Below are 41,667 nucleotides of genomic sequence, written 5' to 3'. Positions count from 1 at the left end.
AGCGGCGAGCAAATCCCCGTGTTCGTCAGCCGGGACAGGTACACGCACGAACTGGAGTATATGCGGGCTGACAAGTGGAAATGCCCCGATACAATCTGTAACGTGCAAGTCAGCCCGGAGCAGAAAGCCGCCTTTGAAGCCGGGCAAGCGGTGAAAATGGAAAACCTGCAATTCAGGGACGGCACGAAGCGCAGTGCCTATTTGCAGGTCAGTGCGGTGGAGCGTGGCTTGGAGTTCCTGCCCCGTGCCGCCGTCCAGTTCTTGCAGCAGGGACAGCAGCCCGCAGAGCAGCAGGTAGCCGGGCTAAAGGACGGCAAGGGCGTTGAGTTCAACGGTCATGTACAGCCCGGCGCACAGGGCAAATCCCCCGACAAGGTGCAGCCGAAAGACGTTACCCCCGCCGCCGAGAGCCGGACGCAGGTAGCGGTCAATTCGGGGGGCAAGACCAACGAAGCCACCAAGCAGGGCAAAGAGCCGCTGAAACAGGGTCAGGACAAGCCCACCGCCAAGCAGAAAGAGAAGCAGGAGAAAGCGCAGGACAAGAGCCTGAAAGCGGACAAGCCCAAGAAGTCCAGAGGAATGAAAATGTAGTACCCACCTTAAAAAGTAAAGAATTATGATTGCATTGATAGCAGAGAAGCCCAGCGTGGCAAAGGACATCGCCCGCATCATCGGTGCGACCGGGCGTAATGACGGTTATCTTTCCGGCAACGGGTATATGGTGACATGGGCGTTCGGCCACTTAATCCAGCTTGCCATGCCGGAAGCCTACGGCGTGGCGAACTTCCGCAGGGAGAGCCTGCCCATACTGCCGCCCGATTTCCAGCTAATTCCCCGTCAGGTGAAAGCGGAGAAAGGCTACAAGGCAGACCCCGGCGTGCTGAAACAGTTGAAAGTGATAAAGGAAGTTTTCGACCAGTGCGACAAGATTATTGTCGCCACCGATGCCGGGCGTGAGGGTGAGCTAATCTTCCGCTATATCTTCCATTACCTGAACTGTCGGAAACCATTTGTGCGTCTGTGGATAAGCAGCCTTACCGACAAGGCAATCCGTGAGGGGCTGGATAACTTGCAGCCGGGCGAATATTACGATAACCTCTACCTTTCTGCCAAGTCCCGCAGCGAAGCGGACTGGCTGATAGGGATAAACGCCACCCAAGCGTTGAGCGTTGCCGCCGGGCAGGGGGTGTTCTCACTGGGCAGGGTGCAGACACCCACGCTCGTGATGATATGCAGCCGCTATTTGGAGAACAAGAATTTCGTACCCGCCAAGTTTTGGCAACTCAAAGCGGCGACCGCCAGCGGGGAAATAAGTTTCACCGCCCAATCGACCGCCAAGTGGGAACAGCAGCCCGAAGCCATAGCCGCCCTGCAACGGGTAAAGGATGCCGGGCAACTTGTGGTTAAATCCGTTGAGAGGAAAGAAGCCTGTCAAGAACCGCCGCTTTTGTACGACCTTACCACGCTGCAAAAGGAAGCGAACACGAAGCTGAACTTCTCGGCTGACAAGACGCTTTCCATAGCGCAAAGCCTGTATGAAAAGAAAGTGATGTCCTACCCCCGAACTGGAAGCCGCTATATCCCGGAGGACGTTTTCGATGAAATGCCGGAACGTGTCGCCCTGCTGGGGCAATACCCCCGCTTTGCCGGGTATGCCGCCGGGCTGGACGGTGCGGCACTGAACCGCCGCAGCGTGAACGATAGCAAAGTGACCGACCACCACGCCTTAATCATTACCGAGAACCTGCCCGGCGAACTTTCCAAAGACGAGCGGGCGGTTTACGAGCTGGTAGCCGGGCGTATGCTGGAAGCCTTTTCGGGCAAGTGCGTGAAAGACGTTACCACCGCCTTGCTGTCAGGGGGAGATACCGACTTCACGGTGAAAGGGTCTGTGATGAAAGAAGCCGGGTGGCGTGCCGTGTTCGGCGAGCAGGAAACGGGCGGGGATGAAGAAGCCGCCAGCCTGCCGCCACTCCAAGAGGGAGAATATTTGCCACTCTCCGGCGTGGATCTGCTCGAAAAGCAGACCAAGCCGAAACCGCTGCACACGGAAAGCAGCCTGCTTGCGGCAATGGAGAACGCCGGAAAGGAACTGGAAGATGCCGAACTGAAAGCCAGCCTGAAAGATGCCGGGATAGGCACACCCGCCACCCGTGCGGCGATTATCGAAACGCTGTTCGCCCGCCAGTACATCGTGCGTGAGAAGAAGAACCTTGTACCCACCGACAAGGGGCTTGCCGTTTACAGGATTGTCAGGGACAAGAAGATTGCCGATGTCGAAATGACGGGCATGTGGGAAACCGCCCTTGCCAAGATAGAAGCGGGCAGCATGGATGCCGACATGTTCCGAAAGGGCATTGAGGTGTACGCCGCTCAAATCACGGCGGAATTGCTATCGGTGCAGTTATCTATCGCCAATGGCGAAACTTGTTCCTGCCCCAAATGCAATAACGGGCGCATCCTGTTCTACCCGAAAGTGGCGAAGTGTTCCAACGTGGACTGCACGCTTACCATATTCCGCAACAAGTGCGACAAGCAGCTTTCCGACAAGCAGATTGTCGAGCTGGCGACGAAACGCAAGACAGGGCTAATCAAGGGCTTCAAGGGCAAGAACGGCAAGGCTTTCGATGCTTCGCTTGTGCTGGACGAACAGTTCAATATCGGTTTTTCATTTCCCGAAAAGAAAGCGAAACCGAAGAAATAGCCTATCTTTGCCACTGAAATTTCATTGTGATAGGTTTTACAACTTATAATAATTGAAATTTTAGTGGTTGCGCCCGGCGGGAACCGGGCGCATTTTTTATACGCTCCCGCCAAACAGGTAGGTCGAACAGACCACCCCGTTATCCAGCACCCTGCTTTTCGAGAGTTTCCAATGTGAGCCGAATGTTTCCCCGATAAAGCCGATGCCTTTGCCCGCCATGACTGGGACGGTGTAGATAGTCAGGCTGTCCAGCAATCCGGCTTTAATCAATGAAGTAAGCAGCTTGCCGCCGCCAACTACCAATATGTCGGTTTTCTGTTTCAGTTCATAGACCCTTTGCAGCGGTTCTTCGGTCAGGAACTCCACGCCGCAGTCCGGCGTCACGTTGGTGTCGTAGTGTGACACCACAAAAGACCGCTTGCTTTTGTGCGGCCACCCGCCCCAGTGTTCAAAGATGTAGTTATAGGTGTTCGCCCCCATAAGCAGGCAATCCGCATCCAAATAGTATTTGCCGATGATAGCTTTTACTTTATCAGGCAACCAGTCCAGTTCATAGTCCGGCGTGGCGGTATGCCCGTCCAGCGATACGGCGATGTGCGCTTTGATTTGTTCCATATTGTCAGGTATTAAAGTGATATAAATCCCTACTGTCTTGGCACGTTAGCCGCCACCCCAAAAAGAAAGCGTGGCATGACGCTGTTTCAAAGTAGAGGTACTGGCATACCCAAATGTGGAAACAGTGCAGCCACGCTATGACAAACGCATAGCATATCCTGCGCTGAATATCCCCACATTTTGAAAAGTGCCAGTTTTCTACTTTGGGACGTTCGGCGAACGTATATGTTATATATAAAGGCAATATTCCGGCAACCGCCGTCCAACTGCCGTTACTTTTTTCGTGTAACTTCTGCAAAGTTAAGCAAATACCCTGAATTTTCACGTGCAAACAGAAAAAATCCTGCCGTGTTTCACAACAGGGCAGGACACAAGCACATGAATTACACAAGTTTTATCCATACGCTTATGGACAACTTGTGTTCCATCGAAGATTATATGAACCGATGACAAAACAGCTTTGGTTCGCCGTGTCTTTGGTGATGATGTCCCTTTCCCGCATGAAGCGGATATAGCTCTTTGCGGTGCGTTCCTTGATGTCCAAGACCTGCTGCAACTGCTCGCAAAGGTCTATGTAGGTGATGCGTGTCTGCCGCCCGAAGATGTCACGTGCGACATTCACCAGTTCCCTTTCCTTGCGCTTCTCCTTTTCCTCACGGGGCTTCTCGCCCTTGTACACGTGCATCCCGGCTTCCTTGTCCCAAGCAAAGAGCATCAGAGGAACGTCCAGCGGGCTTCCGTCCCTTACTTTCAGGGCTTTCACGACCGACTGGGCGGGTTCTTCGTCTTTCTCTATCGAAAGGATTGTAGCCGCCTTACGCTGCAACTCGCTGCCCAAATGTCCCCGCAGTTTCAAGCCGTTCGGTACAAAGTGTAGCACACAAAGAATACAGGTGTTGTAGATGCCCGCCAACCGATAAAGTTCATCTATTACCGCCACGCTTTCCGCTTCATCGTTGGCACTCTTAACAAGGTCGGCGATGCCGTCAATGACGACCAACTGGATGCCGCCGTACTGGTAGTAAAACTTATCCATGCTCTGCACAATGGCGTTCAGGCGTTCCTTGCGTGACATACCCGTCAGGCAGAACGCTTTCAGCTCATCGGGTTTGTCCGGCTGTTTGGCACGTGCCAGCAGGTTGCTTACATTCTTGAACAGTTGCACTTCCGACTGTTCGGTGTCATATAGCAAGACCGCCTTGTGCCTGCCGTTGGCGGTTATCTGTATGCCCAGCGTATCTATGTCCGCACCAGCCGGGCAGATGCAGCCCGCCACGATTGCGGCTACATAATTGCTCTTTCCCGTTCCCTCGCCCCCGGTGATGCCGAACAGGTTGCCTTGTGTTCCTAACGGAACGTCACCCGCCGAAATAATCTCTTGCGCTTTGGCGGGCGGGTTGTTGAAATCTATCTCGCACGATTTAAGCATAATCAATGTGTCGCTATACAGGTTGTCTAAAAATTCGATAAACAGTTTCAGGAAATCTTCACGGGTGTTCCCGGCTTTGAAGTAGTCGGATATGTCCTTTTCCTCTTTCGTTCCCGGAAGCGGGAGCAGCAGGCGTTTCACGCCAAATTCTTCCAATAGTTTTTCCTGCTTGCGTGAGCTTTCCCTGCCCGTCTTGTCCATGTCAAAGAGCAGGACGATGTGCTTGAAGCGGAACGTCAGCCGATAAACCAGCGTTGGCGGTATCGTCACCGTTTCGCTGTTGAAGCAGATAGCGTGAAAACCATGCGCCGCCAGCGAAAGCACGTCTTTCTCGCCGCCCGTGATGAATAGCGTGTCGCCTTTGGCGGGCAGTTGCTCCAGCCCGAAACAGTAGTTTTCGCCGAAGCTGCCGCCATAGAGGAAGCGGGGCGTGGAGAACGGGCGGTGCAGCTTGATGTACTGTTTGCCCTTGTAGCCGTACATGGGTTCTGCCACCGATGAAGTGTAGGTGTACGGTTTGCCCTCTGCCGTTTCGCTGTTGTATTCCCGGAGCGAGCAGACCTTGTAATGTTCCAGCAGTTCGGGCGTGATGCCGTACTGTTGCCAGTACACCAGTTCGGCAAGCGGAAATTTCTGTTCCCGGAACTGGTAGGGCTTGACGGGCTTTTCGGGCTTTTCTTCGGGTTTGTCCGGCTCTGCCCGGCGGACGGTTGCCGGGGGAACGGAAACCGGAGTGCCGGAAGCCAGCCCCAAGCCCAAATCCCGGTCAATGATTTCCAGTATCTCCACGAAGTCAGCCGCCCGGTTGCAGTCCAGCCCCTTTAACTGCCCCACGAGGAAGAAGCAGTCGCCGCTGTAACTGTCGTTGCCGAAGTCTTTCATCTTGTAGATACCGCCCCGGCGGTCGAAGTAGATGTTGCAGGAAGCCTTGCTGTCCTCGTACAGCGGGTTAAGGAAGTTGCGACCTATGCGCCAGTTTCCGGGCAGGTAGTGTTTGAATACCGCCAGCCCGTTACTTGTTCTTTCTAAGATTTCCTCTTTCCTTAGCATACAGTTGGTGGTTGGTTATCAGGTTGTCGATGTTCTCTTTGTTGCTCCTAATCAAACGTTCTTCCAGCATCCGGCGTATCTCGCTGACCTTGTAGAAATAACGTCCCCTGATGTTGGAATAGGCGATAGTCCCCGATACCCGCAGGCGTTGCAGGGTCTTTTCGCTTATTTTCAGGAACGTGCAGACCTCGTAGCTGTCCACCCACATATCTTCTTCACTTTGTTTTGCCTTTTCTACATGATTGAATATGTAATCGGCAATGGCAGTAATTTTGTTGTCCAGTTCCTTGTAGGCTTTGGACTCGAATGTTATTATTTCCATAATGGTAACTAATTGATTTGCCGCAAAGTTCGGGTGTCCTGAAAAATAAAACGCCACAGGCGAACCCACCTGTGGCGAAATAAATTTTGTTAAAGAACGGTTGCCTAATCCTGTTCCCTCATGCGCAGCAGCAACCTGTCTTTCAGGGTGGAGAGGAAGCCTGTGCGGTCTTTGGTCTTGGCTTTGAGTTCCATGTAGGTATGGTAGAAGTCGCCGAGGTCGATGTCGAAAACGTATTCAAAATAGGCTACAATCTCCTTAATATCAACCGTTCCCTTGTTCAGACAGCCGCAGGCGTCCAGTGCATAGACAAGCTCCACCAACGCCCTTTTCGTCCCCGTCCAGCGTAGCACCTTTCCTGTGAAGCCGTTCTTCACCCGCTTGCGCTGTTCCCGGCGTTCCAGTTCGTGCAGTCGGTTGGTGAGGTATATTTCCAGCAGTTCGTTGGCTAAAATCTTGGCTACCTTGAAGTCGTGACTGGTGCTGAACTGTGGGTCTGTTTCGTAATAGAAACTGTCCACAATGATTTGTATGTCAGGCTTCCCACGCATGAAATACTGCCTGTCCAAGTAGGTGGCTTTCGTGCGGTGGTACTGGTAGAACGCCAAGTTCCGCTGGAACGACTTTGAAATCCGGTCGGTTTCCGACAGCAGGTAGTCCCGCTGCACGTCCTCGCTGCCGCTGGGAAAGCGCACCTCTATCTTGTAAACGGTGTTGTAATAGATGATTTTGCTTGCTAAAAGCGGTTTCAGTTCCTTGAAGAAGTGTATTTCTTCTTCCGTGCTGGCGAACGGGTAGGAGATTATAAAGGTTTTGAGTTCGCCCAGTATCTCTTGCAGGTAGTCCACGCACAGGCGGCAGAGCGTCAGCGTGTCCGCTGCGGTGTCCTCGTATTCCTGTATCTGCCATTCCACTTTTTGAAGCAGTCCGGCGAAGTATGTTTCCAACGGTATCTTATGTTCCATAACCTTGTGCTTATCTTTTATGAAGCACAAAGTTACGGGCATAAAAAATCTGTTTTATTCTTGATTTTTCACATTACGTTCTTGTAACTGTGCATTTTCTTGTTTCCTGCGCTTTTCTGCGTATCTCGCCCGGTGTGTCCAGCAAGTAAGCCTTGCAGAAGTCGTTCAAGTTCGATGTCGATGCGAACCCGGTGGTGAACGCCACTTCGGTAAGCGTGAGGTTTGTGTTCATCAGGTAGTGTTCCACGTCCTTTACCCGTTCCTTTATCACCCATTCTTTAGCCGTGTACCCGGTCATTTTCTTTACCTTTCGCCGGAACGAGCCGTATTCCATGCCGCATTTATCCGCCAGTTGCTCGGCATCATAGACCATGTAGCCTTTCAGACGTACCATTTCGGTGAACGTCTGCCTGCCCAGTTCCGGCAGCATCCGTTCGGCGTGGCACAGCTCCTTTTCCGTCACCAGCAGGCGGTTGTCCCTTACCGGGTTTCTCCGCAGCAGGTGGAAAGCGTGGCATACCGTGTTGTACACGTTGCATAGGTACTGCCGTCCCGGTCGCATCCAGTGGAGCGCATCGCAGTAGGCGGTCAGTTCGGGTATGTCGTCCCGCTTGCGGTGCTGTTCCGCCAGTTCGTCCAGTATGGCGTAATGTGTGGTGGACATACCCAGCAGAATGATGATTGTCTTGTAGTCCTTGTACGCCGCCAGTGTCGGCGTTTCCGGCAGGCTTTTGAGCGTGTCGCACACGTGGGCGCACAGCCGCCCGTCCTTGCTGAACGGTTCAAGTTCCAAGTAGTTGTCCATTTTCCGGCTGTTGTGCAGCAGCCATGTTACCTTTTCGTCCAGTTCCTTGCAGGACGCTTCCAGTTCCGCTTCGGGAGCGGGCAGCAATAGTGATGTAATCCGTTGTTCCATATCTGATGTTTTATATATGAATGACATATCATTTGTTCCACCTCACGCAATCCGTCCAACCCCATTCATCGAACAGCCATGTTTCTAAGAAGAAAAGTACAAAGGGCAGCAGGAACAGAAAATATGCCTGTAATGCGCTGATATGCTTAGAGCGGCGGTAGCGGTTCAACAATGCCTGTACACGGGCTTTCCTGTATCGTGCAAGAATAAATACACAAATAAACAAAAACATTGCACCTAAATAGCCAAGATGTAAGGACGACCATTGCGGTACATTGTTAATCAGGAGAAAGTTACCGGGCAGAACTACTATCCACCACCAATACCAAAACAGCAGTATAAAACCTGACATCCGTCCTATCTTCTTGCCCCAAACCTCTCCCTTGAAATATAGGTAGTCAAAAAAATAGTATCTGTAATTCGTCCGGTTTGCACGCTGCTTCACTCGTTCAAAATAGTTATCTGTCTTTTTTATTCCTTTATTCATAATGGTTTGGTGAGGGAAAGCGTTCAGGGGTTATCTTTCCTTGTTACCAATGAATTTACTTTTATATATAGCGTACTCTACTGTGTAAGTAGCCAGCTTCACGCCCAAGAACATACCTACAAGCAATATATATGCTACTAAGCAATATTGATTATACAAGAGGTCTTTTAAGAATACAGGTATCAATAAGGCTATGATTGTAGCGTTCTGAAACCACTTCTGTACTTTCAATAAGAGGTTAATGTATAAATGATTTCCTATGTAATTGAACCCCCATTTATAATTATACCGTTTCAGATAAGATAGTGAAAACCACAATCCTACAAGTGAAGTAATAAGGGCTACTCGCCACCATGCTCCCATGTATGGGAACATACCTTTTAAGAATGTCAGCAAAACAACACCTATTATGCTACATTCATATACAATTCTTACTCTTGTTACATTATTCATATATGTACGCTATTGGTTAGAAAGGAGCATCGTCAGATGCTATCTTTCGTTGTTACTAACTTATTAAATCTTTATTGTATAATTTTTAGCCAATGACGATGTGTTATTATAAAATAAAGTAATACAACCAAAATGGGATAAATCATCCATGATATGAAGGAAGAAATCTTTTGGCTATTAAATATTAGAGGTTTACTCCTTATAATTTCCATACCTTTTTTCCTTTTGATATAATACGAACAGAATGTCTTGTATAGTAAAACATAGATTATGATAAAAAACACAAAAGGGGTTTTATAATTGAAATTCTCCTTTATCAGTAGATACGTCAATACTATAACAGGAAGAAATAATATTCCACATATTATCTGTATCGTCCGCTCATGTGGATTTTCCAATATAAATTTATCCCTATTAAATATGAATATCTGATAATACATCGCATCTAAAATGAATTTTGTCATAAAGAGTTATTCGTATTGTTAGTAATGGTTCAGCAGGGAACGGCTTGCCGTTATCCTGCGTTGTTATCAACCTATTCTATATTCACCATTTATCTGCAATTTCAAATTCGCCGATTGTTTGGGTACAAATGTCAATGTACGGAATAGTCTTGACTATCTTGATGTTTTCAATATCTTCACTTCCTCCCAAAGCCAAAAGTAGAGAATATCCAAAACACTCGTCATAATCTGGAGTTCCGAGTTTTTCTTGTATTATAGGATAATTTTCTAAATCAAACCAGCCTTTCAAGAAACTTTCATTTACCATTACCTTATTAAAAATCGCACGAAGATTGGCAGGAAGTATTAAATATGTTCCGTATCTGACATTCAGATAAACGACGTAATTATTCAGTCTCGGATTCTTTACATAGGCAAAGAGATCGCCGAAAGCCGTACACATGAATGGTAGAAATGATTGGTCATCCTCCTTTTCAAAACAGGAGTTTATCACATCCTGATAATCGGATGGATTGATGAGCTTAAACAGCCCATTACAAAAACTTCCTAACCCGACCTCCTGCCATAAAGTATTCAGTTCGGGATAAGACAAATCAGCATATTTAGCAATAAAAGTATCATCTACTGCTTGCCTCTTGCTATTGAGGCTTTTTTCTAAAAATTCTTCGTACATATTTCTACGTTTTATGGTTGATAATTTATTTATAACCGCACCTTATGGTGTCGTTCCTACACTTCTATAACTGCACCTCACGGATTATCCAGTGTATCAAGGGGATTAGGGATTTTTGCTTTATGGGCACTTGACACATGAAGATAAATGGTTGTGGTCTTGATGTCGTTGTGTCCCAGCAATTCCTGTATCGTGTGCAGGTCTGTTCCCTGTTCCAGCAAGTGTGTGGCAAAGGAGTGGCGCAGCATGTGTACGTGTACACGGTGTTTGATGCCAGCACGATGTGCGGCTTCTTTCAGCACTTTCACCAATGCACTTGCCGAATATTGTTCTCCGGGTGTTTCGCCCTCAAACAACCATTTTTGTGGGCGATATTCCCGGAAGTAGTGCCGTAGTTCTTCCAGCAACTTGGGCGAAAGGAGCGAATAACGGCATTTCTTCCCCTTGCCCATGATGCGAACCGACATTGTTTCACTGTTGATGTCCTGCGGGGTCAGGTTAAGCAATTCGCTTCTTCTAAGTCCGGCAGAGTAAACCAACGAAATCATGCAGTGATGCTTGATGTTGGAAATTTGTGCAAGGATGCGCTTAATTTCATTCTTGCTCAACACTTCGGGCAGGCTCTTGTACTCTTTGGCACGGGTGATACCGCCGTAGTATTGCCGTTTGCCGCCTTTCACCTGCTCGTAATAGAACTTGATAGCATTGATGCGCATATTCTGTTGCGACACCGAGATTTTCTTCTCGTTCACAAGATAGAGTATGTACTTGTTGATGTCCGGCACTTTCAGGCGGTCGATGTTCCGTCCCTTGTGATATTCCATGAAGTCGCTGAAATAGGCACGGTATGTTTTGACGGTCGAGGGGCTGTAACGCTTCTGTTCCAGCAGTTCGAGGTAGCCTTTCGGCAGTGTGTATTCCCTTTTAGGTTTGGGATGCCGCACGTAAACCCGGCTGTAATCAATATAGGCGTGGGGTGAATAGCGGTCGTAGAAATCCGGCAGGCTGAAAGCGGCTGACGCTATGTATGCAGAGCCGTTGCCAGCCATTTCCATGCCTGTGTCTTGGGCGAGCAGTTGGGCGACAGCCTGACTGCTCGCATATTCTATCCGTATGTAGTCTGCACCGTCCCTTGTTTCTTTGTGCAGCACGATGCTTCCTCTTTGTTTCTGAACCTTATCCATGTCGCTGAATTTTGCTTCATGCTCCAAAGATAGAACAAAAATGCCACATTTTGAACATACGTTCAAAAATAATAGAGGTTAAAAAAACAAAACTGTATCAGGCTTTAAGCAGCGAATAGATATAGCGAAAGTTTTCTGCCAGTTCGTCCACGTTCAAACCGTTCAGGAATGCTTGTTCGTATGACAGTCCTAAAAACATTTGCCGGAACATGGTAGCCGTTTTCTTCACGTCCGTGTCACTTCTGATTTCCCCGCTTTCTTTTGCTTTCTGCACGACTTTCGCCCACAGGTCATGGTCATGGCTAAATACTCTTTCGATTTTCTGCCTGATGCCCGGATAGTACGTACGCACTTGTGACAGGAAATGAAAGTAGTAGAAGCTGGAGCTACAATCATGCGGGTCGCCATTGTCGCCAATCAGTTCAACAATCCTTTTCATGGAAGCGGCTACCCCTGCCACGTATTGCCCGATGAACTCTGCCAACGTATCGGCAGGAGTGGCAAACTTGTTTCCCGGTTCGTGCATTTTTAGCACGTATTTGTCTGCCACAGCCATGAATAAATCCAGCTTATGCGGAAAATAATAAACGATACCCGTTTTTGTCACCCCGCAGGCTTTGGCAAGCGTGATGATGCTTGCTTTCTCGTAGTTCATCCTGACAAATACCCCAAATGCTTTATCTATTACTTCTTCACGGTTAGTTATTATCATACACGTTTGTTTTTAATCGGTTACGAAGATACGGATTTTGTTTTAACCATTTGTACCCCAGTGCTTTTTTTTAGTGCAAGGTGCAAGTATATATTTATATATATAGCTTGCACCTTGCACTAACCCAAAAATATTTATTATCAGATATTTGCGAGTTTCAAAAGAATGCAGTATCTTTGAACCCGAAAGTTAGGCAGACAAACACGGTCAAAGTTGGACAGGCTTAACGATTAAAAATCGTTACTGTTTCGTTACCTATTTGAAATTTTGAAAGCAAAGTAGCTGACATATAAGCGGTTAGAGTTATAGGTTCAAAACCCTGTCTCTCCGCTTCAATTAATAGATAAATCCCTGTAAAGTACTACTTTACGGGGATTTTTTATTTTGTGTATGTGAATAAGATAAGCATAAAAAGGGGCGGTTTCTGTTGAAATAGAAAATAACACTATTTGAACTGTTTATTTTAGAATAAACACTCTTTTTTCAGATTGAATTTATCGGTTTAAAGAATATTATTCCAAAATGCTTATTATCAGTTAAATATCTGTTTTGATCTACTGTCGGATTTCAGTTTTTATATCTACCTTTGTTCTGATTGTACGAGATTTGATAGTTATAATATTAATGAATAGAATGATGAAAAAACAGACCCAAGCGATTCATACGCAGTTCCAAAGAAGAGATGCTTACAATTCTCTCAGTATGCCGGTTTACCATACAGCGGCTTATGAATTTGACAATGCTGATGACATGGCTGATGCTTTTTGCGGGCGGACAGATGCTCCGGATTACTCCAGAGTGATGAATCCCACAGTGACTTTTTTTGAGAATAAGGTGAAGGAACTTACGGGGGCAGCAGAAGTCATAGCCCTCAATTCCGGTATGGCGGCTATTAGTAATACATTATTTTCAATTGCAGCTGCAGGAAAGAATATAATTACATCGCGTCATTTGTTTGGTAATACTTATTCGTTTATTGCTGGTACATTGTCCCGCTTCGGGGTGGAACCTAGATTGTGTGATTTGACAGACATTGGAGCAGTAGAGAAAGTAGTAGACAGTAATACCTGCTGCATTTATGTGGAGATTATCACCAATCCGCAGATGGAAGTGGCGGATTTACAGGCGCTCTCACGGATAGTTCATGAAAGGGGAATTCCTCTCATCGTTGATACTACGCTTATTCCTTTCACAGAATTCGATTCACATAGCTTAGGCGTAGATATTGAAGTGGTTTCCAGTACCAAATATTTATCAGGGGGAGCCACTTCCATTGGTGGTTTAGTAATTGATTATGGTACATGTCCGGGATTCGGTAAACGTATGCGTACAGAGATGTTACTCAATCTGGGAGCTTATATGACTCCTCATGTGGCCTATATGCATACTATCGGATTGGAAACATTGGACGCGCGATATCGGATACAGTCTGCCAATGCCGCTATGTTGGCTGGTAAGCTTCGCATATTATCTGCTGTCAAACGTGTGAATTATGTGGGGCTGAAGGATAATTCATACTACGCTTTGGCACAAAGACAGTTTGGTCCGACTGCCGGTGCTATGATTACGATAGACCTGGAAAGTAAAGAGGCATGCTTTGCTTTCATCAACCGACTGAAATTGATACGTCGCGCTACTAACTTGTTTGACAATAAGACGCTTGCTATTCATCCTGCAAGTACTATTTTTGGACCGTTTACTGATAAACAGCGACAGGACATGGATGTGTTGGATACGACTATCCGTTTCTCAATTGGTTTGGAGGATGTGGATGATCTGTTTGACGATGTCAGACAGGCTTTGAATAATAAAAAGGATTAGAAGCAAAAATCTGAAAGTCATACACGCAACTGTAAATATACCGCAAATATGGTATATAAAATGCCATTCATACGGGATTTATCAGCTTGTATATATCTAATACCTTTGCCCCATCATTTTAACAGTAAACAATAATGGGTAAAAGGATTCATTTATTTTTGCTTGCTCTTGCAATAGGAGTGATACAAGGGGCAGCACAGGTGACAACAGTGCGGGGCATCGTCACCACAGAAGAAGATGGGGAGCCGGTTATCGGTGCCTCAGTTATAGTGAAAGGAACTTCATTGGGTACCGTAACTGATGTCAACGGGAGATTTGAACTGAGTGGACTCCCGCCATCAGCCACCCGGCTGCTAATCTCTTACATTAGTCTGATGGCAAAAGAGGTGGCTATTGCACCACAGGTATCGGTAACACTGAAGAGTGATACGCATCTGCTGGATGAGGTAGTAGTAACGGCTTTGGGTATTTCACGCGAGAAAAAGGCATTGGGCTATACGGCACAGGAAGTAAAACAGAATGCTTTGGTGCAAGGGAAAGATAATAATCTGTTAAATTCGTTGAGTGGTAAGATAGCTGGTGTGCGTATTACCAATACACAAGGAGATGTTGGTTCCAGTCGCATCGTTATTCGTGGTGAAACTTCTATTGCAGGTGAGAATCAACCGCTTTTTATTGTGGATGGAATCCCAGTGGATAATTCGCAGCTTAATGCACGTTCCAGCGGACGCGATTTTAAAAATGCAATAGCAGACCTGAATCCGGAAGACATAAAAACACTTACTGTATTGAAAGGTCCGAATGCCGCTGCCCTTTATGGTGCGCGTGCTGCTCACGGTGCTATTGTCATCACTACTAAGGGAGGAGACAAAAGGCAGAAAGGGATAGGGATTACATTACATTCTTCCACGCAAGTCTCTTTTGTTGCTACCTTGCCGGAGTTTCAAAATCTTTTTGGACAAGGGGCAGGGGGACGGTTCAGTTATGTAGATGGCAAGGGTGCAGGTGTGAATGACGGGGTAGACGAAAGCTGGGGGCCACGTCTTGATATTGGTTTGTTGATTCCTCAGTTCGATAGCCCATTGGACGCTGACGGTAATCGTGTGGCTACTCCCTGGGTATCCCATCCCAACAATGTACGCGATTATTTTCGCATGGGTATTTCTACAAACAGCGGTATTTCTGTTGCCCGTGGAGACGACAAATACCAGTTCCGTGTAGGATATAACTACGAAAAACAAGTCAGTATCGTTCCTGATGCTGGAACTAATAAGACGAATATCAGCCTAAATACGGATTACCATCTGGCAAAATGGATTGTGGTGGGAGCTACGGCCAATTACATCGTTTATACAGCTCCCAGTTTACCGGGGTCAGCTACCCCCTCGGGCAGTAACGTACGTTCTAACAGTCCTATGCTTCAGTTCTTGTGGTTCGGACGTCAAGTGGATACGAACTCATTGAAGGCGGACTATACTCGCAACTGGAATTCAAGCTATTACGACAATCCTTTTTGGAGTGCTTCTTATAATACACAGAGTCAGGAACGTCATCGTCTGATAGGTGATCTGCATGCCGAATTCCGTCTGACAGATGGGCTGAATGTGCGTTTCCGTACTAGTACCGACTGGTATAATGACCGGAGGAAATCCAAAGTAAAATGGGGGAGTGCAGGTGCCGGTTCGCCTTACGGCAGTTATGCTGAAGATGCCTATACGGTGAAAGAGAATAACACAGAAGTATTGGCGACTTATATCAAACAGTTGAATAAAAATTGGGGAATTGACGCTCTTCTGGGTTTTAATGTACGTAACAAACAATATGAGAATAATTATCAGGCTGCTCCCCGTTTGGCGGTTGCTGATCTTTATACATTGACTAACTCGCGTGATCCGCTCATTTCGTCCAATGATTTCTACCGTTTACGGCAATATGGCCTTTACGGTTCCATACAACTGGATTACCGTCGTTGGGCTTTCTTGAATATAACAGGACGGAACGATTGGTCGTCTACACTACCTGTGGACAACAATTCTTATTTCTATCCTTCGGTGACGGCTAGTGTGTTGCTTTCTGAAGCTTTCGGATGGAGAAGTAAAGCTGTTAACTACCTAAAAATACGTGGAGGATGGTCTCAAGTGGGAGCAGATGCCAATCCTTATCAATTGGCAACGGTCTTTACTTCAGAAACAGCTTTCAATGGGAATCCACTTCAAAGTTCTTCTACCATTGGTATGAATCCGAATCTAAAACCGGAGAAGACGTCATCTATAGAAGCTGGTTTCGAGGCGGCTTTTTGGGACAATCGCCTATACTTGGATTTCACTTACTATAAGACCGATAGTCGTAATCAAATATTGAAACTAGCTACTACTGCTGCCAGTGGGTACACGTCGCAGGTGCGTAATGCCGGACATATCCGTAATCGTGGCTATGAAATACAATTGGGCGCTGTTCCTATACAAACATCGAAAGGGTTTCGTTGGAATCTGGATTTGAATTATGGTGCCAACAGCAGCAAGGTTGTCAAATTGGATGATGAAGGTTTGATTACGAGTTACCAGCTCTACTCGTCTGGTATTCAGATACTGGCTTCAGTGGGCGAAGCTTATGGAACCCTGTTCGGCACTTCATACGTGCGTGATGCTAATGGAAACGTTGTGGTGGATGCTAACGGTCTGCCTAAGATTTCGACCACTAATAAAACGTTGGGGAAGTTTACGCCCGACTGGACAGGCGGTATCAGTAACACTTTCAGTTATCGTTCGTTAAGTCTTTCTTTTCTGATAGATGCAAGTGTAGGTGGTTCTATTTTTTCCAACACTAATAAAACTGGAAAATATACCGGTGTATTAGCTAACACATTATCGGGCCGGGATGCCGAGCACGGTGGCTTGTGGTATTATACTGACGCCATGGGTAACAATGTACGATTATCAGAATCTCCTTCTTATTCCGTATCCTCTGATGGACTTTACTATGCCCAGGTCAATGGGCAATCCACCCGTGTGTATCAGGATGGCATTATGGTAGAAGGAGTGACGGAAAGTGGTTCTAAGAACGAAGAGGTTGTATCTGCCGAGAAATACTACCATCGTATTTACAGTATTGCTGAAGCTAATGTATATGATGCTTCTTACGTGAAACTGCGAGAAGTCGCTTTGAGTTACCGTCTACCTCGCTTGTGGACGCAGAAACTGCATTTGCAAGAAGCTTCCGTTACACTGACGGGACGTAACTTGTGGACTATTTATAAGAGCGTCCCTAATATAGATCCGGAATCGGCTTTGACTACTGGAAACGCACAAGGAGTAGAAGCCTATTCATTGCCTACAACACGTTCCTTTGGTGTGAACCTTTCCGTGAAATTCTAAATGTGAACTTTTAAATAATAGGATAAGATGAAAAGAAGAATATATTTTTTATATATAATATGGGTACAAGTGGTTGCCATTTCTCTATCATCGTGTGATGATGAATTGACTGATATCAACCGCAACCCCAATGCCACTGAAAATCCACAGCCGGCTTATTTACTTGCCGCTGCACAGTATCATGCCGCCAATCTTTATTGGGGAAGTAGTACGAACTATAATTCTACTCTGTTGTGGGTGCAACATTGGGCTAAAATACAATATACAGAGCCAGATTGCTATAATGTGGATAATGGCAGCTTTACCACTACGTGGGACACCGGCTATGCAACGCTAATAACCGACTTGAATGCTATTATCAGTTCGGAACTCGGAAATGATAATTATCGAGGGATAGCTACAGTGTGGCGTTCGTGGGTTTACCTGTTGCTGACCAATCTGTATGGAAATATACCATACAGTGAATATGCACAAAGTGTAACACCCGCTTATGATTCACAAGAGACTGTTTTGCGCGGGCTTTTGGAGGAGTTGATCGCTGCTGACCAGTTGCTTTCTACCACAGGAGGAACGGTAGAAGGGGATTTGATTTACGGAAATGATATTACCCGCTGGAAACAATTGGCCCACTCCCTACGGCTACGTATCGCCCTTGAATTAGCTGACCGGGATGAGGATACAGCGCGTCGGGTTATTGCTTCCCTTTGGGATAATCGTAACAGTGTAATAGATAGCAATGATGCTATAGCCCGTTTTGTTTTTACTTCTTCACCACAATGGAATCCATGGGCATCTGCTTTCAATTCACGTGATGATCAGCGGGTATCAAAAACGTTGATTGATAAACTGAATGAATGGAATGATCCGAGAATTGGAATTTTAGCCCAGCTACCTCAAGACGAAGGTGTGAAAAACTATGTAGGAGCTGCCAATTCCTTATCTGCTGATGCCGCTAATAATCAGGGATTTAATAAAGTTTCCCGTCCCGGTACTTATTTTTTGAAAGATAGCTCTCCGGCTGTATTTTATACGTATGCCGAGGTCTTGTTTATCTTTGCAGAATCCGCTGCACGCGGCTGGATAACGGCTGATGCGGAAACGCTCTACTGCGAAGCTATTACTGCTTCATTGAATCAGTTTGGCATTATAGACAATCGTATAATCGATTCCTATTTACAGCAGGAGGCGATTCGGTTCGACGCCGCACATTGGTATGAATCTATCGGCTGGCAGAAGTGGATCGCTTATTATGGACAGGGACCCGATGCTTTCACTGACTGGCGCAGGCTCGGTTATCCCCAGCTTATCCCTGGTCCCGATTCCGTTTTGGGTTCCGGAGAGTTACCTCGTCGCTTTTTTTATCCCGTAACGGAACAATCACTGAATGGTAAGCAGTATCAGATTGCCATATCCCATCAGGGAGCAGATGAGATTACTACCCGTTTGTGGTTTGATGTAGCTAATAAAGAACGATGATACCTCCGTGTCTCCGGGCTGCAATATGCGTTTGAAAAATATCCGTTGAATTTAAAAAAACAGAATAACAATGAACACTGACATTACATTTATCATAGCAGATAATCAGGATATAACCAGAATGGGAATGTATGGATATATTTCCGCTATATTCAGTGGATGTCGCATGATAGATGTGACAGACAAGAAAGAGCTCATGCTTGCATTGGTAGAATGTAATGACAGTGTCGTTATACTTGACTATACACTGTTTGACATCAATGGTATAGAAGAGTTTCTTATTATAGAAAAACGTTTTCCGAGAGTTCGTTGGATATTGTTTTCCAATGAATTGAGCGAAGACTTTATTCGTAGGATGAGTATAGAAAGGAATATTGGTATGATTTTGAAAGAGAACTCCGGTGAGGAAATTCATTCTGCATTGATGTGTACAGCACACGGGGAGCGATTTCTTTGTCATCAGATAACCAATTTATTGATAATCGGTTCCGACAAACCGGAAATTCATTCTGTTTTGACTGTTACAGAGATTGACATTCTTAAATTGATAGCACATGGGAAATCTGTGAAAGAAATAGCATTGGAAAGAACCTCAAGCATTCATACTATTATCACCCATAAAAAGAATATTTTCCGGAAGTTGGGTGTGAATAATGTATATGAAGCAACTAAGTATACTTTACGCGCCGGGCTGATTGAAATGGTAGAATATTATATATGATATTCAGAAGAGTGTTAGGATAAGAGTTAAGAAGAATTTGTAGGCAGGAAAATTCTCTGTATCTTTGCCCGCATGGCAAAAAAAGGTGAGTTACATATAAGAAATAAGCACAATGGTCAGTATGATTTTCCATTGTTGATGGAAAATTATCCTCCATTAAAGAGATTCGTATCGCTCAATCCCCTCGGAATACAAACTATAAACTTTTTTAATCCGCAAGCGGTGAAGGCTTTGAACAAAGCATTATTGGTAACTTATTATGGCATCCGGTATTGGGACATACCGAAGCAATATTTGTGTCCGCCTATTCCCGGAAGGGCGGATTACATTCATTATATTGCCGATCTTATCCAGCCGAACGGAACAACACCGGATTTACCGGCAGGAGATGCTAATGGACAGAAGTCTAAATGTAGATGTCTGGATATTGGGGTAGGTGCAAATTGCATTTATCCGATCATAGGACACACTGAATATGGATGGACCTTCGTTGGTACTGATATTGATCCGGTTTCGATAGAAAATGCACGAAAGATAGTGACTTGCAACCCTGTGTTGGCTCATAAGATTGACTTGCGACTTCAGAAAGATAGTAAGAAGATTTTCGATGGAATTATTATGCCTGATGAGTATTTTGATGTGACAATATGCAATCCTCCGTTTCATAGTTCGCGTGAAGAGGCGGAAGACGGAACGTTACGCAAATTAAGCAGTCTGAAAGGTACGAAGATAAATAAAGTGCAGCTAAATTTCGGCGGGAGTGCGAATGAACTTTGGTGCGAGGGCGGAGAAGTTCGTTTCTTATTGAATATGATTTCCGAGAGCCAAAAATATCAGAAGAACTGCGGATGGTTTACGAGTTTGGTTTCTAAAGAAAAAAATCTGGAAAAGTTATATACCAAATTAAAATCGGTGAATGTGTCCGAATATAAAGTTATTCGAATGCAGCAGGGAACTAAAAGTAGCAGGATATTAGCTTGGCGATTTGCTACCAACTCATAACAATGAGTGAATATCGAACTGTTATTTGTTTAACCTATTAATTAAATAGAATATTATGGAAACCAATTACATCACTTTGACAAAGGAGAATATTGCAAACGAACATATATGCTGTGCTTTCTCAGATAAGAAATGCAAGGATAGTTATGAACTCAAAAAAGAATGGCTGAAGAAAGAGTTCGATAACGGCTATGTGTTCAGACGTATTGATGAACGGGCAAAAGTGTTTATCGAATACGGTCCTGCTGAAAAAGCATGGGTTCCGGTGAATGCTCCCAATTATCTGATGATAAACTGTTTCTGGGTGTCAGGTAAATATAAAGGTTGCGGACATGGTAAGGCATTATTGCAGTCTGCCATTGATGATGCAAAATTGCAGGGGAAAGATGGGCTTGTCACAGTGGTGGGCACTTCTAAATTTCATTTTATGAGTGACACGAAATGGCTGTTGCGACAAGGTTTCCAAACAATAGAAAAACTCCCTTACGGATTCAGCCTTTTAAGTTTGAAACTAAACCCGGCTGCTCCTGATCCTTCTTTTAATGATTGCGTGTTGAGCGGTGAGTGTCCGGATAAGGATGGAATAGTCGTTTATTATACCCATCGCTGCCCGTTTACGGAGTTTCACGTTCGCGGTTCTTTGGTCAGTGCTGCTAAGAGCAAAGACATTCCATTGAGAATAATTGAATTGGAAAGTATGGAACAGGCGCAAAATGCACCTACTCCGGCTACCATATTTACTCTTTTTTATAATGGCAAGTTTGTAACGACTGACTTAAGTGTATGCCTTGAAGGGCGATTGAGCAAAGCATTGGGCTGTGATTCAGGAGAATAGCTGACTTGGAACCATGTTACGTCTCTGATATGTTTAGCTAATGTTTCTTATTTTTATTTTGCAAATTTAAATTGTGTCTGCACATTTTTTGGAAAATACATACCTTTGGATAATTAATGATTAAACACGATTAAGAGTTTTATGCGTTTTTGGGTATGTATTTTTGTGCTTCTATTTGTACACAATCAATTTTCAAGGGCTGATAAAATTATAAATAATGACTCTTTGTATACAGAAAAATATATCAGAGATATTTATATTTCCAACCCCAAACGTGCTTTACAGTTGTTGGATGAGGCCGAAACCAGAAAAGCCTTCCCTCTGCGTCTGATTAATGAATTGCGCAGTTTGTCATATCGTAATATGTATATGAATAAACTAGCTTTTATGTATGCAAGGAAGTCGTACTTGCTTGATTCCATCTCTCAAAGAGAACCTAAGCACATGTTGAAGATGACGGTTTATTTAGCTGAACTTTCATCCATAATGAGTAAATATAATGAGAGCATGCATTATGCTCTTAGTGGAATTATGCAGGCTCAAAAACTGAAGGACAGAGAGGCGGAAGCTAGATTGCTTTTTTGCATAGGAGAGAATAATTGGAGGCTATCATTGAAAGATGAGGCGTATAATTATTTTGGTCGTACGATTGAATTACTGCGTGGGTCAAAGGATATGAGAGAAATGATGCTGCTTTCCTATTATTATGGAGCAGAGATGGGATTTTTAATGACAGATTCCCGTATTGATGAAGCTTTGGCTCTTGCTTATGAACGTGAAAAACTTCTTAAAAAATTAGAGAAAGTACCGGAGGTTCCCGAAGGCTACATTGATGGTCAATATAGCTATTTATATGCAAATTTGGCCTATATTTCTTATTTAGAAAAGAAATATGCGCAAGCAGAAGGATATTATCAAAAATATCTGGCAATAAAAGAATCTCATACTCCGGATGGCAAGATGTATTCGATTCCTTATTTGATTCTTTCCAAACAATATGAGACAGTAATAGACAACTGTAAGGACTTTAAAGAATTGTTGAGAACACAGCGGGATACCTTGAACGCTCAATATTTAACTATACTTAATAAGGAAGTCCAGGCATATCTGGGGCTGAATCGTTATAAAGAAGCCGCAGAAATACGTGAAACCATCATTGCAATAACGGATAGCATTAACAGTACCGACAGGAAAAATGCTGCATTAGAATTGAACGCGATGTACGGTGCTTCCGAAAAAGAAGAATACATCGCCGAGCAAGCCTCACAGCTAAAAATAAGGAATGTTTCACTCTGCTTTTTGGCGTGTATTGTAGTGCTGACCCTGTTTATACTTTGGCGTTTGTGGCGTTTCAACCATATAATCGAGTATAAAAACAGGATGCTTGCCAAACTGATAAACGAGAAATTTGCCAATAAAAAAGATGGTAATCAGTTATTGGAAGTGTACGAGGAACAGGAGGTTTCATCAGAATTGGAACCGGAATTGATTTCTCCTGAAGAACAGGATGAACTTTTGGACGAAACAGACAAAGAAAGTGGGGAAGAAGAGGAGAACAAGAAAATATTCCAGGAATTAAATCATACAGTCGTTCAAAAACAGCTATATCTTTCTCCAGAGCTCTCAAGAGAAGATTTGGCGCAGATTGTACATCTGAATAATGCACGCTTTGCCCGGATGATAAGAGAATGCACCGGAACTAATTTCAATGGGTACATCAACGGACTGCGCATTAATTATGCGATCAAGCTAATGAAAAAATATCCTAACTATACCATACGTGCCATCGCTGATGAATCCGGATTTAATAGTGCCCCGATATTATATAACCTTTTTAAGAAAAAGACGGGAATGACTCCTTATGAATTTAAAAAAGCGCAGGACACATTGAGGAATTAAATAGTTCTACTAAACAATTTTCGTTTTTCCCGGTTTATCTATTGATAACTAAATATTAATGGAAATGATACAGGTAAGGATAAAGAGGGTTTACGAAGATTTTTCAGAAACAGATGGATACCGGGTGTTGGTAGATAAATTATGGCCACGCGGAATGAAGAAAGAATGGTTGAAATACGATTATTGGGCAAAAGACATAACACCATCCCCTACATTACGTAAATGGTTTCATGAAGATATTCCCGGACATTGGGGAGATTTTGTCACGCAGTATCAAAAAGAGCTGGATGCTTCTCCATCAATGGCTGATTTTCTGACTCTTATCAAACCACATCCGGTGATAACACTACTTTATGCTTCAAAAGAACCGGTGTATAATCACGCCCGAATTCTTCGCGATTATCTGGAAATGCGTTTGAGAGAGTGAAATTAAAGTAATTTTATCTGTTTACGCTTTCTGTCGTTCACTCAATTTCCTACCTTTGTAATCTAAATCAAAATCGTGTAATCATGAAGTATAAATTATTGGTTCTTGATGTAGACGGAACACTCCTCAATGATGCGAAAGAAATTAGTAAACGTACATTGGCTGCCCTGTTGAAGGTTCAGCAAATGGGAGTACGTATTGTGCTGGCGTCCGGCAGACCGACTTATGGCCTAATGCCGCTGGCCAAGATGCTCGAACTTGGAAACTATGGAGGTTTTATCCTTTCCTATAATGGCTGTCAGATTATCAATGCACAAAACGGAGAAATTCTGTTTGAACGTCGGATTAATCCCGAAATGTTGCCGTATCTGGAAAAGAAAGCCCGTAAAAACGGTTTTGCTTTATTCACTTATCATGATGATACGATCATAACGGATTCTCCTGAAAATGAACATATCCAAAATGAAGCCCGGTTGAATGACCTGCAAATAATCAAAGAAGAAGAATTTTCTGCTGCCGTTGATTTTGCTCCTTGTAAGTGTATGCTGGTGAGCGATGACGAAGAAGCATTGCTTGGTTTGGAAGATCACTGGAAGAGACGACTGAATGGGGCGTTGGACGTATTCCGTTCGGAGCCCTATTTTCTGGAAGTAGTTCCCTGCGCCATCGACAAAGCCAATTCTTTGGGTGCTTTGCTGGAGGTGCTAGGTATGAAGCGTGAGGAAGTGATTGCTGTGGGCGACGGTGTGTGTGACGTAACAATGATTCAATTGGCGGGGCTGGGCATAGCTATGGGACATTCACAAGACTCGGTGAAAGCCTGTGCCGATTATGTGACTGCTTCGAATGAGGAAGACGGAGTGGCCGTTGCAGTGGAGAAGGCTATCATATCCGAAGTGCGTGTAGCCGAAATTCCCCTTGACCAACTGAATGCGCAGGCACGCCACGCATTGATGGGAAACTTGGGAATTCAATATACCTATGCCGACGAAGACCGTGTGGAAGCAACAATGCCGGTAGACCATCGTACCCGTCAGCCTTTTGGCATTTTGCATGGCGGGGCTACTCTTGCATTGGCGGAAACAGTTGCCGGACTCGGTTCAATGATTCTTTGCCAGCCGGACGAGATTGTAGTAGGAATGCAGGTCAGTGGAAACCACATATCTTCTGCACATGAAGGAGATACAGTGCGTGCAGTAGGAACAGTTGTACATAAGGGACGTTCCTCCCATGTATGGAATGTAGACGTGTTTACTTCAACAAACAAACTAGTGTCTTCCATACGGGTAGTCAACAGTGTGATGAAAAAGAGATGACCGACGAAGAAATAAGTAATTTGACAACTATTGATGCATTTATTCAGCGGAAGCAGCCGTTTGCTGTTTACCGTATTCCCGGGGAGAAAGTTCCCCGTCTGTTGACACAGGCGGAAGGAGCGGTACGTCTGATATACGACCTGAAAGAACTGAATGGACAGAGAGGATTTGTCATCGCTCCGTTTCAGGTGAGTGAGACGTGTCCTGTCGTATTGATTCAACCCGATCAGTGGGGGCAACCTTTGCCGATTGACAATGATACGGCAGAAGAACGGGAAGTCGCTTTGCGGATGCAAAGACAAGAATCGTTCCTGACTTCTTCTACGGAGGAATATGCCTCCTGCTTTCATACCTTTATAAATGCATTGCGTGAGAGGACGTTTGATAAACTAGTGCTTTCCCGTCATCTTACAGTTGATAAAGTAGCGGATTTTTCTCCTTTGTCCATCTTTCGGGCGGCTTGTAAACGTTATATTCATTCGTATATATATTTATGTTATACTCCGCAGACAGGCATCTGGCTGGGAAGTACTCCCGAAATTATTTTATCAGGTGAGAAAGACGAATGGCATACGGTTGCGCTGGCCGGAACACAGCCTTTGCAAGATGGCAGACTGCCGCAAGTATGGGATGAAAAGAACCGGAAAGAACAAGATTATGTTGCTTCTTATATCCGTCGGCAGCTTCTTTCACTGGATATTCATTCTACGGAAAACGGGCCATATCCTGCTTATGCCGGTGCTTTGTCACATTTAAAAACTGATTTCCGTTTTTCTTTGAAAGATAATAAAGGTTTGGGAGACCTTCTGAAAGTTTTGCATCCGACACCTGCCGTATGCGGCTTGCCGAAGGAAGAAGCCTATCAGTTTATTTTGCAGAACGAAGGTTACGACCGCCGCTATTACTCCGGCTTTATCGGATGGCTCGATCCGGAAGGACGAACAGACATCTATGTAAACTTACGCTGTATGCATATCGAAGATAAACAACTTACTCTTTATGCCGGCGGTGGATTATTGGCCTCTTCGGAATTGAATGACGAATGGCTGGAAACGGAGAAGAAGTTGCAAACCATCAAACGGCTGATTGCAGTGCCTCCTTTAAAATCATAAACTACTAATAATTATCATCATGTATACAGACAAGAAGAACATACTCCAGTTGGTTGCGTTGCTCGAGGCGCATGGGATTACTAAGGTTGTGTTGTGTCCGGGTAGTCGTAATACGCCCATAGTACATACTTTGTCTAATCATCCGAACTTCACCTGTTATGCAGTGACGGATGAACGGAGTGCCGGTTATTTTGCCATTGGTCTTGCGTTGAATGGTGGTAAGCCTGCTGCTGTGTGCTGCACTTCCGGTACTGCATTATTAAATCTTCATCCGGCTGTAGCCGAAGCATTTTATCAGAATGTTCCTTTAGTTGTCATTTCAGCAGACCGTCCCGCTGCCTGGATCGGACAGATGGATGGACAAACAGTGCCGCAACCAGGTGTGTTTCAAACGCTGGTAAAGAAGTCGGTCAATCTTCCGGAGATTCATACGGAAGAAGATGAATGGTATTGCAATCGCCTGGTGAATGAAGCTTTGCTGGAGACGAATCATCATGGAAAAGGGCCGGTGCATATCAATGTTCCTATTTCCGAACCACTGTTTCAGTTCACTGTAGATACGCTCCCGGAAGTGCGTGTGATAACCCGTTATCAGGGATTGAACGTCTATGACCGTGATTATAATGATCTGGTCGACCGGATGAATAAATATCAGAAGCGCATGATTATCATCGGTCAGATGAATCTTATCTATCTGTTTGAAAAAAGATATATCAAGTTATTATATAAACATTTTGCCTGGTTGACGGAACATATCGGCAATCAGACAGTTCCCGGTATTCCGGTAAAGAATTTCGATGCGGCACTTTATGCCATGCCCGAAGAGAAGGTCGGTCAGATGGTTCCCGAATTGCTGATTACTTATGGAGGACATGTCGTTTCCAAACGATTGAAGAAGTTTCTTCGTCAGCATCCGCCTAAAGAACATTGGCACGTATCGCCGGACGGTGAGGTGATCGATTTGTACGGCTCATTAACTACGGTGATCGAAATGGACCCGTTCGAGTTTCTGGAGAAGATAGCCAGTTTGCTGGACAATCGGACTCCTGAATATCCCCGTGTGTGGGAAAACTATTGCAAGATCATTCCCGAACCGGAGTTTGCTTATTCGGAAATGTCTGCCGTCGGTACGTTATTGAAAGCCTTGCCGGAGTCATGTGCGTTGCATCTGGCAAACAGTTCGGTGGTGCGCTATGCGCAGTTATACTCCATTCCTTCTACGATTGAAGTTTGTTGCAACCGGGGAACAAACGGCATTGAAGGCTCGCTGTCTACGGCTGTCGGTTATGCGGCAGCTTCCGATAAACTGAACTTTATAGCTATCGGAGATTTGAGCTTTTTCTATGATATGAATGCATTGTGGAATGTCAACGTTCGCTCCAATCTGCGTATTCTTCTACTAAATAATGGAGGAGGAGAGATTTTCCATACCTTGCCGGGATTGGATATGTCGGGTACCTCACATAAATTTATTGCGGCAGTCCATAAAACGTCGGCCAAAGGTTGGGCAGAGGAACGTGGATTTCTCTATCTGCAAGCGCAAAATGACGAAGAACTGGCTGAAGCGATGAAAACTTTCACCCAGCCGGAAACTATGGAACAGCCTGTGCTCTTGGAGGTGTTTACCAACAAAAACAAGGACGCGCGTATGTTGAAGAATTATTATCATCAATTAAAACAAAAATAGATTATGTCAACACAAAGAGAGTGGACAACCATCAGAGAATACGACGATATTCTTTTTGATTATTATAATGGAATTGCCCGTATCACGATCAACCGTGAGCGTTATCGGAATGCGTTTACTCCGACAACTACTGCTGAAATGAGTGACGCATTGCGCATCTGCCGTGAAGAAGCGGATATTGATGTGATTGTGATTACCGGAGCCGGTGATAAGGCATTTTGTTCGGGCGGCGACCAGAATGTGAAAGGACGTGGCGGATATATCGGAAAAGACGGTGTGCCTCGTCTTAGCGTATTGGATGTGCAAAAGCAGATTCGCAGCATCCCGAAACCGGTGATTGCTGCCGTGAACGGTTTTGCCATTGGTGGCGGACACGTGCTCCATGTAGTATGTGATTTATCCATTGCTTCGGAAAATGCCATTTTCGGTCAGACAGGTCCTCGCGTGGGTAGCTTTGATGCCGGATTCGGTGCATCTTATCTGGCGCGTGTGGTAGGACAGAAGAAAGCACGTGAAATTTGGTTCCTTTGCCGCAAGTATAATGCACAAGAAGCATTGGATATGGGATTGGTGAATAAGGTAGTACCTTTGGAACAGCTGGAAGATGAATACGTGCAATGGGCGGAAGAAATGATGTTGCTTAGCCCGTTGGCTTTGCGCATGATTAAAGCGGGATTGAATGCCGAACTGGACGGCCAGGCAGGTATTCAGGAGTTGGCAGGTGACGCAACATTACTTTATTACCTGACGGATGAAGCACAGGAAGGAAAGAATGCGTTTCTGGAGAAACGTAAACCGAACTTCAAACAATATCCGAAATTTCCTTAAAATAATAGGCTAATGAAAGACTGGTTGTGCAGTAATTAGCAGATTGAAAAGATATTCATTATGGATTGTAAGATAGATATTATTCCCCGGTTGCTCCATTTCAAGCGACCCGCGGGAACTTCCCGGGGAACATATACTACACGAAAAGTCTGGTATCTTCACTTTGCTTCTCCTGATTTTCCGGGTAGAGTGGGAATTGGAGAATGTGCGCCTTTGCCTGCGTTAAGTTGTGATGATCTCCCTGATTACGAAGATATATTAATAAGAACTTGCCGGCAAGTAGAGGAAGAACAGGGAAAATTGGATAAAGATGGTCTATGCAAGTATCCTTCCATCTTATTTGGCTTGGAAACGGCTATCTGGCATTTCTTTGCAGGGAGTTGGGCTTTGTCCGATACGGCTTTTTCTCGTGGAGAGGTAGGGATTCAAATTAATGGTTTGATTTGGATGGGAGATTTTGATCACATGTTATCCCAAATCGAGAAAAAGATGGAAGCCGGATTCCGTTGTGTCAAACTAAAGATTGGTGCTATCGATTTTGAAAAAGAATTGGCGTTGTTACGTCATATTCGTACCCATTTCTCTTCTAAAGAAATAGAGTTGCGTGTAGATGCAAACGGTGCTTTCTCTCCGGGTGATGCAATGGAAAAACTGAAACGTCTGTCGGAATTTGATTTACATTCTATCGAACAGCCGATCCGTGCCGGACAATGGGAGGAAATGGCCCGGCTCACTTCTGAATCTCCGTTGCCGATAGCATTGGATGAAGAGCTGATAGGATGCAACATGCTGGAAGAAAAAAAGAAACTGCTGGCAACCATCCGTCCGCAATATATCATCATTAAACCATCTCTCCACGGAGGAATATGCGGAGGGGATGAATGGATTATGGAAGCGGAAAAGCAACATATCGGCTGGTGGATCACTTCCGCTTTGGAGTCCAACATTGGTTTGAACGCTATCGCCCATTGGTGTGCAACATTCAATAATCCGTTGCCACAAGGATTGGGAACGGGTATGCTCTTTACTGACAATATAGAAGTGCCTCTTGAAATCAGAAAAGATTGCCTGTGGTTTTGTAAATGATAGTATTTAGTGGTATTTAAAGGATATTCTGATGATATTTGATCGACAACAACAGCGCTTGCTACTGGAAGGAAAAGAATACACTTTTGAAGATATAAGCCAACTGATAGCAGGAGGAGCAGAAGCTCATTCTTCTGCTTATTGGGATTTATATCTTTTCCTGAACGAATGGTTTAATGATTCTCCTGTTATTACAGTTCATACATCGGGCTCCACGGGTATACCTAAAGAACTGATGGTACGCAAGGATCAAATGATGCAAAGTGCACGTCTGACTTGTGAATTTCTGAATTTGAAGAAAGGTGAGTCGGCATTATTATGTATGAATCTTCGTTATATCGGTGCAATGATGGTGGTCGTACGTTCATTGGTTGCAGGCTTGAACCTGATTGTTCGTCCTGCTTCCGGTCATCCGTTGGCGGATATAAAAGAATCTTTGAGATTTGTGGCAATGGTCCCATTGCAAGTTTATAACACGATGCAGGTTCCCGAAGAAAAAGAGCGATTAAAACAAACGGATATTCTGATTATAGGAGGCGGAGCCGTTGATGAGGCTCTGGAAACGGAGATAAACCATCTTCCGACTGCCGTTTACTCCACTTATGGCATGACTGAAACTTTGTCGCATATTGCCCTTCGTCGTCTGAACGGAGCATCGGCTTCAGAACATTATTATCCATTTCCTTCAGTAAAATTGTCTTTATCCGCAGAGAATACATTAATCATTGATGCCCCTTTGGTATGTGACGAAACATTGCAAACCAATGACATTGCACGTATCTATCCCGATGGAAGTTTTATGATTCTAGGCCGGAAAGACAATGTGATTAACAGTGGAGGAATTAAGATTCAAGCAGAGGAGATGGAGAAGTTGCTCCGCCCGTTTATTCCTGTGTCCTTTGTCATTACTTCAGTTCCGGATCAGCGCTTAGGGCAGGCTGTCACTTTATTATTGGCAGATCAGCCCGACACAGAAGAAATCGGAAATAAACTACATGAAATACTGGAACCTTATTATCGTCCCAAGCATATATTGACAATAGAATCCATTCCGCAAACAGAGAACGGAAAAATAAACCGGGCAGAGTGTCGCATCTTAGCCAAACAAATGTTGATGACATTTTACCCTCACACCCTCACACCTTGATTCAATCCCTTTATTCATCGGTGTTTCAAGTGTGAGGGTAGAGGTGAGGCCAGGGTGAGGGTAACTTTTTACCCTCACCCTGGCTCGTCTTGTTCCCAGCTAATTTATACTATATTTCCCTATATATCATACATTGATACTTAGGTATTCTTTTGTTAAGCTCTAATGTTTTACAAGGGCTCACCCATGTAAACAAATCTGTTTACAACCGTAAACGGATTTGTTCACAACTGATAGCTTATCTGTCCACACAAGTAAGCCCCTGCTAACTATTAAGCAGAGTGATATAAACAACAGGACTAATACATATATAGAGTACGACTGTTTTTCAAAAGAAAGGCATATACCAGGAAGAGAACATGAGGATGTAGATTATGCACGAAGAAATAACAAGAGTAATAGTGGCATATACTCCTTTAATTCATTACGTAAAAGTTCCATCGTTTTTTGTTTATATCGATTGATAGACTTCACGCTAAGATTCATCTCTTCTGCAATCTCTGTATGAGTTTTGCCTTCAAAGAAACTTTTAATAAAGACCGTTCGATAGTTTTCGGGAAGTTTGTTTAATGTCTCATACAACATTCTGTATAGCTCATCAAGAGTATATATACTATCCGGTTCTGTTTCATAGACAGGAGCTTTCTTCTGTATATTTTCCGCATAGCTCCATTCATATTCCTGATGTTTCAGGAAATTCAGGCAGCTATTTTTTACGCACATTTTGATGTAAGCTAATGCGGTGTTCGATTGAAGATCAAAAGAATCAGTATCCAGTTTATCCCATAATGAGGTGAATACATCCGAAACGATGTCTTCACGTGTTTCTTTATCATCAACAAACCTTTTTGCATACAAACAAAATGGGGCATAATACTCCTCATAAAGTTGTTTGAAAGCCCGTTCCTTAGTCTGTTTGGAAAAAGATATTTTCATTATTTAGAGGTTCTGTAGTTTTTCATTTTGCTGCAAATATATAATAAGATAATTATCAAAGCCTAATTTTCGATTCTTTTTTTTGCTTTCAACACTAATGAATAGAAAATAATCAGATGAGGCTGTCCTTTTGTATATAGGTTGATTGTATTATATATAAACGGGATTAAAATATGAAAAACAAGTTTTTTTTATTGGCTATAACCTTTTGTTTGCCAATACATTCTCAAGGAGTTTCCAAGTCTTTTATTCCGATGGCTGAAATACCTGCCGGAAGTTTTTATATGGGAAGTGACGGATTAGGCGAAGATTTTGATGAGGCTCCTATCCATCAGGTAATAATCTCTCGCCCGTTTCGTATGGGAATCACTGAAATAACGAATGCGCAATATGAATCATTCCGTCCGGAACATCGGGCATTACGAGGAAAAAACGGTGTTTCGCTGGAAGATGATGAAGCAGTCGTCAATGTGAGTTATTCCGATGCTGTTGCCTTTTGTGAATGGCTTAGCCGGAAAGAAGGCAAAAACTATCGTTTGCCAACAGAAGCGGAATGGGAATATGCTTGTCGGGCAGGCACATACACACTATTTTCTACAGGAGACGGGTTACCTGCAGTTTATCATCGGAATCAAAAAGTGGTTCGTGACTTTGATCCGGTATCTTTAAAAGTAGCCCAGACTCCTCCTAATACATTCGGGCTTTATGATATGCATGGAAATGTGGAAGAATGGTGCTTGGATTGGTATGCTCCTTATTCCGCAGAAAAGCAGAAAGACCCGGCAGGACCGTTGACCGGAGAGTTTCGGGTCACTCGAGGAGGGAGTCATCACACCCCGGAGAAATACTTGCGAAGTGCCAATCGACTGGCTATGCTCCCGGAAGATAAACATTCCCAAACCGGATTTAGAATTGTGGAAGCAGATACTCGTTTGAATGTATCGGGAACATCTGCCCCTGTCCCGTTCAATCAGAAATCTGTAGAAAATACATCTATAAAATGGAAAAAAGTATCTGCTATCACACCGATGTTTTTGCCTCCGATACCATTTGTGGTACGTCCGGTATGTGATTCGAATACCCCATTTTATCTGCATAATCATCAGCCTGCAGTTACGTGGTGTGATAATGGAGATTTGCTGGCAATATGGTTTTCTGCAAATGAAGAGAATGGGAGAGGGATGGTAGTACTCGGTTCCCGCTTGCGTGCCGGGCACACTGATTGGGATGTGGCTTCTTTATTCTTTAAAGTTCCGGATCGGAATATGACAGGAAGCGCTTTGCTCAATGACGGGAAAGGAAAATTGTATCATATCAATGGAGTGGAAGCATCGGGAGACTGGCAGAATCTCGCAATGGTACTACGTACCAGCACAGATAACGGTGCTTCATGGAGCACTCCTAAACTGATAGCTCCCGAACATACCAAACGTCATCAGGTAATAGCTGGTACGATTCGCACACGTGAGGGATGGCTGGTTCAAGCCTGTGATGCGGGTCCCGGCAGTCATGACGGGGCAGCTGTTCAAATCAGTAAAGATGGAGGAAAAACATGGTGCGATCCTTGGGATGGCGCTCCTTTGCCGGATTTCAAAGAAGGAGGAACGGGAAGTACAATCGCAGGTATCCATGCGGGAATTGTACAATTAGGGAACGGAAGTTTGATGGCTATGGGGCGTGGTAATAGCATACGGAATAAAGAAGGAAAGCTCCGAATGCCAATGAGCATATCAGATGATATGGGAAAGACCTGGAAATATGTAGCAAGCGAACTCCCTCCTATTGACGGAGGTCAGCGTCTTGTTTTAATGAGACTGAATGAAGGACCTTTGCTATTGGTTTCTTTCACAGACCATCCGCAACGTACGCCTTTGGAAGAACGTGGTCTGGAATTTAAGGATAAAAATGGAAATGTGAAGAAAGGATATGGCATGTATGCGGCTCTTTCCTACGATGAGGGAAAAACATGGCCGGTAAGAAAACTACTGACGGACGGTGAATATCGTTTTTTAAACGGTGGAGCATGGACGGGATATTTCGAAATGGATGAAAATCATGCTGAACCACGTGGCTATCTTGCAGGAACACAAACTCCTGATAATGTGGTTCATATCCTTAGTAGCCGATTGCATTACCGCTTCAATTTGGCATGGCTCGAAAAATAAAATAAAAAAAGTTTGTTTTTGCTGTCCTTTTCCAATTACTTCAGTTGTATTATAAGTGTAATTACAATTAAAAGATAAGATTTTGAAAGAAAATATGGAAAATATGAGTCCGGAATCATTGCTCCGTAAAGCACAAGCATTGGGAGATGATATTAAAGAAATGGAATCCATTGATGTATTGGGTGCCTATTATCAAGCACAAACCAAAATAAAAACTAATAGAAGAAAGAACATGTATAATCAACTGATGCGTTATGCAGCATTTCTGACTATACCTTTATTTCTCTCTTCTCTGGTTTTGGGATATTTATATTTTAGTGGAACAGAAACCGACGAGAAATATGCAGAGGTGGTAACCGCTACCGGTTCTGTCATACGTTATGAACTTCCGGATCATTCTGTAGTATGGTTGAATGCAGGTAGTACATTGCGTTATCCTACCACTTTCAAGAAAGACAACCGGTTGGTAGAACTGAAGGGTGAGGCATATTTCGAAGTGCAGGCAGACAAAGATCGTCCTTTCTATGTAAATACTCCGAATGGCTTGAGCGTATATGTTTATGGTACCAAATTTAATGTAGCTGCTTATGAGGATGATAATTATATAGAAACAGTATTGGAAAAGGGTAAGGTAAATGTGATAACCCCCGATCAGGAAACAATCGTATTGGCTCCTGGAGAACAGTTGCTTTACGACAAACAGAGTCAAAAGTCGAAAAAAAATAAAGTGGATGTCTATGGAAAGATAGCTTGGAAAGATGGAAAACTAATTTTCAGAAATGCTTCATTAGAAGAAATCCTGAAGCGTCTGGAACGACATTTCAATGTAGAAATTCAGTTTAACAATAGGTCTGGAAAAGAATATAAGTACCGGGCTACTTTCCGGACTGAAACTCTGTCGCAGATATTGGATTATCTGGCCAGGTCTGCCGATTTAAAATGGAAAATTGAAGAACCGCAACAACAGGCAGATGATACATTATCAAAGACTAAAATTAGAGTAGATTTATATTAGAGTAGTAACCCTTAAAATAAAAGCCCATGGAATAACACAAGAGAATAAAAGAAAGGAAGAAAGCTGCTACCAACAGCTGTCTTCCTCCGAATTTTCCAGATTCACGGTACAAGGTCTCGCAAACACTAGCCGGAATCAAACCATAGTTCATTTAGTAATAAACTTTAGTTAGCCACAAATGTATGAAAAAAAATCATTCATTTACAGCATTATGTCCTAAATATGCTTTAAATCTAAAACTTCCTTTAGTTATGAGGATTAGTCTAGCACTACTTTTCGCAGTAGTATTACAACTTTCTGCCGAAGATGGCTATGCCCAGCGAACGCGGGTTGCCATTTCAATGAACAATGTATCTGTAGAACAGGTACTGAATAAAATAGAGGAGACGTCCGACTATGTTTTCCTTTATAATGATAAAACAATTCAGAAGAATCGTATTGTTTCTGTGAGAAACAATTCAGGTAAGATCCTGGATATTCTTGATGAGGTATTTAAAGGAACCAACATTACTTATACAGTGGTTGATAAGCAGATTATCTTGTCTACCAATAAATTGAATGTAACAGAGCAAGATCCGACTATTCAGGTAAAAGGTACAGTGAAAGATACAAAAGGAGAACCTTTGATCGGAGTGAATGTGAAAGTAAAAGGGACAACTACCGGTGCTATTACAGATTTCGACGGAAACTTTCAGATTCAAGCTAAAAAGGGAGCGGTATTGGAGATCTCTTATATTGGATATGCTTCTCAAGAGGTGAAGGTTACAGATAATAAATCGCTTTCCATTGTGATGACGGAAGATGCAAAAGTCTTGAATGAGGTTGTTGTAACGGCTTTGGGCATTAAACGCGAAACCAAGTCTTTGACATACAATGTGCAGCAGATTGGCGGCGACGAAGTGGCAAAGGCGAAAGATATGAATGTGATGAGCAGTCTTGCCGGTAAGGTGGCGGGTGTGAATATCAATGCAAGTTCATCCGGTATTGGAGGCGGTGCCCGTGTGGTAATGCGTGGTACGAAGTCTATATCAGGTAATAACAACGCTCTATATGTAGTAGATGGAGTTCCTTTGGCTAATATATCAGGTGAACAACCCGACGATCAGTATACGGGTGCCGGACAATCCGGTGACGGATTGGCTAACTTCAACGCTGATGATATAGAATCAATTTCAGTACTTAGCGGATCGGCCGCCGCTGCACTATACGGTTCGGCTGCTGCCAATGGTGTGGTACTTATCACAACGAAGAAAGGAGCTGTAGATAAAACCAGATTGACTTACAGTAATAATTCAACTTTCTATTCACCATTCCGATTGCCGGAATTCCAGAATACGTATGGTTCGGAAACTGGAGAGTGGTATAGTTGGGCATCTAAATTGTCATCTCCTACCGATTATGAAGTTAAAGATTTTTTTCAGACAGGTTACAATGTAGCAAACACTGTAAGTCTGACTACAGGGACACAAAAAAATCAAACCTATGTATCCGTAGGTGCTGTGAATGCCCGGGGTATCATTCAGAATAATGACTTGGACAGATATAATTTCTCTGTTCGTAACACGACCTCTATGCTGAATGATAAACTGACGATGGATTTAAGTTTTATGTATTCTAATGTAAAGGAACAGAATATGTTGTCGCAAGGAGAGTATGCCAATCCATTGGTTCCCGTTTATTTATTTCCGCGCGGTGATGATTTCTCGAAATATCAGTATTATGAACGATATGATGTAGACCGTAACATAAAAACACAGTTCTGGCCATTGAAAGAAAATGGATTATCCATGCAGAATCCTTACTGGATTACGAACCGGAATATGTATACCAACAAGAAAGACCGTTTTCTGGCAAGCGGTTCACTAAAATATACGATAACAGATTGGTTGAATGTTTCCGGACGCGTGAAACTGGATAAGGAAACTATCAACTCGGAAAAGAAAATGTATGCTTCCACTTTGAATGTGATTGCTGAAAACTCGGATAAAGGAGCATACGTGCAATCGAACAAGAATACCAGTCAGATATATGCGGATGCCATGTTGAATATCAATAAATATTTCTATCACGACACATGGAATCTGACAGCATCTTTAGGTGCCAGTTTATTGGATTTGGATTATAAGGAACTTAATTTTGGCGGCGGATTGCTGACCATTCCTAATCTGTTTACTTCTAACAATGCGAACGTTTCCGGTAAATTAACCTATAAAAATACGAACTATCACGACCGTACCAATTCTTTATTCGGAACATTCTCATTAGGATATAAGGGCATGGTTTATGTAGATGGTTCGTTACGTAATGACTGGATATCTGCTTTGGCAGGAACAAACCATTCTTCCATATTATATCCTTCTATCGGTGCTTCAGCGATTCTGACTAATATGTTTACAATGAAATCTAACATTCTTTCTTATGCAAAGGTCCGCCTTTCATATAGTGAGGTGGGTAATGCACCGGAAAGATTCAGGGCTATCACTACTTACGCAGTGTTGGGAGGGTTGAATACCACTTCTTATTTCCCGATAAAAGACCTTAAACCGGAGAGAACTCATTCATGGGAAGGAGGATTTAATTTAGGTCTGTTTGATAATAAACTGACACTGGACGTGACAGCTTATAAGACATATACGGAGAATCAGCTCTTCAGTCCGGAAATTTCTACAACAACCGGATATTCTAAATTATATGTAAATGCAGGTAAAGTAACGAATAAAGGTATTGAGTTAGCTCTTGGCTTTAAACAGAATATAGGGCCTGTAGATTGGAAAACAACTTTACTATGGTCGCTCAACAGAAACCGCATTGACCAATTACTCCCTGAATATACAAATGAAGAGTTGGGAGTGACAGTACATCTGGACGAAATGGATGTCTATTCGTTAGGCGGTGCCAAACAGCGGCTAACAGTAGGGGGCTCTATGGGAGATGTATATGTGAATACAATGAGAACTGATGAGCATGGACATATCTGGATGAATTCAATGACGGGTACATTGGAAACAGATAAGAATAATTATGTCTATGCTGGTAATACCAATCCGAAATATACTCTTAGCTGGAGAAATGAATTTAATTGGAAAGGAATCAGTCTCGGATTTATGTTGAATGCCCGTGTAGGTGGTATCGGAGTTTCTGCCACTCAAGCTGTAATGGACTATTATGGAGTGTCTAAGACATCGGCAGAAGCGCGGGATAATGGTGGCGTGAAAGTAAACGGCCAGATGATTGATGCCCAGACATGGTATCAGACTATCGGAGCTAATGGTACAGGTTATGTAGGTTCTATGTATGTATATAGTATGACGAATGTTCGTTTGGGAGAATTGACATTGGGATATGATATTCCGATCAATAAATGGTGTAAATGGATTTCTGGATTGAATGTGTCCTTTGTAGGACGTAATTTATGGATGCTATATTGTAAGGCTCCATTTGACCCGGAATCTACTGCAAGTACAGGTACTTATAACCAGGGTATGGACTATTTCATGCAACCGAGTTTGAGATCGATGGGATTTTCTGCAAAGATTTCTTTCTAATTGGATAACCTTTAAAAAAAATAATGATGAACATACGTAAGTTTTTTAAAGTAAGGAACTACTACTTACTCCTTGGAGTAATCATGATAAATGTAGGTTGTACAAAGAATTTTTTGGAGTACAATACCAATCCTAATGAAGCAACCGATGAGATGACGGATTGGGATAATGTGAGAACTGGTTCTCTTCTTTTACAGATGGAGCAGAACGTACTGGTGGTAGCACAACCGGGACTTAATATCGGTTCGGACAGATATCAGACTGTGGAAGTGATGGGTGGAGATGGTTATGTCGGCTATTTTGGTTTTCCTGCTCCCAGTATCAATTCTGCCGGTCGTTACAATTGGGATAAAAGAAGTTGGTATGGTGATATGTTCACTACCAATTACCTGACGACTATGAATGCCTGGCGTGAAATAAGAAAAGCGATTAACAATGACGAAGATCCCCGGTTTTCTATGGCACAAATTCTGAAAGTAGCGGCAATGCATCGTGTGACAGATACCTATGGCCCTATTCCTTATTTGAATTTTGGAGTTTCAAAAGAAGTGCCTTATGATTCGCAAAAGGATGTTTATTACAGATTCTTTGAAGAATTGGATGGAGCTATCAATAACTTGGATAGTTATGCTGCATCCGGAAGTAAAGTTTTGTCATCATGGGATTGTGTGTTCAACGGTGATGTTACATCTTGGATAAAGTTTGCCAATTCACTTCGTTTGCGTCTTGCATTGCATCTTGCCTATGTGGATGAAACAAAGGCAAAAAGTGAAGCCCAACTGGCTATTGGCAATAGTTATGGATTGATGAATGTGAAGTCTGATTTAGCAGAACTTCAGCATATTACTCCGATAGCGACTTATGAAAGTCCTCTGTATATTCTGAAAGGATGGGATGATATTTGTATGGGAGCGACGCTGGATTCATACATGAATGGTTATCAGGATCCACGACTTTCTGCTTACTTCGAGGCAGGTACGGGTGGAAAATATCGGGGTATAAGAGCCGGAATGTCAAAGGACGTAAGTAAGGATAAATATATAACAGGAATCTTTGCCGAACCACAGGCAACCGCTACTTCCAATGTAGTGTGGATGCGTTCATCTGAATCATATTTCTTGTTGGCGGAATATGCTTTGCGTTGGGGAACGAATGCCGATGCTAAAAAGTATTATGAAGATGGAATAAGAATGTCATTTGATGAACATGGTGTATCAGGAGCTGACGCGTATCTGACAAGAACTGCGGCGGGTGGATATGTGCCTGCCAATTATGAGGATCCGGTGACATCATCTCATTCCATGGATGCTTTGGGGACTGTTTCTATCGCTTGGGATGAATCGGGAGATTTTAAAACAAATCTGGAACAAATCATTACTCAAAAGTACATTGCTCTTTATCCGGTGGGACAAGAGGCATGGACAGAGTTCCGCCGTACCGGTTATCCGAAAGTATTTCCGGTTGTTGTGAACGAAAGTTCCGGAGGTTCTGTAGACACAAATATACAAATCCGCAGATTACCTTATCCGGAATCGGAATATAATACGAATAGAACAGAGTTGGATAAAGGCATCACACTTTTAGGTGGCGTAGATAACCCGGGTGTCAGATTGTGGTGGGATGTGCCTAATAAATAATTGGTTACTTAAATAATGCAGAATATGAAAAGAAATTATGTATATTTTTTGTTCACCTATCTCTTGACATTTGTTGTGAGTGGTTGTGATACGGATATTGAACCGGAAGTTATACAGGCAGCTAATACTTATAATGAAGAATATTATCAGAACCTGCGTGAATATAAGAAAACAGATCATGCTATTTGTTTCGGCTGGTATGCCGGTTATACTTCAGAAGCATCTCCTTCGCAGGGGCTTCATTTCACTGGTCTGCCGGATAGTCTGGACATTGTCAGTCTGTGGTCAGGTATTCCTTCCAACAATCCGGCTTATGTAGAAACGAGTTATTATAACGAGCGTTATTTGCCGACTGCTTATGAGGAAATGAATTATATCCGTACAGTAAAGGGGACTCGCGTTGTGATGTGTACGATTTGCCGTATTGGAAGTACGGAGTTTCCTAAAACCGACGCAGGTATCGAGGCTTATGCTTTGCATCTTGCGAGATGTGTGTTGCGTAATGATCTGGATGGTTTGGACTTGGACTACGAACCGGAAGGCGACTGGTTGCAAAATGATAACTTTACAAAGTTTATAAAGGTATTGGGAAATTATTTCGGTCCTCAATCGGGTACAGGCAAATTATTAATTGTTGACTTCTATAATCAGCTGCCTCCTAAGGAAACAGAACCTTATGTCGATTATTTTGTACGACAATGTTACACCACCGGTAGTGCTCAAAGTTTGCAATCTAAATTTGACCAGCTTAGCAGCTGGTGTCCTCCTGAAAAATTCGTTGCTACGGAACAAATGGGATGGTACTGGCAGAATGGTGGAGTCGAATTTACGGAAGCCGATGGAAATAAAGTAGATTCATGGGGCAATCCAATCTATTCTGTAATAGGTATGGCACGCTGGAATCCTACACAAGGACGAAAAGGCGGATTCGGTGGATATTATTTTGAATATGAATACAATACCACTCGTCCTGCTAATCAGGCTATAGGTGATAAAGAGAAAGCCGCTATTCCTTATTATAGCCTTCGGCGTGGTATTCAGGAACAAAATCCTGCCGGAAAGCCTGTACAACAGTCTACTAAACAAGAAACGGAAGAAGAAAATGGATGAATTTTAAATTTGTATGCAAGGTATGAAAACATTGAATAATATAAAAAAGATATGGGGAGCTGCTTTGATAGGAATAGCTTCTTTTATGCTGCTGGGATGCCAGGAAGCCGCTCAAAAAGGTGACGGGTTGTTAATGACCGGAACATCTTCGGATAGATTGGTAAAGTTCGCCATTGATGGATTTCCATCTGCGTATGCTGTTTCTGTGACTTCAACTTCTCGCGTTGAATCGGATATTCAGGTGAATCTGGCTGTTGATGCAAGTCTGGTTGATACTTATAATGAGGAAATGGGAACCAATTATTATCCCATTCCGGATAAATCATATACATTTGAAAATCCGGAGGTTACTATTTCAGCAGGACAGGCAATTTCTTCTGCTGCCTCTCTTTCAATTGCCGATGATTCGGAATTTGTTCCGGGACGTGTTTATTTGACTTGAGTTCAACTTATAAATGCAACTTTTTGGGTGCGGATAATAAGCAATAAAAACATTTATTTTTCAGAGAGGAAAGAGAGACAATGTCCCCCTTTCTCTCACTCTGAATGGATAA

34 protein-coding genes are annotated in these 41,667 nt (G+C 43.5%); 22 read left to right on the top strand and 12 right to left on the bottom strand.

Annotation, left to right across the window (positions count from 1 at the left end; all coding sequences use genetic code 11):
- Together N5O98_RS22955 and N5O98_RS22950 are read left to right on the top strand one after the other, a co-directional pair.
- The coding region (locus tag N5O98_RS22955; protein WP_269496046.1) for a DUF3945 domain-containing protein at positions 1 to 591 on the top strand (591 nt) is incomplete at its 5' end.
- 25 nt (positions 592 to 616) lie between these two features.
- Positions 617 to 2,704 (top strand): type IA DNA topoisomerase, encoded by a 2,088-nt coding sequence (locus N5O98_RS22950; protein ID WP_004309983.1) that lies wholly within the window; start codon positions 617 to 619, stop codon positions 2,702 to 2,704.
- A 96-nt stretch (positions 2,705 to 2,800) separates the two neighbouring features.
- On the opposite strand, the gene N5O98_RS22945 is transcribed toward N5O98_RS22950, so the two are convergent.
- The 11 genes from N5O98_RS22945 to N5O98_RS22900 all read right to left on the bottom strand — a co-directional run bounded on the left by N5O98_RS22945 (position 2,801) and on the right by N5O98_RS22900 (position 11,974).
- Positions 2,801 to 3,319: a dihydrofolate reductase family protein gene (locus tag N5O98_RS22945; protein WP_118161233.1), complete on the bottom strand. Its 519-nt coding sequence runs from the start codon at positions 3,317 to 3,319 to the stop codon at positions 2,801 to 2,803.
- 406 nt (positions 3,320 to 3,725) lie between these two features.
- A complete protein-coding gene (locus tag N5O98_RS22940; protein WP_117720619.1) occupies positions 3,726 to 5,798 on the bottom strand; it encodes a bifunctional DNA primase/helicase in 2,073 nt (690 codons plus the stop codon).
- Positions 5,761 to 6,120: a helix-turn-helix domain-containing protein gene (locus N5O98_RS22935; protein ID WP_004309986.1), complete on the bottom strand. Its 360-nt coding sequence runs from the start codon at positions 6,118 to 6,120 to the stop codon at positions 5,761 to 5,763. The genes N5O98_RS22940 and N5O98_RS22935 overlap by 38 nt, the downstream gene beginning before the upstream one ends.
- 104 nt (positions 6,121 to 6,224) lie before the next feature.
- A complete protein-coding gene (locus N5O98_RS22930) occupies positions 6,225 to 7,127 on the bottom strand; it encodes an RteC domain-containing protein (protein ID WP_004309987.1) in 903 nt (300 codons plus the stop codon).
- 31 nt (positions 7,128 to 7,158) lie between these two features.
- Entirely contained in the window at positions 7,159 to 8,001 is an 843-nt protein-coding gene (locus tag N5O98_RS22925; protein ID WP_053398678.1) for a helix-turn-helix domain-containing protein, read from the bottom strand.
- Positions 8,002 to 8,029: 28 nt separating this feature from the next.
- Positions 8,030 to 8,488, bottom strand: coding sequence for a hypothetical protein (locus tag N5O98_RS22920; RefSeq protein WP_004309989.1), 459 nt, complete (start codon positions 8,486 to 8,488; stop codon positions 8,030 to 8,032).
- 30 nt (positions 8,489 to 8,518) lie between these two features.
- Positions 8,519 to 8,941 (bottom strand): hypothetical protein, encoded by a 423-nt coding sequence (locus N5O98_RS22915; protein ID WP_004309990.1) that lies wholly within the window; start codon positions 8,939 to 8,941, stop codon positions 8,519 to 8,521.
- A 71-nt stretch (positions 8,942 to 9,012) separates the two neighbouring features.
- Positions 9,013 to 9,405 carry a hypothetical protein gene (locus N5O98_RS27625; RefSeq protein ID WP_010803471.1) on the bottom strand — a complete coding sequence of 131 codons (393 nt, stop codon included), beginning with the start codon at positions 9,403 to 9,405 and terminating at the stop codon, positions 9,013 to 9,015.
- Positions 9,406 to 9,487: 82 nt separating this feature from the next.
- Positions 9,488 to 10,078, bottom strand: a complete 591-nt coding sequence (locus N5O98_RS22910; protein WP_004309992.1) for a T6SS immunity protein Tdi1 domain-containing protein — start codon at positions 10,076 to 10,078, stop codon at positions 9,488 to 9,490.
- Between the two features lie 77 nt (positions 10,079 to 10,155).
- Positions 10,156 to 11,262 (bottom strand): tyrosine-type recombinase/integrase, encoded by a 1,107-nt coding sequence (locus tag N5O98_RS22905; RefSeq protein WP_004309994.1) that lies wholly within the window; start codon positions 11,260 to 11,262, stop codon positions 10,156 to 10,158.
- Between the two features lie 97 nt (positions 11,263 to 11,359).
- Positions 11,360 to 11,974: a TetR/AcrR family transcriptional regulator gene (locus N5O98_RS22900; protein WP_004309995.1), complete on the bottom strand. Its 615-nt coding sequence runs from the start codon at positions 11,972 to 11,974 to the stop codon at positions 11,360 to 11,362.
- A gap of 636 nt (positions 11,975 to 12,610) precedes the next feature.
- On the opposite strand from N5O98_RS22900, the gene N5O98_RS22895 reads away from it, so the two are divergent.
- The 14 genes from N5O98_RS22895 to N5O98_RS22830 all read left to right on the top strand — a co-directional run bounded on the left by N5O98_RS22895 (position 12,611) and on the right by N5O98_RS22830 (position 30,705).
- The gene (locus N5O98_RS22895) at positions 12,611 to 13,795 is read left to right on the top strand and encodes a PLP-dependent transferase (RefSeq protein WP_004309996.1); all 1,185 of its coding nucleotides are present in this window, start codon (positions 12,611 to 12,613) and stop codon (positions 13,793 to 13,795) included.
- A 134-nt stretch (positions 13,796 to 13,929) separates the two neighbouring features.
- Positions 13,930 to 17,169 (top strand): SusC/RagA family TonB-linked outer membrane protein, encoded by a 3,240-nt coding sequence (locus tag N5O98_RS22890; protein WP_004309997.1) that lies wholly within the window; start codon positions 13,930 to 13,932, stop codon positions 17,167 to 17,169.
- Between the two features lie 27 nt (positions 17,170 to 17,196).
- Complete coding sequence (locus tag N5O98_RS22885; RefSeq protein ID WP_008775004.1) at positions 17,197 to 18,645, top strand: SusD/RagB family nutrient-binding outer membrane lipoprotein; 1,449 nt, start codon at positions 17,197 to 17,199, stop codon at positions 18,643 to 18,645.
- A gap of 70 nt (positions 18,646 to 18,715) precedes the next feature.
- Positions 18,716 to 19,366, top strand: coding sequence for a response regulator transcription factor (locus N5O98_RS22880; protein WP_008775003.1), 651 nt, complete (start codon positions 18,716 to 18,718; stop codon positions 19,364 to 19,366).
- Between the two features lie 72 nt (positions 19,367 to 19,438).
- Complete coding sequence (rlmF, locus tag N5O98_RS22875; RefSeq protein ID WP_004305783.1) at positions 19,439 to 20,368, top strand: 23S rRNA (adenine(1618)-N(6))-methyltransferase RlmF; 930 nt, start codon at positions 19,439 to 19,441, stop codon at positions 20,366 to 20,368.
- 55 nt (positions 20,369 to 20,423) lie between these two features.
- On the top strand, positions 20,424 to 21,203 hold the full coding sequence (locus tag N5O98_RS22870) for an N-acetyltransferase (protein ID WP_004302258.1): 780 nt from the start codon (positions 20,424 to 20,426) through the stop codon (positions 21,201 to 21,203).
- 141 nt (positions 21,204 to 21,344) lie between these two features.
- Positions 21,345 to 23,102, top strand: coding sequence for a helix-turn-helix domain-containing protein (locus N5O98_RS22865; protein WP_004302259.1), 1,758 nt, complete (start codon positions 21,345 to 21,347; stop codon positions 23,100 to 23,102).
- A gap of 64 nt (positions 23,103 to 23,166) precedes the next feature.
- Positions 23,167 to 23,529 (top strand): DUF488 domain-containing protein, encoded by a 363-nt coding sequence (locus N5O98_RS22860; RefSeq protein ID WP_004305785.1) that lies wholly within the window; start codon positions 23,167 to 23,169, stop codon positions 23,527 to 23,529.
- A gap of 83 nt (positions 23,530 to 23,612) precedes the next feature.
- Positions 23,613 to 24,845 carry a Cof-type HAD-IIB family hydrolase gene (locus N5O98_RS22855; RefSeq protein ID WP_004302261.1) on the top strand — a complete coding sequence of 411 codons (1,233 nt, stop codon included), beginning with the start codon at positions 23,613 to 23,615 and terminating at the stop codon, positions 24,843 to 24,845.
- A complete protein-coding gene (locus tag N5O98_RS22850; RefSeq protein WP_004309999.1) occupies positions 24,842 to 25,957 on the top strand; it encodes an isochorismate synthase in 1,116 nt (371 codons plus the stop codon). The genes N5O98_RS22855 and N5O98_RS22850 overlap by 4 nt, the downstream gene beginning before the upstream one ends.
- A 19-nt stretch (positions 25,958 to 25,976) precedes the next feature.
- The gene (gene menD / locus N5O98_RS22845) at positions 25,977 to 27,644 is read left to right on the top strand and encodes a 2-succinyl-5-enolpyruvyl-6-hydroxy-3-cyclohexene-1-carboxylic-acid synthase (RefSeq protein WP_004310000.1); all 1,668 of its coding nucleotides are present in this window, start codon (positions 25,977 to 25,979) and stop codon (positions 27,642 to 27,644) included.
- 3 nt (positions 27,645 to 27,647) lie between these two features.
- Entirely contained in the window at positions 27,648 to 28,472 is an 825-nt protein-coding gene (menB, locus tag N5O98_RS22840; protein WP_004310001.1) for a 1,4-dihydroxy-2-naphthoyl-CoA synthase, read from the top strand.
- A 60-nt stretch (positions 28,473 to 28,532) separates the two neighbouring features.
- Positions 28,533 to 29,558: an o-succinylbenzoate synthase gene (locus N5O98_RS22835; protein WP_004310002.1), complete on the top strand. Its 1,026-nt coding sequence runs from the start codon at positions 28,533 to 28,535 to the stop codon at positions 29,556 to 29,558.
- Between the two features lie 31 nt (positions 29,559 to 29,589).
- Positions 29,590 to 30,705, top strand: coding sequence for an AMP-binding protein (locus N5O98_RS22830; RefSeq protein ID WP_004310003.1), 1,116 nt, complete (start codon positions 29,590 to 29,592; stop codon positions 30,703 to 30,705).
- Positions 30,706 to 31,077: 372 nt separating this feature from the next.
- On the opposite strand, the gene N5O98_RS22825 is transcribed toward N5O98_RS22830, so the two are convergent.
- A complete protein-coding gene (locus N5O98_RS22825) occupies positions 31,078 to 31,641 on the bottom strand; it encodes an RNA polymerase sigma-70 factor (RefSeq protein WP_004302268.1) in 564 nt (187 codons plus the stop codon).
- A 173-nt stretch (positions 31,642 to 31,814) separates the two neighbouring features.
- Between N5O98_RS22825 and N5O98_RS22820 the strand changes: the two genes are divergently transcribed.
- The 6 genes from N5O98_RS22820 to N5O98_RS22795 all read left to right on the top strand — a co-directional run bounded on the left by N5O98_RS22820 (position 31,815) and on the right by N5O98_RS22795 (position 41,555).
- Positions 31,815 to 33,806: an SUMF1/EgtB/PvdO family nonheme iron enzyme gene (locus N5O98_RS22820; protein ID WP_004319714.1), complete on the top strand. Its 1,992-nt coding sequence runs from the start codon at positions 31,815 to 31,817 to the stop codon at positions 33,804 to 33,806.
- Between the two features lie 94 nt (positions 33,807 to 33,900).
- Positions 33,901 to 34,821 (top strand): FecR family protein, encoded by a 921-nt coding sequence (locus tag N5O98_RS22815; protein WP_008648521.1) that lies wholly within the window; start codon positions 33,901 to 33,903, stop codon positions 34,819 to 34,821.
- 251 nt (positions 34,822 to 35,072) lie between these two features.
- Positions 35,073 to 38,366, top strand: a complete 3,294-nt coding sequence (locus N5O98_RS22810; RefSeq protein ID WP_004319711.1) for a SusC/RagA family TonB-linked outer membrane protein — start codon at positions 35,073 to 35,075, stop codon at positions 38,364 to 38,366.
- A 23-nt stretch (positions 38,367 to 38,389) separates the two neighbouring features.
- Positions 38,390 to 40,003 carry a SusD/RagB family nutrient-binding outer membrane lipoprotein gene (locus tag N5O98_RS22805; RefSeq protein WP_022199280.1) on the top strand — a complete coding sequence of 538 codons (1,614 nt, stop codon included), beginning with the start codon at positions 38,390 to 38,392 and terminating at the stop codon, positions 40,001 to 40,003.
- 24 nt (positions 40,004 to 40,027) lie between these two features.
- Positions 40,028 to 41,113, top strand: coding sequence for an endo-beta-N-acetylglucosaminidase family protein (locus tag N5O98_RS22800; RefSeq protein ID WP_004319710.1), 1,086 nt, complete (start codon positions 40,028 to 40,030; stop codon positions 41,111 to 41,113).
- Positions 41,114 to 41,135: 22 nt separating this feature from the next.
- A complete protein-coding gene (locus N5O98_RS22795; RefSeq protein WP_269496042.1) occupies positions 41,136 to 41,555 on the top strand; it encodes a DUF1735 domain-containing protein in 420 nt (139 codons plus the stop codon).
- The last annotated feature ends 112 nt before the right edge of the window (positions 41,556 to 41,667 follow it).

It is taken from the genome of Bacteroides sp. LFL-34 (genome assembly GCF_027257075.1).
In the GTDB taxonomy this organism is placed as follows: domain Bacteria; phylum Bacteroidota; class Bacteroidia; order Bacteroidales; family Bacteroidaceae; genus Bacteroides; species Bacteroides ovatus.
Note: the sequence above shows the minus strand (reverse complement) of the source record. Positions and strands in the feature narration are given on the sequence as shown.

Excerpts from the sequence above, each read along its gene's own strand:
- N5O98_RS22870 (WP_004302258.1), top strand. The coding sequence starts at position 20,424 with ATGGAAACCAATTACATCACTTTGACAAAGGAGAATATTGCAAACGAA.
- N5O98_RS22930 (WP_004309987.1), bottom strand. The coding sequence starts at position 7,127 with ATGCCCGTAACTTTGTGCTTCATAAAAGATAAGCACAAGGTTATGGAA.
- N5O98_RS22905 (WP_004309994.1), bottom strand. The coding sequence starts at position 11,262 with ATGGATAAGGTTCAGAAACAAAGAGGAAGCATCGTGCTGCACAAAGAA.
- N5O98_RS22820 (WP_004319714.1), top strand. The coding sequence starts at position 31,815 with ATGAAAAACAAGTTTTTTTTATTGGCTATAACCTTTTGTTTGCCAATA.
- N5O98_RS22910 (WP_004309992.1), bottom strand. The coding sequence starts at position 10,078 with ATGTACGAAGAATTTTTAGAAAAAAGCCTCAATAGCAAGAGGCAAGCA.
- N5O98_RS22950 (WP_004309983.1), top strand. The coding sequence starts at position 617 with ATGATTGCATTGATAGCAGAGAAGCCCAGCGTGGCAAAGGACATCGCC.
- N5O98_RS22810 (WP_004319711.1), top strand. The coding sequence starts at position 35,073 with ATGAGGATTAGTCTAGCACTACTTTTCGCAGTAGTATTACAACTTTCT.
- N5O98_RS22825 (WP_004302268.1), bottom strand. The coding sequence starts at position 31,641 with ATGAAAATATCTTTTTCCAAACAGACTAAGGAACGGGCTTTCAAACAA.
- N5O98_RS22940 (WP_117720619.1), bottom strand. The coding sequence starts at position 5,798 with ATGCTAAGGAAAGAGGAAATCTTAGAAAGAACAAGTAACGGGCTGGCG.
- N5O98_RS22925 (WP_053398678.1), bottom strand. The coding sequence starts at position 8,001 with ATGGAACAACGGATTACATCACTATTGCTGCCCGCTCCCGAAGCGGAA.
- N5O98_RS22865 (WP_004302259.1), top strand. The coding sequence starts at position 21,345 with ATGCGTTTTTGGGTATGTATTTTTGTGCTTCTATTTGTACACAATCAA.
- rlmF (WP_004305783.1), top strand. The coding sequence starts at position 19,439 with ATGGCAAAAAAAGGTGAGTTACATATAAGAAATAAGCACAATGGTCAG.
- N5O98_RS22880 (WP_008775003.1), top strand. The coding sequence starts at position 18,716 with ATGAACACTGACATTACATTTATCATAGCAGATAATCAGGATATAACC.
- menD (WP_004310000.1), top strand. The coding sequence starts at position 25,977 with ATGTATACAGACAAGAAGAACATACTCCAGTTGGTTGCGTTGCTCGAG.
- N5O98_RS22900 (WP_004309995.1), bottom strand. The coding sequence starts at position 11,974 with ATGATAATAACTAACCGTGAAGAAGTAATAGATAAAGCATTTGGGGTA.
- N5O98_RS22920 (WP_004309989.1), bottom strand. The coding sequence starts at position 8,488 with ATGAATAAAGGAATAAAAAAGACAGATAACTATTTTGAACGAGTGAAG.
- N5O98_RS27625 (WP_010803471.1), bottom strand. The coding sequence starts at position 9,405 with ATGACAAAATTCATTTTAGATGCGATGTATTATCAGATATTCATATTT.
- N5O98_RS22805 (WP_022199280.1), top strand. The coding sequence starts at position 38,390 with ATGATGAACATACGTAAGTTTTTTAAAGTAAGGAACTACTACTTACTC.
- N5O98_RS22800 (WP_004319710.1), top strand. The coding sequence starts at position 40,028 with ATGAAAAGAAATTATGTATATTTTTTGTTCACCTATCTCTTGACATTT.
- N5O98_RS22935 (WP_004309986.1), bottom strand. The coding sequence starts at position 6,120 with ATGGAAATAATAACATTCGAGTCCAAAGCCTACAAGGAACTGGACAAC.
- N5O98_RS22815 (WP_008648521.1), top strand. The coding sequence starts at position 33,901 with ATGGAAAATATGAGTCCGGAATCATTGCTCCGTAAAGCACAAGCATTG.
- N5O98_RS22855 (WP_004302261.1), top strand. The coding sequence starts at position 23,613 with ATGAAGTATAAATTATTGGTTCTTGATGTAGACGGAACACTCCTCAAT.
- N5O98_RS22830 (WP_004310003.1), top strand. The coding sequence starts at position 29,590 with ATGATATTTGATCGACAACAACAGCGCTTGCTACTGGAAGGAAAAGAA.
- N5O98_RS22835 (WP_004310002.1), top strand. The coding sequence starts at position 28,533 with ATGGATTGTAAGATAGATATTATTCCCCGGTTGCTCCATTTCAAGCGA.
- N5O98_RS22945 (WP_118161233.1), bottom strand. The coding sequence starts at position 3,319 with ATGGAACAAATCAAAGCGCACATCGCCGTATCGCTGGACGGGCATACC.
- N5O98_RS22885 (WP_008775004.1), top strand. The coding sequence starts at position 17,197 with ATGAAAAGAAGAATATATTTTTTATATATAATATGGGTACAAGTGGTT.
- N5O98_RS22795 (WP_269496042.1), top strand. The coding sequence starts at position 41,136 with ATGAAAACATTGAATAATATAAAAAAGATATGGGGAGCTGCTTTGATA.
- N5O98_RS22890 (WP_004309997.1), top strand. The coding sequence starts at position 13,930 with ATGGGTAAAAGGATTCATTTATTTTTGCTTGCTCTTGCAATAGGAGTG.
- N5O98_RS22895 (WP_004309996.1), top strand. The coding sequence starts at position 12,611 with ATGAAAAAACAGACCCAAGCGATTCATACGCAGTTCCAAAGAAGAGAT.
- menB (WP_004310001.1), top strand. The coding sequence starts at position 27,648 with ATGTCAACACAAAGAGAGTGGACAACCATCAGAGAATACGACGATATT.
- N5O98_RS22915 (WP_004309990.1), bottom strand. The coding sequence starts at position 8,941 with ATGAATAATGTAACAAGAGTAAGAATTGTATATGAATGTAGCATAATA.
- N5O98_RS22850 (WP_004309999.1), top strand. The coding sequence starts at position 24,842 with ATGACCGACGAAGAAATAAGTAATTTGACAACTATTGATGCATTTATT.
- N5O98_RS22860 (WP_004305785.1), top strand. The coding sequence starts at position 23,167 with ATGATACAGGTAAGGATAAAGAGGGTTTACGAAGATTTTTCAGAAACA.